The sequence below is a fragment of the Kordiimonas sp. SCSIO 12603 genome, from assembly GCF_024398035.1.
GTDB lineage: Bacteria > Pseudomonadota > Alphaproteobacteria > Sphingomonadales > Kordiimonadaceae > Kordiimonas.
In genome coordinates, this window is sequence record NZ_CP073748.1 from 3,597,059 (window position 1) to 3,652,721 (window position 55,663).

Here is a 55,663-nt window from a genome sequence, read left to right on the forward strand (position 1 = left end):
GCGGCCAACTGCTTTTACACACCTAGATGTGGTGCGCGCCAAAATCGCAGCTCTTCAAGAAATGGAAAAAGCACTCACAACCATACTTGATGATTGCCGGGATTGTGCCACCCCAGCCTGCAGTGTCAGTAATGCTTTGTTCGGATGTGCCGTTCGAAGCTGCGCCTGCTCCGGCAGTGCAGATTTAAAACTAATCAATGTGTAAGAAACCCACATCACATAAGTGAGACACACTGTCGCGATCACCGATTAAGAGTTGTCCTTATATTCCTGGCGACTATTATGCGAGCATGTGAGGTTTATAAATTACGAATGGAAATTCAATGAAAGCCATTTTTGTATTGGCAATTCTAAGCGCCGTAGCAACGTTAATCGTAATGCTGATGGGCGTGATGACGATGGGAAAAACAGAGAAGAAAAACCAACGCCGCGGCCAAAAACTTATGCGCGCCCGTGTTACTCTTCAGTTCACTACACTTTTCCTTTTGATTCTTGCTGCTGCCACCGGCTAATCAATGGTCAAACTAACTAAAATCTATACTCGAGGCGGCGACAAAGGACAAACATCCCTTGTTGATGGTAGTCGGCTCGATAAAGATAATGCCCGCATTACCGCATACGGCGATGTAGATGAAACAAACTCTATCATTGGCCTAGCCCGCCTGCACACCAAAGCAGCGGCGGATGATATGCTGTCGCGAATTCAAAACGATCTCTTTGATCTGGGCGCAGATCTTGCGACCCCTGGTGACGATTTCACACCTGGTGAAATGACCCTCCGCATAACCAGCGAGCAGGTTGAACGGCTTGAAAAAGAGATAGACACACTGAACGCCGAACTAGCACCGCTGAATAGCTTTATTCTGCCGGGCGGTAGCTCAGCGAGTGCTTTTCTTCATCAAGCTCGTACCGTATGTCGCCGAGCAGAACGCCACGCTATAACAGCTTCAAAAGAAACAGCTATTAATCCTGAAGCAATAAAATATTTGAATCGTCTCTCTGACCACCTATTTGTTGCATCAAGGTACCTTAATAATAAAGGCTCTGCTGATGTTTTATGGGTACCGGGAGCCAACAGGTAATCAAACCTTCTTTCGAGGTGTCACCTTACCGTTACGGTTCCCCGGAATATGTTGCACTGCATTGACTCATGCCACCGCATGCGCTAACGCTGTGTACCCTTGAATTTCAAGGATTGGCACTGCCAAATGCCAGTCCTTACACAACTGGAAATGGGGGCTTTGTTGCCCTGCACAAAAACCGGGAGAAGTTAGTCCATGAAAATCATGGTCCCCGTCAAACGGGTAGTCGATTACAACGTGAAAGTTCGCGTAAAATCAGACAACACTGGCGTTGAGCTCGCCAACGTAAAAATGTCCATGAACCCTTTTGACGAAATTGCTGTTGAAGAAGCAATTCGCCTCAAGGAAGCTGGTAAAGCAGAAGAGATCGTTGTTGTATCTGTAGGCCCTAAGCTTGCACAGGAAACAATTCGTACAGGTCTCGCAATGGGTGCTGACCGCGGTATTCTTGTTGAGCATGACGGCGAAACTGAGCCGCTAGCTGTTGCTAAAACGCTGAAAGCAATCGTTGCTGAAGAAAACCCAGATATCGTTCTTCTTGGTAAGCAGGCGATTGACGGTGACAACAACCAAACTGGCCAGATGCTGGCACAGCTTCTTGGTTGGCCACAAGGTACATTCGCTTCGGAAGTTGCTCCTGAAGATGGCGGCCTAAGCGTTACTCGTGAAATCGACGGTGGTTTGGAAACAGTGAAGCTGAACCTTCCTGCTGTTGTAACAACAGACCTTCGTTTGAACGAGCCACGTTATGCGTCTCTACCAAACATCATGAAAGCGAAACGCAAGCCAATCGATATGAAAACACCTGCTGATTACGGTGTAGACATGGGCACGCGCCTTACTGTTCTGAAGGTAGAAGAGCCACCACAACGCGAAGCTGGTATCATGGTTGAAAGCGTTGAAGACCTAGTTTCCAAGCTTAAAGAAAAGGGAGTAATCTAAATGTCTGCTCTCGTATTTGTTGAACACGATAATACAGAACTTAAAGATGCTACACTAGCCGCTGTAACAGCTGCACAGGCATTTGGTGATGTTGACCTTCTTGTTGCTGGTTCTGGCTGCGGCGCTGTTGCTGAAGCCGCAAGCAAAATTGCTGGCGTAAACAAAGTTCTCGTCGCTGACGCTGATGCATACGCTCACCCACTAGCAGAAGAACTTACAGCAGTAGTTCTTGCAAACGCTGAAGGATACGATGCAATCATCGCACCTGCGACAACAACGGGTAAGAACTTCCTGCCGCGTGTTGCAGCCTCTCTTGATGTTGCACAGATTTCTGACATCACAGAAGTTGTTAGCACAGACACATTCAAGCGCCCAATTTATGCTGGTAACGCTATTGCGACAGTACAGAGCGCTGATGCGGTAAAAGTAATCACTGTACGCGGTACAGCGTTTGATAAAGCTGCTGCTGAAGGTGGTTCCGCCAACGTTGAAGATGCTAAAGGCGCAGACACTGTTGGCGTTTCAAGCTTCGTGAAATCAGAGCTCTCTGAATCTGACCGTCCAGAACTTACATCTGCGAAAATCATCATTTCCGGTGGTCGCGGTATGGGTTCAGGCGAAAACTTCGCGATTATTGATAAAGTAGCTGACAAACTTGGCGCAGCTGTTGGTGCATCTCGCGCTGCCGTTGATGCCGGCTTCGTACCAAACGATTATCAGGTTGGTCAAACAGGTAAGATTGTTGCTCCTGAGCTTTACATTGCTGTTGGTATCTCTGGCGCGATCCAGCACCTTGCAGGTATGAAAGACAGTAAAGTGATTGTAGCAATCAACAAAGACGAAGAAGCACCTATTTTCCAGGTTGCTGATTACGGCCTTGTTGCTGATCTATTCGAAGCAGTTCCAGCACTGGAAGCTGCTCTTTAAGACGCATGCTTGAAGCACTTGAGCTTTTAGAAAAAGGGCGTCGATTTCGGCGCCCTTTTTTGTATACTAATAACTAAGAATAAAAATATACCGTTCTGAAAGGGAAGAGATGGTTGATACTGTAGGGGTTGTTGGCGCGGGCCAGATGGGGAATGGCATCGCTCATGTTTCTGCTGTTGCAGGCCTTAATGTTGTGCTTAGCGATGTTTCCATGGAACAGGCGCAAGCTGGTCTCGGTGTTGTTGAACAAAACCTGATGCGGCAGGTTGGCAAAGGTGTTATTTCCGCAGAAGAAATGGAAGCTGCTCTTGGTCGAATTACTTTAGCAGATAATCTATCTGCACATAAAAACTGTGACTTGGTCATTGAAGCAGCGACAGAGAACGAGCAGATTAAAACAAGCATCTTCAAAGAGCTCTGCCCGCACCTGAAATCATCTGCTCTTCTGGCTTCTAACACATCCTCGATTTCCATCACGCGTCTAGCAGCCAGCACAGACCGCCCTGAACAGTTTATGGGGGTTCACTTCATGAACCCAGTACCAGTGATGAAATTGGTTGAACTGATCCCTGGCATCGCGACATCCAAGGAAACACAGGAACGGTTTACACAGTTTACAGATAACCTTGGCAAAGTAACTGCCGTATCAGAAGATTTCCCAGCCTTTATTGTGAACCGTATTTTAATGCCGATGATCAATGAAGCGATCTACACACTCTATGAAGGTGTTGGTTCAGTTGATTGCATTGATAAAGCCATGCGGCTTGGCGCGAACCATCCAATGGGCCCGCTACAGCTTGCGGACTTCATTGGCTTAGACACCTGCCTATCCATCATGCAGGTACTCTATGAAGGTCTTGGTGATAGTAAATACCGCCCTTGCCCGCTGCTGGTGAAATATGTGGAAGCCGGCTGGCTAGGCCGTAAAACCAAACGCGGATTTTATGATTACCGGGTAGAAGGCGAACCAGTTCCAACACGGTAAAACAAAGCATCCGTTATACTGAAACAAGAAGCCCTGTATTATACGGGGCTTTTCTTTTATTCGCCGAGCTCTTTTCGATCTTTAAAACCGATGATCATTTTCCTGAGATATGTCTCGGCTTCAGCATCACCTTTGACAATACGCATTGTTGCCTCAGCCTGTTTTATGGCTTCATCAAGCTGCCTATTGCCTGCATATGCTCTAGTGAGCAGTAAAGCATAACGAGCAGATTGTGGCAGCATTTCCACAGCCCTGTCCAATGCCCTGATAGCTTCTCGATATTGTTGAAGCTCCAGATAACTTTCACCCAACATACCTTGCACCTGAGGATCACCATCAGCACGGATGACTAAATCTTTCAGGTCGGTATTTGCTTCAACATACTTTTTCATCCTCATATATGCCGCTGCACGGTTTTTAATTGCTGAATCGTAGTGTGGATTTATAGCAAGTGCTTCAGAGTATTTCACCACGGCCTGTTCATAATTACCGCGCCTATGTTCAAGTGTGCCGGCAAGATTGTGAATAACAATATTTTCAGGATCACGTTCTTTTAGAAGCTCTAAAGTGCTTGACGCATCCGTAAGCGCACCAGTTTCCATCTGCATATTTGCAAGTGTCAGTAACTGTTCACTGCCTGCATATTTATTTTCAGCAAGGCTTTGAAGTAAGCTAATGGCTTTATCACCATTGCCAGAAATAAATTCAGCAATAGCCTGATTTTCAACCATATTGCTGTAAACACTTTTTTCTTCATCTGTTTTAGGGCTGATTGTATCAGCAGTACGAGCAAAATATTCTGCCGCTTCCTCGGTTTTACCAGAACCCGCCAATGCCACAGCCTTTTGCATCGTAGCCGCAGGGTCAGTACTATCCTTTTCGAGGAAATAATCCAGCACCTTAACAGCTTCAGCATTTCTGCCTGCTTTAATCAGGCTATCAGCATAGGCTCTACGTGAAAAATCATCTTCTGGTATAATAGTAAGAATATTACGCAAGATTGAATTAGCTACATCAAATTTACCAACTTTATAGAGCACATAGCCATAAAGCCGCCGTGCCGGCACATATGTTTTCCGAAGTTCTTCAAGCCTGATAAGGATTTTTGCTGCTTCTTCAAACTCTTCATCATGAGCGGCGAGGGCCGCTGAATAATAAAGCGCCACTGAGTTGTTTGGAAGCACCTGAAGGATAACATCAAGAAGCTTTTCTACTTCCTCGTAGTTTCCTTTATCAAGATAAACCCCTGCCAATTCCACAAGAGCTATATTATATTCGGGTTCCTGCTCCAAAATTGAGTTAAAAATTTGTTCAGCCTCATCAGCATCACCCTGATACCGTTTTATAGCACCTAAAAGATATTGAGCTGTTAAATCTTCCGGTGCTTTTTCCGTAGCGCTTAGCGCATACTTTTCGGCAAGTTCTAAATTGCCAAGCTCCAACTCCATAAAGGCAAGCGCTTTATCTGGAAGGTTACTCGCTGGTTTTATTTCAGACGCAACAGAGAATAAATTCCGTGCTTCATCAAAGCGCTCACGTTTCTGAGCAATATCGCCCTTCAGAAGAATAGCTTCAAATCCAGTTTCTCCCTGTAACGAAACCAGCGCCAACTCTCGCTCGGCTTTACCTAATTCACTGCTTAGCATTAATGCTTTCGCCATTGTTAGAGCTGTTTCACGACCAGAAAGACCACGCTTTCTGGCATCTTCTACAGCAACAGATGCAGCAACGCCCTGACCAGCCCCAAGATAAAGATCAGCCAACATCATAAGTTCTGCTGAAGAGGTTAAGCCCAATTGAGATCTAGCCTTAAGGATTTCTATAGCCTTCAACAAATCACCATCTTCAACAACCTGTTCTATAGCAGCTAGATCATAAGCTTTTGGATCAATCGTGGATGATGAGCCGCTGGTAGTTTCATCAGATGAACCGCAAGACGCCAGCAAAACAGCCCCAGCAAACATGGTTAATAAATTATTTCTAAACAAAGACTTAATCCCCCCACGGACATTTAGAAGCCTGATACCTAAAAGCTGTTTTAACATTAAGATCGCATTTACTTTATAGCTAAAATCAGAACACTATTTTTACTGGTATTTCTCTGTGAAATGTAATAAAGAAACAAGTGAAGTATCAAGAGTTTTACAAAAATTTTATATACTGATGGGGAACATCATGAAAGCGCTACGTTCTTTAGCTGCTGGTTTTAGTATAGCTGCATCAATGCTAGCTTTTTCTACAAATGCATCAGCACAAACCTCAATACTGGGCAGATTTGAAGCAGATGTTGGCAATTATGCTCCAGTTGCACTCGGGAGTGATGTAACCCTTGATGCATGTAATTCACAATTTGTCGCATCAACGAATAGTGATTCATATTCTGTTTGTAGCATTACACCAGCAACTACAGTTTCTTATTCATGGCTTATTCGTAATGCAGATACAGGCGCCTTAACAAACATTGTTAATACTGCAGGAACTGCTGGTAGTAATTTCGTTTTAAGCACTGGCGGAGCTGGTGATTTCATCCAAACTGCCGGAACGTATCAGTTACTATTGAATGTTGTAACGACTGCATTTCAAGTAAACATTGATACAGGATCAGGGATTATCAACGGTGTATTTGATTTTGGTACTTTTGGACAAGCGAACTCAGCATCAACAGGGTTTGTCGTCGCTCTTAATGTGACACCTGCTGCAGTGCCTGAGCCAGAAGGTTTACTGCTACTGCTTCCTGCAATGCTTTACGCTGCAACACGCCGCAAGCGGAAGAAAACTCTCTAAGTTTTCGAGATATACAGAATTCTAAAAGCCTCCGCGTATCATGCAGGAGGCTTTTTCTTTATGTGGCTAATTGAGAGACACCAGCGGCTGAGAGTTTCACCGCCTTTGCACCAAACTGAGCAAGCATCTTTTCACTTTCATGAGGCTGAAGGGCGGCCACTTTCGTAAGAGCATCCGCAACAGCACAAGAACGCGCTCTTACCAGCAAGCTCGCATCCAACCACTCACCAGAACTACGAAGTTCCCTTCGGCTGTAATCATAAAGCTTCGAGCCTCCGAAATACGCCCCCAACCCAACAAGTGCAGCTTTATTTAGAGAAACAGGAATCACACTGGATTGCTGATATCCAGTTCGTACTTCAGGATTAAATTCCACTCGCCATTCACGTGAACCAAGTGTCCTGATACAGCCACCTATATCAACCAACCCAGCATTCGCGCCCAGTTCTAAAAGAGCTTGTATGGCCAGATCAACGGCAAACCCTTTGCGAATGCCATCCAATGATATACTGAGCGGCCTACGAAGCCTTATCTGTCCGTGCTCTGATAGATCTATATCTGTCCATTCTGCCACCCCGTCAGTACCCGCAGCAGCCACATCAAATATCCCGTCTGTACGGTAAGAAATATCATTGGCTACCTGAAGCACATGCCAAAGCAAAGAAGGTACCGGAACATATTCATCAAGCGATGCATGAGATATTTCCAAAAATCTATGCCTCAAATGGGTTTGACTGGTAATTTCATCAAAGCGTTCAATGGTGTTGAAGACGGAATCGATTATTCTAGATGCACACGCATCTCCTTTTCCTACCACGGTTATTCGAGCGACTTTCCCGAACAATGGGCGAGATTTGGTTACCTGATTACAAACACATTTTTGAGGGTTAGGCATAAGTGGTACCTTGCTTTTCATTATCACAAGAAAACGTTATTAATAATCATTATTAATTGCAAGAATAATTTGTAACCTTCAACAAAAGAAACATTCACTTCGGTGATGTTAAACGTGGTGATACAAATACCAGCATATCAAACAGAGGGGATCAGCATGAGTTTACATATCGTAATTGGCACTAAAACTTACAGCAGCTGGTCCCTAAGAGGTTGGTTAGCCGTAGCACACACGGGCCTTCCTTTCCGCGAAACAAAGCTAGCGCTGGATACAGAAGAGTTCTACCGCGAAATCGAAGCCTTCAGCCCCACGAAATGCGTACCCGCTCTACAGGACGGAGATATTCAGGTATGGGATTCACTGGCGATCATCGACTATTGCGCGCACCTAACACCTGAGAAAAATTGGTGGCCTACTGGCAAAGCGGCATATGCTAGAGCGCGTAGTATATGTGCAGAAATGCATTCAGGATTTATGGCTTTACGCGGAGCCGCCCCGATGAACTTCCGAGGTAGCTGGAAGGATCTGACACTTTCTGAAGCTGTACAGAGAGACGTGAACCGTATTGACCAAATCTGGCAAGAATGCCGGGAAGGTTTTGGTCAAGCAGGTGCATTTTTATTCGGGGAATTTGGAGCAGCGGATATGATGTATGCTCCTGTTGCTAGCCGCTTCCGAACATATGGTATTCAATTAAGTCCAATCTCTCAGGCTTATGTAGATAGTATTCTCAATCATCCACTTGTATTACAGTGGCAGGAAGATGCAGCCATGGAAACTCAAGTTGTTGCACAAGATGAAATCTCGGCTAATGCAACTCAACTTGGCTGAATTTGCGATTTTATGTCCTTTGGGACACAAATAAATAGATATACTCTGACCTCAATGAAATTAAGAGGTCAGAGCCACAATGCGTCAACCACATACCATCGCTGTTATTCTATTTGAAAACCTGATGCCACTGGATGTTGTGGGACCAACAGATGCATTTATGGTTGCCAACTATTACTGGCATCGCGAACAAACGCATCCTTCTGATGACCAGTTTTACAAATATGAGTTCGTTAGCGCAGCCGAGGAAACCGTTACTTGCCTCTCAGGCCTTAAGCTACACACTTCCAAAACGATCGCTAATCAGTCACCTGATGCGTTTGACACTATCCTTGTTCCAGGTGGGAATGGTGTATTCACCGCCCTCGAAAACGCAACTCTTATTGAATGGCTCTCTATGTGCCGGCATAAGCAGCGAGTTATGTCTGTTTGCTCTGGTTCTATCCTTCTTGGTGAAGCTGGGCTTCTAAACGGTAAAACTGCCTGCTCGCACTGGATCACCTGCGATTATCTCAGAGATCACTATCCCGAAGTAAACGTAAACCCAGATGCACTTTATATGTTTGATGGGAATGTCATTACCTCCGCAGGCGTTACTGCGGGCATTGATATGGCACTTGCTATCATTGAAAAAGACCTTGGTTATGAAATTGCCTTAGCCACCGCACGACGTTTAGTAATGCACCTTAAGCGAAACGGTAATCAAAGCCAATTCAGCTGGCCAATGAAGATGCAGTATAAGCCGCAAAGCAAACGCATTCAGTCCGTCGTACATAAAATACTTTCTGAACTTCAGACAGAACTTGGCGTTGATGCTTTGGCTGAACATGCCGGCATGAGCACGAGAAACTTCAGCCGTTTATTCAAGCAGCAAATTGGCGAAACGCCTGCAAAATTTGTGGAAAAATCTCGCCTCGAATATAGCCGTATCGTGCTTGAGGAAAACCAAAAGGCGAGCCTACAAAGCATCGCTACTGTTTCCGGCTTTTCCTCTGGCGAACAATTTTCCCGATCTTTCGAACGCATCTATGGCCTTCATCCAAAGGATTATAGTGCCCAGTTCAAACTTCAACAGGAAAGTATCTCCTCATGAAAATAGCGATTTTGCTCTATCCGAACTTCACAGCGCTTGATGCCATTGGCCCCTATGAAATGCTGGCACATGGCCCGATGGTAGACCTTCAATTTGTTGCAAAAAAGAAAGAGATTATTTCCTCGGAAACCGGCTTTTTGAACATACAAGCAACAGCAAGTTTTGATGAAATAGAACAGGCTGATATTCTTGTAGTGCCCGGAGGACCAGGTGAGGCAGCGGCAGCCCGTGATAGTGAAACCCTTGCCTGGATAAGGAAAATTCATGAAACAACCCGTTTCACAACAAGTGTTTGCACGGGCTCTATCATCCTTGGCGCAGCAAGTTTGCTTAACGGCTTGAATGCAACCACCCACTGGGCGGCAGCTAAACACCTAGAACAGTTTGGTGCCTCATATCAGGCGGAACGCTGGGTACAGGAAGGCAAGATTATTACCGCCGCAGGTGTATCAGCTGGTATTGATATGGCTCTTTACATGGTTGGTGAAATCATGGGACCTGACGCTGCTCAAATGATACAGCTATCAACCGAGTATGACCCGGCTCCACCATATAATGCCGGATCACTCGCCAAAGCACCTCCCCATATTAGTGCAGCAATGACCCAGCACTTCAGCGCATCAATGGAACAGCGAAATCGAGGACTAAACTCGAACTAAACTTTTGCTTAATTTATAAATATGATCAAAGCCTGTACATAGTAACTTCACGGAGGGAGTTACTATGAAACTTAAAACACTATGCCTTTCAGTAGCTGTAACTTTTGCGGCAACTATGTCTGCTGCAGCTTTTGACAGCACTTTTTATCTGGTGCGGCACGCTGAAAAACAAGCAGACCATAACCCACCACTTACAGAAGCCGGTGTTAAACGCGCTAAAGCTATCGCTGAAAAACTAAAAGGCAAAAAGCTAAATGCAGTTTACTCAACAGATTATACGCGCACACTGCAAACAGCTGAACCAACAGCAAAGCAGCACAAGCTCGACATTACGAAATATGATCCGCGAAAGCTGAAGGATTTTGCAGTAGAACTAAAAAACCTTGAAGGTACATATCTGGTTGTTGGTCATAGTAACACAACACCCTATTTAGCATCGCTCTTGATCGGCGAGAAACTGCCCATGCTCAATGAAAAGCAATATGATCGAGTTTATATCGTACATATAGACAATGACGGTAAAGCCTCGCTCAGCATGGACTATACTGAGCCAAGAACTGAGTAATTAAAGTTTACCTTCTTTTAGAGCAGTAAATAGCTGAAGCGCTTCTGGTGCGTCCCACTTAAGCGGCCCAAGATAAAAAGCTCTGATATTACCTGCCTTGTCTACAACGAAACTTGTTGGCAAGGCACCTTCTGCCAGATCAAACATGGTTTTCATGGTTGGGTCCGCATACAGATTCAAACCTTCAACACCCCATTCTTTCAGGGTCTCTTCGGCTTCCGCAATACCGCCCCGGTTGGCATTAATTGCCACCACCTCAAACTGTTCATCACCCAGTATTTTCTCTAGATGCGCCAGCTCTTTCATCTCAGCCCGGCAAGGTGCACACCAAGGGGCCCAAAGATTGATAAGCATCGCTTTACCTTTAAGCTCTTTTAAAGCAACCGGCGAACCATCCGCGCGCATAATAATATGGCTCGATAAGGTTTGCGGTTCCTCAGGCAAGGAAAGCTTGGCCATTTCACCTTTCAAATAAGAATTTATATTACCATCCGGCGTTGCAGGGGCACGGAACAGGCTATAAGCTGCCACGCCCAGAAGGGTTATCAGAATAACTGGTAAAATAATGGCCTTCTTGGACATTCTTATCTCCGATCAGAATGGTAACTGAGTAGCGAAGAAAATAAGGATACTGCCGTGAAAGGCAAGGATACAAACGATCAAAACTCTGCGATGGAGCAGAAAAAGCACACATCTGGCGATGGCCAAAGCATGTGGGGTGGTCGCTTTGGTGGCGGGCCATCAGCAATTATGCAGGAAATCAACGAATCCATCAGTTTTGACCGACGATTGTACCGAGAAGATATCGCAGGCTCAAAAGCTCATTCTGATATGCTTGCCAAACAAGGCATTATCACGGCAGAAGACCGGGATGCTATCCACAAGGGCCTTGATCAGGTTGAACGCGAAATTGAAGCAGGACAAATGATATTTGACCCTGCTCTCGAAGATATTCACATGCATGTGGAAAGCCGTCTCCGCGAGCTCGTGGGTGATGCAGGTGCACGCCTTCACACAGGCCGTTCGAGGAATGACCAAGTAGCAACAGATTTCCGCCTTTGGTCCCGTAAAGCGATTGATGAGTTGGACACTGCTTATACTGCATTGATTAACGCAACTCTTGATCAGGCAGAAAAGTATGCAGATGCTGTAATGCCTGGGTTTACACATCTGCAAACTGCTCAGCCGGTAACCCTAGGCCACCACCTAATGGCATATTATGAAATGTTCAGCCGTGACCGCTCACGCCTACAGGACTGCCGCAAGCGACTTAATGAGAACCCATTAGGTGCTGCCGCTCTTGCTGGTACCAGCTTCCCGCTAGATCGCCATATGACATCAAACGCGCTAGGTTTTGACCGCCCAATGGCTAATTCACTCGACGCGGTTTCCGCTCGGGATTTTGCAATTGAACTTTTATCCGCCATGTCAATTGGCGCTGTTCATCTATCTCGTTTCGCAGACGAAATAGTACTGTGGGCAACATCTGCCTTTAACTTCCTAGAGCTATCTGATGGTTTCTCAACAGGCTCTTCAATTATGCCGCAAAAACGAAATCCAGATGCTGCGGAATTGATCCGCGCAAAAGTGGGTCGCATTATGGGCGCACAAAACGGTTTAATGGTAGTGATGAAGGGTCTCCCCCTCGCCTATTCCAAGGATATGCAGGAAGACAAAGAACCTGTCTTTAAAGCAGTAGATGATTTTGCGCTTTGCCTAGCCGCCATGACAGGCATGATGGAAGACCTGAAACCAAATACCAAAGTAATGCATTATGCCGCAGGGCAAGGCTTCTCAACGGCAACAGACATTGCTGATTGGCTCGTGAGAGTACTGGGCCTGCCATTTAGAGACGCACATCACGTTACTGGCGCAATTGTGAAAGAAGCTGAAACCAGAAATGTGTATCTTTCTGATTTGCCTCTTGATGCCATGCAGGCTGTAGAACCGCGAATTACAGAAAGCATCTATGATGTCCTTTCTGTCGAAGCTTCAGTAAACAGTCGCACGTCATTCGGGGGAACATCCCCTGAAAACGTAAAGAATGCTGTTAAGGCTGCGCGTGAAGCGCTTAAAGAAAGTAACTAATCATGAAAAAAACACTGACATTTGCTTTCATTATTGCCGCGGCAATAGGTGTAACCGCATGTGGTAAAAAAGGCGATGTAAACCCGCCTAAACCAAAAACAAATTCTGTATCGGTGAACTAATATGGATCATTTTCAATATCAAAATGGCGAACTGTTCGCTGAAAGTGTTGCTATCAGCAAAATAGCTGAAGAAGTAGGCACGCCTTTCTACGTATATTCTTCCGCAACACTTGAACGCCATTTTCGAGTTTTCTCAGAAGCATTTGAGGGGCTTGATACTCTTGTTTGTTACGCAGTTAAAGCCAATAGCAACCAAGCCGTACTAACCACTCTCGCGAAAGCTGGCGCTGGTGCCGATGTGGTAAGCGAAGGTGAACTTCTTCGTGCGTTGCAAGCAGGCATTCCAGCAAACAAGATTGTTTTCTCGGGCGTTGGTAAAACACGTTCAGAAATGAAAGCCGCACTTAAGGCAGGCATCAAGCAGTTCAACGTGGAAAGCGAAGCTGAATTTGAAACGCTCGATACAGTAGCTGCTGAACTGGGCATGATCGCCCCTGTCTCTGTAAGGGTTAATCCAGATGTGGATGCTAAAACCCATGCTAAAATCTCCACAGGGAAATCTGAAAATAAGTTCGGTATCCCATGGAGCCGCGCGGAAAATGTGTATCGCCGTATCGGGGGACTCAACAATCTGAAAGCCGTTGGTGTTGATGTACATATTGGCTCACAGCTTACGGATTTGGAGCCTTTCAAACTGGCATTTGCCAAAGTGGTAGAACTTGTAGAAAAGCTACGTTCACAAGGACATGCTATTAAGCATATTGATCTCGGTGGTGGCCTAGGCATTCCTTATCAGGCCGGAGTTGAAGCTCCACCTTCTCCTGGTGCTTACGGCCGCATGGTAACTGAAGTCCTTGGTGATCTCGATTGTAGCGTTATTTTTGAGCCCGGACGTATGATCGCAGGGAATGCTGGCCTTCTGATCACAGAAATGCTGTATGAAAAAACCAGCGACACAAAAAAATTCTATATCGTAGATGCAGCGATGAATGATCTGGCACGCCCGGCAATGTATGATGCGCACCATGAGATTATTTCCGTAAAATCTTCAGATATATCAACTGATAACCCTGTAGACATTGTTGGGCCAGTTTGCGAAAGCAGCGATGTATTTGCAAAGGACCGGAACTTGCCTGAGTTTCAGCCAGGCGACCTTGTTGCTATTAAATCAGCAGGTGCATACGGTGCCGTAATGGCAAGCACATACAACACACGGCCACTAGTACCGGAAGTTTTAGTCAAGGGTGAGAAGTACGCAGTAATCCGCAAACGTCAATCAGTTGAAGAGCTAATAGCGCTAGATACCGTACCGGATTGGCTCTCAACAGAGGCATAATCTTCAACTTCAAACTTCGAGAGAGCTTTATTCACCTCCGATAGAAGTTGTTCCATATTGAAGGGTTTTGTAAGAAGCCCTTCAATAAGCAACGATAAGTTATGTGCACGTTGCCGTTCATCCGCAAAGCCCGTCATTAATAGAATTGGGATATGTGGCCGCTCCGAACGCACTTTAAGTGCAAGAGAAATACCATCCATCATGGGCATAGCAATATCGCTGAGGAGTAGATCAAAATGATGATTGGTCATAAGCTCTACCGCGGCTGCGCCATCAGTAGCAATCAGCACGCTGTGACCGTGCATGGTAAGAACCCGCGAGACAAACTCTCGAACGGCCTCTTCATCTTCCACTATTAAAATACGTGCCATCAGACTTCCTCTGATATAAACCCTCTATTCTGGAGGGCAGTTAAAAGACTTAATAAAATCCCTCATTCCAAGAAAACATGAAAATCATGTTTTTTCTGTGATTGAATGAGCTTTAGCACTCTAAACTGTAGAAAATTTGACTATAATTTTAACATACGTCCAGTAATTTTACACGAATAGTTAACTATAACTATTAACTTTCAACTATAACGCGCTATATCAAACGCAATAGCATAGTAAATTCAAGTAAATTGAGGATTATTCTACTATTGTGGGTAAGCGCCTTCGGTGGAAGAGCGCGAGTCTTTTATTACAGAAACCTGCACATTTGCGATACCAACAGGTATCGGCACACGAACCTGTTCAAAATCAAGCTTACCACCACGACGGATTAAAAGCCCCGGTGGATCAAACACCCAACTATCAATTACCTGACCATTAGCGTTAAAAATCTGTGCCAGAACTTGAGGTACTTTAGCGCCAGTAGTACCAAGGTTTTCCACATATCCCCTGAGTATCAGTGCTTGTTCACCATTACGTATTTCTACGCCAGTACTACTGTTGTAGAGGACTGCATTTACTACCTCAATCGCTTCAGCATTAGATGGTGTTAGCGTTCCACCTTCCGCTTCTGCCGCTTGTCTCATTACCTCTACTTCTGATACACTTTCACCAGCTTGATCAAAAAATGCCGCTGCATTTGGCAAATACGCACGCATTAAGGTGCGATCAAAAAACACCAGATAAATTGAAGCCGCAATAAAGAGTACCAGACTAAACCACCCAACCCTCATCAAACGGCGTTCACGGGCAACTAAATCACGCTCATTCTGTTTACGCTGTTCAGCGCGGCGGCGCGTAATGAAATCATCGTCGTCATCTTCATCATCTAAGAATTCAGATCCGTATTTCTCTCGCAGAGAAGCTCCAAAATCATCACTCTCCTCGGCTGCTTCAGCTAAATCATCATCAAAATCAGAAGCTGGAGCTACATTATCTGCAAAAGGATCATCTTCCGGCTCAGGTTCTACTGAAGGCGGGGCTACTACTTCTTCACGCACAGATTGCCTAAGTGCCGCAGTTTGTGCAGCAGTGTTTGCATCTAGTTCTCCGTCAAAATTAACGGGCGTTTCTGCTACCCGTTGTTGCGGCATTTGCGGTTGAGGCTGAACAGCAGGCTGCTGAATTGGGGCTGCTTGCACCGCAGCTGGCGGCGGTGTCGGCGCAGGATCACGCAAATCAGTTGACGTTGCATGCCATGAATGCTGGCAGCGCGCGCACCGAACCTTACGCCCTTCACCGGATATTGCGCCGGCAGGAATATTGAATTTTGCGTCACATGACGGACAAACAAGGATCATAAAACTGCCTAAACCGTTGCCTTATATCGAGAACCCCATAACGCACACAGAAAGTGTACTTCAATATAGTATCTATTTCCAATCTATAGGAATGCCCATAGAAAATACAAGTAGCTATATGTGAATCCTATACTTGCTGCTTGAATTAGCGTATGCAATTCTACGCTTGTTTTGATTGGGAGGGCTTATGATAAGCTTCGAAAATGTAGGCATGCGCTACGGCATGGGCGCTGAAGTACTGACCGATGTCAGTTTTTCGCTTGATCGCGGCAGCTTTCATTTTTTGGTAGGCCCTTCAGGCGCCGGCAAAACAACCCTCTTGAAACTTCTCTATTTAGCCCACCGCCCATCCCGCGGCCTTGTGAATTTTTTTGGGAAAGATTTATCAACCCTGGAAAGGGATGCGCTGCCACGTATCAGACGCCGTATTGGTGTCGTCTTTCAGGATTATCGCCTGTTTGAACACATGACTGCTTTTGAAAATGTTGCTCTACCCTTAAGGATTCAGGGTGCGAAGAAAATACAGGTGGCGGATCATGTTGAGGAACTTCTCTCCTGGGTAGGTTTGGGCGACCGTATGCACGCGAAACCTGCAACACTGTCAGGCGGCGAAAAACAGCGAGTTGCCATTGCTCGCTCTATTATCAATAAACCAGACCTTTTGGTAGCTGACGAACCGACGGGTAACGTTGATGCGGAGATGTCACGCCGTTTGATGCAGCTTTTCGTGGCCCTTAATAAAGAGGGTACAACAACCATTGTCGCTACTCATGATGAAGGGCTCGTAAAGCGTGTTGGTGCACCAGTTCTTCGTCTTGATAAAGGCCAAATTTCATACACTCCGGGCGGTAAACCTATGGACCCAAGGAAATAGCCATGTGGGGCAAAACATTACAGTTTCTGCCTGAAAGCAGTTTACGTGAAGGCCTCCTTCCCTGGGTAATTGGTGTAATGCTGTTTTTGTGTACACTTTCTCTCGCAGGTGCTTTTGCTATTGGGCAAGGGCTTGAGAGATGGAGCAATCATCTTACCGCAAATCTATCTGTCCAGATTGTTGTAAAAGATGCAATAGAACGGGAAAACCAGACACAGGCGGCTCTTCGCCTTCTGAATGCCACGCCTGGTGTTGAAAAAGCTGAAGTTCTTGCAGATTCAGAAATTATAGCCCTTCTGTCTCCATGGTTGGGCGAAATGCCAATTGATAATAACCTACCAATCCCTACGTTGATTGATGTTAAACTGGACGAAAGTGCAGACAGACCGGATACCAAAGCACTTTCAGAACGATTGAGAGCCGCAGCACCCGGTACTCAGCTTGATGATCATCAAGCATGGATGACTCAAATTCTTGAGCTCGCCGCTATTATTCAAATTCTCTTATGGTCTGTCGTCTTTATGGTAGTGATGTCCACTGTTGCTATCGTTATATTTGGGTGCCGTGCAGGTCTTGCGACCCATCACGAAAGCATTGAGATTATGCACCTGATGGGTGCTGAGGATAAAATGATCGCTAAGGCTTTTGATGCCCGATATTTAATTCACGGCCTCAAAGGGGGACTGCTCGGCGTTATTCTCGCGGCTACCACGCTATGGGTGTTATCACGCATGGCAGAACGCCTTGGACAAGGCTTGATTAGCGCAAGCTTGCCAGATTTAAGCTATCTTTCATGGCTTTTCATTCTCCCCATTGCTGCCGCAATTATTACTATGCTCACTGCCCGTATCACTGTACGTAAAGCACTACTGGAATTGATGTAGGACTGGTTTTGAAAAGCTCGAGCTTTAGCATACACCGCTTTCTTCTAAAGCTGATTGGCTATCTCATAATTGCATGGGGTATTGGCTTCGCTTTATTTTGGATACGCCTACCCTATGCAGCCAAAACAGATACAACAGCCAGTAAGTCAGACGCTGTTATTGTCTTAACCGGCGGACCTAACCGGCTCGAAACAGGTATTACTCTTCTGGAAAACAAGGTTGCAGGCCGCATGCTTATATCAGGCGTCCATGAAGATGTACGCCCTAGCGAGCTGGCAGTCCGGACAGGAGCTAATCCAGACCTTTTTGCTTGTTGTATTGATTTAGGTTATGCAGCTGACAGCACCATTGGCAATGCCCAAGAATCAGCTGATTGGGTACATAAGAACAGCTTTCAAACTATTCTGCTCGTAACCTCAGATTATCACATCCAGCGTAGTTTGATTTTGTTTCGAAAGCATTTGCCAAATACAAGTATCACTGCTGTTTCGGTACCCACAAAATTACCCGTGCTAAAACTGGCAAAAGAATATAATAAATACCTCATCACGCTGGTGCGTGAAGGATTAAACCTATAAGTCAACGTCTGGAGAGTACCCTTGGTAAAGCAATTGCGCCTTGCTATCGCTGTTATGTTTGTTGCCATTTTGGTATATAGCGGCCTTTGGTTCACCGCTGCTTTTCAGGCAGAGAAGGATACAGTGGCTCTTCTTAGTTCCTGGCGTGACCAAGGCATCCAGATAGAGCACGGCAATATCAGTCACAGTGGTTTCCCATACCGTATCGCTGTTGAAATTGAAGACTTTGATCTTCGCACTCGTAGTCGTGGCCTCGATATCCATACAGATCAAATGGTTCTAACCACACATCTGTGGACAGCAAATCACTGGGTAGCGCAAATTTCTGGACTAGAGGCCAAATTCGCAGACAATACTCTAGCAATGCGCGATGGCGCTTTGAATGCGAGCTACAAACTCTATGAAGACGGTCAACGCGTTATTGCAATCGACAGCCTATTAACAAACGATCTCAACATAGACCGTTTCTTCGGAACTGTTCCCCCACAACTGACCAGCCTTCAACTTTTCTTGCGTTTTGGTGATACAGATAAACAGGCAAAAGAAGGCCTTTATGGTGAACGATACCTAGATGTAAAACTTGTTGCCAGTACAGACATAACTTCCTTGGAAGCTACCGGTGGTATCTCTGGCCCTATTATTCATGACTGGAACAAAAGGGAACTAGAAAACTGGCGTGATGAAGGTGGACTTATGGAATTCAGTATCATTGATATTCGCTCACAGGGTGGTCGTGTTAGAGGCAACCTGAGTGCAACACTGGATGAAAACCTTAAACCGCTTGGCAGCGCCAGCATGACTGTAAATGGGGGTGAAAATATCCAAAAGCTGCTTCGAACAACAGGTATTAACCCAGCTATCATCCCATCTTCCGGCGCACTAAACATCATGCTACAAAATGGTAGATATTCGAGCGGCACAGATGCGGCCGGACAGCTAAAACCTGTTCTAGATTAATCTTCGTGCGTCCGGCCAAAGTCAGCCGCAGCATCATCTTGGCCAGCATCAATAATACGACGGCGGATACCACGTGTACGGGTGAAGAGATCGAAGAGCGCATCGCCGTCACCCCAGCGAATTGCACGCTGTAAAGCCGTTAAGTCTTCCGAGAAACGGCCAAGCATCTCCAGGACTGCATCCTTATTATTCAAGAATACATCTCGCCACATAGTGGGGTCAGACGCCGCAATACGTGTGAAATCCCGGAAACCACCTGCGGAGTATTTAATCACTTCTGAACGGGTTACTTCTTCCAGATCTGACGCAGTACCTACAATATTATAGGCGATCAGGTGCGGTACGTGGGATGTGATTGCAAGCACCAAGTCATGGTGCTGTGGTGTCATAATTTCTACGCGGCTACCAAACGCTTTCCATAGCGCTGAGAGCTTTTCCAGCGCAGCTTCATCAGCACCTTCAGGCGGTGTGATAATACACCAGCGATCATCAAAGAGAGTTGCAAAACCAGCGCTTGGACCAGATTGTTCTGTACCCGCAACCGGGTGACCAGGGATAAGATGCACACCTTCAGGGAGAAGCGGATCAAGCGCCTTGAAAACACTTTCTTTTACTGAGCCTACATCACTGATGATAGCGCCAGCTTTCAGGTTGCCTGCAATAGCAGCACCAACAGAAGCCATTGCTCCAACTGGTACTGCAAGCATAATAAGATCAGAGTTATCAACGGACTTTGCTACGTCAGTATAATATTCGTCAGCAAGTTCCAGGTCCCTTGCTTCTGAAATAATGGCTTCATTTGCATCCACGAGCGCCAGTGTTTCACAAACTTCATATTTGCGAACAGCCCGGGCAACAGATGAACCAATAAGGCCCGCACCAACAATGGTGATGCGGTTAAATATACTGTCTGTAGCGGTCATTATTTATCCAAGAAACTCTTTAATCAGCGCAATAACGCCCTTGTTCTGTTCTTCCGAACCAATAGAGATACGTAGGTGGTTTGGAAGCGGAGGCAAGGCACGAACAAGATAACCACGCTTTGTCAGGAATTCATTACACGCCAGCGCGCTTTTACTTTCATCCGGGAATTCAACAAGTACGAAATTAGTTTGGCTTTCAACAGCTTTAAGGCCAAGTGCATTCAACTCAGCTGTTAGCCAATCACGCCACATTGTATTGAATTCCACAGATGCCTGAAGATGCGCTTCGTCTTTTACAGCTTCAATTGCAGCAGGCTGGCCCGGTACACACACATTAAACGGCATACGCACACGGTTGATCACATCAATAATGCCCGGCGCACCATATGCCCAACCAACACGCAGCCCTGCGAGCGCATACATTTTTGAGAAAGTACGTGTCATGATCACGTTATCATGCTTTTCAACGAGGCTTTCTCCTGCTTTATAATCATCGGCTGTTACACACTCGGCATATGCAGCATCAAGGACAAGAACCACACTTTCCGGCAGACCAGCATGCAGACGCTCAATCTCTGACCATGTATTATAAGCACCTGTTGGATTGTTCGGGTTATCAACAAACACAAGCTTGGTGTCTGATGTAACCGCCTCAAGAATACCGTCTACGTCAGCGGCCCAGTTTTTGTTCGGCACTGCAATACCTGTAGCGCCCACCGCCCGTGTTTGAATTGGGTAAACCATAAAACCATATTGGCTATAGATTACCTCATCACCCGGACCTGCAAATGTATGGATCAAAAGAGTAAGGAGTTCATCGGAACCAGCACCACAAATAATATTATCTGCGTTCAGATTATAAACATCCGCAATCGCATCACGAAGATCATTTGAATTGGCATCCGGGTAGCGCATAAGGCCACCAGCAGTATCTTTGAACGCTTCAATAGCTTTTGGGCTTGCGCCAAAAACAGACTCGTTTGAAGAAAGCTTCACTACTTCCTCAACACCCTCAACCTTGGAACGACCCGGCACGTAAGGCGCCATATCCATAATCCAATCATGAGCTTTCGGGGATGCCATTTTAATTCTCCAATATTTATACTAATCCGCTACGATTCCCTGTGTACCGCAGTTTCAAAACAGCTTGGACACTATAGCGGCATTCACTAAAGCGCAAGTTCAGTGAAGCTTCGTTTTCACTTTTTACAGACACCACAAAGTTACAAGCCTCTTGAGCGCAAATCCGCGATCTTTATAATATAATATCTTCCATGGAAGATAATTATCTTGAATATATATTCCATGGCAACTATATACATGGATAATAACTGGATATCAGTATGGCTAATAAGCAATTGATCATTGATGCGGACATGAGTGTTGAGCATAAAGTAATGGGCCTTTTGGCCTGTATTGCTCAGGAAAAGAAAAGTGAGATGGAACGCCTGCTCAAACCATCAGGCCTCTCTATTCTACAGCTCTCTATTCTGCATTCACTCTCTTTTGCTCCAAAGAAAACCCTTACGGTTTCTGATTTGAAAGCAACACTGGTGGATGACAACCCCAATGTATCTCGCACACTTAACAAGCTGGTTGAAGCAGGCCTCGTGACCAAGCTTCGCAGCGAGCAAGACCAACGTACGGTTTATGTATCCATCACCGACGCTGGTGAAAAAGCCCATACAGATGCGGATCAATTGCTCCTCAATCAACGCATAGATCTTCCAGAAAATGAAATGAACGCGCTTTATGAAATCCTGAAAAAACTCTGAACGCTAAAGGCCCTATTATGCTTACACTACACCACCTGGAAAACTCACAGTCCATCCGCATTCTATGGCTCCTAGAAGAACTGGGTATAGAATATGCTTTCAAAATGTATGATCGGGACCCAGCTACAAGGCTTGCACCTTCTGAATATAAAGAAATATCACCGCTAGGGACTGCACCAGCGATTACCGATGGTAACGTCACCCTGAGCGAATCCAACGCTATCATTGATTATATTATCGAAACATACGGCGACGGAAAGTTACGGCCAAAAACAGGCACACCCGAACGTACGGATTATCTATTTTGGTTTCATATGGCACAAGGCAGCCTGCAGCCGCTGTTAACGAACAGGTATGTTTTTTCAATGATGTCAGGCAGAGCTCCCCTCTTCATCAAACCTATCGTTGCCAGTATTGGTAAAAAACTGAATGAAAACTTCATCGCCCCACGCCTTGAACGCATACTGGTACAAATGGAAGCCCAACTCGCCAAAACCAAATGGTTCACAGGAGATGAGCTAACAGCAGCCGACATCACCATGGGCTACTGTGTGGAAGTAATGGCCGTACGTGTTGGTCTCGGCGATCGCTACCCTCATACCCAGCGGTATCTGGAGCAAATGCGAACACGCCCAGCTTATCAGGCAGCGCTCAAAAAAGATGGAAAGTTCAAACCACTCGCATAGCGTTTCAATAGTTTCTGACCTTTTGCGATAGTTTTCCCTCGTTGACATTAAAGGCGCTTGCGGGTTTTCTGGCGTAAAAGCAGCAGGAACAAAAGTGTGAACACATCAGCTTGCAACAGTGCTAGTCTCTTTACTGAAAGCCCACTTGAACTGGACAGTGGCGCTACCCTTTCGCCTGTAAATGTCGGTTTTGAAACATACGGCGAACTGAATGAGGACCGTTCTAACGCTGTCCTCATCTGCCATGCACTTACCGGTGATCAGTATGTAGCGAGCAATCACCCCATCACCGGCAAACCGGGTTGGTGGGAACGCATTGTCGGTCCGGGCAAGCTCGTAGACACCAACAAATATTTTGTTATTTGCTCAAATGTACTTGGAAGCTGCCTTGGTACCACAGGGCCCAAGGAAATTAACCCGGCTACTGAAAAACCGTGGGGTATTGATTTTCCGGTTATTACCATTCGCGACATGGTGAAAGTCCAAGCAGCGCTGCTGGATCATCTGGGCGTGGACACACTCTTTGCTCTGATAGGTGGTTCAATGGGTGGCATGCAGGTGCTCGAATGGCTTACTACATTCCCAGAACGGCTACATAGTGCCATCGCTCTCGCTACAGCTGCCCGCCATACGGCACAAAACATCGCACTTCATGAAGTCGGCCGCCAATCTGTGATGGCCGATCCCAACTGGAATGGTGGGCGATATTATGAAACTGAAACAAAACCAGACAAAGGCTTGTCTGTTGCCCGTATGACAGCTCATATTACTTACCTGTCTGAAGATGCATTAACTCGTAAGTTTGGCCGTAATCTTCAAAGCCGGGACGCCGTTACTTTCGGGTTTGATGCCGATTTTCAAGTTGAAAGTTACCTTCGTTATCAGGGCAGCACGTTCGTGGATCGGTTCGATGCTAACAGCTATCTTTACATTACTCGTGCGATGGATTATCTGGATATCGCTGGCAGGCATGACGGCAGACTAGCGGACGCCTTTAAAAATGCATCTCATGTTCGCTGCTGCGTAATCAGTTTCTCAACAGATTGGCTTTACCCAACCGCTGAAAACAAGCGCATTGTACATGCACTAAATGCAGCTGGTGTTCCTGTAAGCTTTGCCGAAATCGAATCGCCACACGGTCATGATGCTTTCCTTCTAGAGGAACCAGAGATGGATCAGATGATTGAAGGCTTTATTTCAGCAGCAGCTAAAGCGAGAGGGCTCAGTTCATGACCGCACTTAGAAAAGACCTTCAGCTTATTGCTGACATGATTGAACCTGAAAGCCGCGTATTGGATGTGGGCTGTGACGATGGTGCCCTTTTAGACTATCTGGTGAACGAGAAAGATATCGATGGACGCGGTATTGAAATCAGCCAAAAGGGTGTAAACAGCTGTGTCGCCAAAGGCCTGTTTGTGGTGCAAGGTGATGCTGATAACGACCTTCACGAATATCCAGACAACACCTTTGATTATGTAATATTATCTAAAGCGCTACAGGCGATGCATAAACCTCGTGAGGTAATGCTCAATCTCCTCCGGATTGGAAAACGTGCGATTGTCACTATCCCCAACTTCGGCCAGTGGCGTGTACGTTTCAGCTTACTTACCCGAGGCCGTATGCCTGTAACCAAGGCGCTTGATAAAACATGGTATAACACCAGCAACATTCATTTTTGTACGATTACTGATTTGTTTGATTTAATCGAACAGGAAAACTTAAAAGTGGCAGAGTTTGTACCTCATATGAGCGACGGAACACGCCTCAATATGGGCAGAAAACGTGCGAATTGGCACGCTGATCAGGCTCTCTTTTTATTGGAAAAATAATTATAGTTCAGGAAGCTCGCGGGTAATAACTACACCGTCTGCATCAGCAATTACCCAATCACCCGGGTGAATCGTAACACCACCAAAAGCGACTTCCACATCGATCTCACCGCGGCCCAGCTTTTCAGTTTTTCTCGGGCAACTACCTAGCGCCTTAATACCAATATCTTCACGGATAAGTTCGTGTTTATCTCGTATGCAACCATAAATCACAACACCAGCCCAGCCGTTACGGTTGGCATCTAGCGCTAGATTCCCCCCCATAAGGGCGGTTCGGCAACTACCTTCACCGTCCACCACCAATACTCTACCTTCGCCTTTGCCAGCTAGAAGTTCTTTCACTTTGGAATTATCATCCAGTGTGCGTACAGTTACCGCAGGACCGGCGAAATCTCGCCGCCCCCCAAAATCTCGGAAATCGACAGACAGAACAGCCGCGTCACTGCCCACTGCATCGCATACGTCTGCAGTTGCAAGTCTCGGTGTTTTTAAAATGCCTGCCGTCATATGTTACTTCCCGTTTTTATGAATAATCGGCACCAGCATATCACCCCAGCCGCCCTCTTCATTATGGTATCTTGACGCACGCATCAGCTCAACCGTCACACCTTTACCCACGGCAGAGATAACCGCGTCATTAAGGCGGTGCAGTGCATTGGCTACCTGACGGATCGCCATTTCCTGACTTTCTTCCATTGATTGGCTTTCAGGTGTATCGCTCATGAGTTTATCTCCACAAGAGTTGAGTAATTTAATAACGAAAACACTATATTTTGCGCAATAATAATACAAGAAATAATCTAATAATATTTCATGTCGACGCAAAACTAGCGTATAAGTATTACACATAGAAAACAACAATAGGTGAAACTACTTACCAAAAGGTAGCTATATGGGTTTCCCCATCTTTCAAGGGCCAACGAAACAAATATCTAGTGACGTTCTCGCAAATGGGTAAGAACCGGACGCGCCTTCATTTTCACCGTTTTCTTGGGAAGTGCACCATAAACCTGCTTTCTGGCAGTAACGATAAGCGCACCACCCAGATTTTTGCCCATCATACCCATGAAATGCTCGGAAACGCGCATCAAGTTAGCAGCACCCAAAAAGTTTGTAGGCGGCATCATCAAAGCAGTTTGCCATGCCTCTGGAGGCAGCATCTGTTCGGTCATCAAGCGGAATAACTGGCTTTTAGAATAAGGTTTTCCGTGCCCGAATGGTGTTGCTTCGGCTGCAGACCATGTACGCATCCTGTTTGGCACAACCACAACAACCTGCCCGCCCGGCGCCAAAACGCGCCATACTTCTCTGAGTAAATGTGTTGGTTTATGTGCATGCTCCAGTGCATGTATAAGCAGCACTCTATCAACTGACGAATCCGCAAGTGGCAGGTTATACTGGTCCACAAGTGCAGTCTGAATGTCACCTAAGGACGGCCAATGGCATACACCTTGCCGCTCCGGCATAAATGCGAGAAACCTTGCGAAGCTATCTTCGCCTTCACTGCCCGCCAAGGCATCCAGATACGGTAATGTATAGCCAAGACCAATCGTAATAGCCCCAGTTTGCGTTGGCAAAAGTCCTTTAACCCGCGCAGAAATAATCTGAGCTGCTTGAGTACCCAAACGTGTTTCATAAAACCTATGTAAAGTGAGTACATCAGGTCTCACGCGATATCTCCAGCCAATTAACCAGCGGTTCCCACAGGCCTTTCTTAGCCCTGTCTCCAACTACCATACCTATATGCCCTGATGGTGGCACATGTTTTGTGACATTCGAGATTTTTTCTGCAATTGCAAAGGCACTCGCTTGCGGCACCAAACGATCTCCCTCTGGCGCAACAACAAAGGTAGGACAATCAATATCTTCAGGTTTCACAGGCAGTCCAGCAACCAACCATTCACCCTTCGTGGTTAAATTCTGTTCATACCAATAAGACAAACATTCCTGCCCCACTTTTTTAGCTAAAGGGCCTCCATTATTTGCCCACATCTCCATGGCAGCAAAAAAATCAGCTGCTTCGCCTTTATGCTTTCCGTCCGCGTAAGCGCGGAACTTACGGTCATTCAACGTGGGATCAACACTTGTGAAAAAGGTCTGTAAAATATCCACACCAACTGTGCTGCCTTCCACGAGTTTATCTAAAAACCTTAGCATTTGCGGAGCATTACGCCTGCCGGGATGGGGTTTATCCGTATTAAAATCCCAGGGCGCTGCAAGCAGTACTAACTGAGAAATCAATCCCTCTGTTCGGGCTGCGGCAGCCACACTCAAAGTCCCCCCCATACAGTAACCAACGAGAGGGATAGCCTTACCCGCCATTTGAACAACATGCTTGATAACCGGTATTAGCCGTTCAGAGATATATCCATCCAAGCCAAAATATTTTTCCTCATCCCCCGGGTCACCCCAATTAACAAGGAGTGGTCTATACCCTTGATTTCTCAGGAAACCAGCCAAACTTCTTTCCGGCATCAGATCGAGAATATAATGCGGATTAATAAGGCTAGGCACCAGAAGAATAGGTGTCCCCTCCCCACCCAAATCATGTAATTTCACACATCCAATTTCATATGTAATCGGGGCATCAGTAACTGGTGGCTCGAAAGTATGTGCCAGATATTGGTTAAGGCCTTTCAGAAATTTATTCTTTCTTGCAGATGCCTGCTTCTCAAGTTCTTTGTGGAAAGCAGTATCAGATATACCATAAAGTCGTTCTTTTAGATTCGCCACCGCCGCTTCAAGTTGAGGGTGCCAAACACTGGAATTCAGCCCAGCTTTACCGGCAAGTATGGCTCCACCCCAGATTGCTTCACTATTGGTGAAGTGAAGAGACAAAGGCCTCGGCCCTTTGATCCTGCCAGACATAGTCATTTTACCGTTTCTGTTCATCAAAAGCGGGGGAAAGAAGCGCTTTCAGATCATCAGGTGTCAAAAGCTCTTTATCCACAGACCACAGGCGGATATTTTCCTGCCACAAGTCTAAAAACTCGGCGACATATTCTTCAAGTTCAGTGTTTTTAGTCATAACGTGAGTATAGAAAAACTCGTCAAAGACAGAAGAAGTTTCTTTTTTGCAGGCGCACAATTTTTCTTGCGGCAGCGCACCAAATACCATTTAATCATTTCCTTGTAGGGACAACAAACTAAGGGTAACGCTTCTTGACAGCGTTATCATTTGAGGGACACATGGCGCGTAAGAAACGTTTGGCGGGGGAGCCAATCACCATTAAAAAATATGCAAATCGCCGTTTGTATAACACTGAAACTTCAAGTTACGTAACACTCGACCATCTGGCCGAGATGATTAAAGCTGGCGAGGAACTGGTTGTTCTGGATGCTAAATCCGGGGAAGATCTAACCCGTTCGGTTTTAACTCAGATCATCGTAGAAAAAGAAAATTGCGATGAAAATATGCTGCCAATTTCCTTCTTGCAGCAACTCATTCGCTTTTACGGCGATAACATGCAAACACTTGTGCCTGCATACCTTCAAAGCACCATGGATATTCTAAACAAACACAAAGATCAGATAAATCTAACCTTTAGTGATACTGGTCACGGAAATATGATCCCACTTTTTGAAGAAATGGTGCGTCAGAATATGGCTTTCTTCGAACAATCCATGCATATGTTTATGCAAGCAGGTGCTGAAAGCACAAATGAGCCCGCGGAAGCAGCAGACGACACAGACATTGCGGAACTACAAGCTCAGCTCAAAGCCCTGCAGGAAAAGGTGGATAAGATAAGCACATAACCCGCACACCGCCTTTTCCAGACAGTAGCTTCGGCGTTAAGAGGATAGGAAAAGGCGCATGCCCGTAATTTTGTTTGCAGTATTTATCGACCTTCTTGGGTTCGGCATTATCGTGCCGGTGCTCCCCTTCATTGTGCTGAATTTCGGTGGCGATTCCGTGTCTGGCATGGCACTGGTTTCAATCTATTCCTTAGCGGCCTTTATTATGGGGCCAATCTGGGGGCGCTTTTCAGACAAATTTGGCCGTAAACCTGCGCTAGCTGGCACGTTCTTAGGCGCAACTATCTCCTATATTACTTTAGGCATGGCAGACACGCTTCTTCTCTTGTTTCTCGCTCGTGCAATGTCAGGTGCCATGGCGGGGAATATAGGTATTGTAATGGCAGCTATGGCTGACGTGACTACTGAAGAAAATCGCGGCAAAGCCATTGGCTGGATCGGTGCGGCTTTTGGTCTTGGCTTTGCTCTAGGCCCCGGCATTGGTGGCATTCTCAGTACCATCGGCGGCAATGGCGATCCCAACATTTTCTGGGCAGGGATGACTGCAGCATGCCTATCTTTTACCGCGATGATTCTCACCACCATCTTTGTACCGGAAACGAACAAGAAGAAAACGGAAAACGAAGATCATAAGGATGTTCCTCGGTGGACCAGTGTGTTCAAGCAACCCGGTCAAACAGCCCTTCTTGCAATGTTTATTGTCACAGCTATTGGCCAGAGCATCAGCTTTGCTATCACACCATTTTGGGCTGAACGTGTGCTTGGCTGGAACTCGGCGCAAGTAGGTTACCTATTGATGGCATCAGGCGTATGCGTATTTTTCATTCAGCTTTTCGCCATTGGGCCACTATTCAAGAAATTCGGTGAAGTGAAATCACTTGGTATGGCGCTAGGGTTCCACCTGATTGGTGTTGCGATTATTCTTTATGGCCCTGCTGAACCTATCACAGCCATTCTAGGCTTCCCGATCATTATGAGTGGTATGACCCTTACCTTCCCCGCACTTAACAGCCTTGTATCCAGACGTACCGATGAACGCCTGCAAGGAACAGCGCTTGGAATTTCGAATGGCTTATCATCTCTTGGCAGGATTGCAGGCCCTATCACAGCAGGAACGGTGTTTACCGCAAGTGTCGCCGCACCGTTTTATATTATAGCGTCAACGGGAATACTTGTAATTTTTTGGACAGTTTGGGAACTATCCGCACGTCCAAGCCATATCAAAGCACCAGCTGAATAATCAGCTGGTACATGCTTGAAGATTGCTGCTTACCCAAGCTCCGTGTTCGCGGGCGATATCATTCAACGCGCCATTAAAAGCAGCTACAATATCATCATGAGAACCGCCTACAACATTCTCTGTACGGGTATAAACGGGATGCCCCACAAGATAGGCATCCTGAAGCCTGATAAGAGATAACTCTATCTCAATATTCACCATATCACTGCTACCATCAGCACTTGGCGCAAACTCCATTTTCCAGACTTTCACATCCATACGGCAGTTAACGCGGACATCAAGTCCCTTATCACTAACGATATTCGCGGCTGTTTCAGCGCGCAAGGAATGCACTAGATAGTCCTGCATCAAATCTGAAAGGTGCCCAGCCCAGCTTACTCCTTTCAACACGGTACGCTTGTTATTATCCAGCGCGACAACAACCTCAGTACCGTCAATACCGCTACTCATCACTGGATGAGAGACATACATTGTTGCACCATCATTCGTGCTGTTCGAAGCCACTTTCGGATATTCGAGAGTGTAAACTTCATCAGCGGGGCCATCGTCGCCAAAAGAAATCAATGGGCCACATCCACCCACCACAGCCATAAAGCCGAGTGCGGTTCCAAGTTTGGCAGTTTTCAAAAGCTTATGCATCATTTTGTGCCGTCCTCAGTTTTGCGGGTTTCCAAATCATACTTTGCTTCTTTTTTGCCGAAGATAGCGCCAGCAGGGTTTTGCTCAATACGGCTCATCAAGCGGGAAAGGCTTTGTGCTGTTGTTCTAAGATCCACAATCATGCGTGTAACCTCCGGCAAGCTATTCCCAATAAACTGTGTAACATTTTCTTGGTTAGCAGCCACCAGTGCATCAATTCTCGCCAGCGTCATATTCGCTGTTTTCAAGGTGGCTGTTGCTTCCGCAATCATCAGTTTGGCGTCTTCTTTGATAAGTTCATCACCAGATGCTGCAAGGGCAGACACATTAAGCACGGCCGTATTAGCATTCGCCAGTACGGTACGTACTTCTGCAACAATTTGATCAAGGTCTTGTGTACCTCTTGCAATATTGCCAGTTAACTGATCTGCATTTCTAAGTGTGCTGGAAACAGATGCGATATTCTCATCGCTCATCAACTTCTTCACCTGCACTACAGCGGCAATTGCTTCATTGATAAGATTTGGTGCATTTTCATATAGCGCCTGAAAGGCTGATGCTTCGGACGGGATAACAGGCCTGGAGAAAGCACCATCCGCCACAATTTGTGGTGCCTCTGGCGGACCGCCATGCAGTTCGATATAAGCGACACCTGTCAGCCCCTGAAATTCCAGCTTGGCAACTGATCCCTCATTCACTGGCACATCTGATTTAAGGCGGACAACGACAAGTACTTTCTGCGGATCATTCGGGGCAAGTGTGATATCCCGCACATCCCCAACAGGGATACCTGAATAATAAACGATACTGCGTTTATAAAGCCCTGAAACCGTACCTTCGAAATAGATTTCATAATCTACATATTCGGCGTCCAGATCCACTTTCGCGATCCAAATCGCAAATGCTACAAGCCCCGCAAGGAATGTTAAAACGAAGCCACCAACGATGATATGGGATGCTCTGGTTTCCATTAGTTTATTCCTTTATTCCTGCGGCACGGGCACGAGGGCCGCCAAAATATTCCTGCACCCAAGGATGGTCATATTGTTGTACTTCTTCAAGGGGGGCCGTGATCAGCATTTTTTTATCACCTAACACGGCGATCCTATCACACACTCGCACAAGCGTATCCAAATCATGTGTAACAAGGAACACTGTCAGGCCAAGAGATTTACTAAGATTTTTCACGAGACCATCAAAAGCGGCGGCTCCGATTGGGTCAAGGCCAGCTGTGGGTTCATCCAGAAACAGGATTTCTGGATCAAGCGCCAAGGAGCGCGCAAGTGCTGCACGTTTCCGCATACCACCTGACAAATCCGCAGGGAATTTATTCGCTGCATCAAGGGGTAGCCCGGCCATTGAGATCTTGCTACTAGCCAAATCCTCTAGAAGGTCTTGCGAGAAACTATAGTGCTCTCGCATGGGCGCCATCACGTTCTGCGCAACAGTAAGTGCCGAAAACAATGCACCATCCTGAAAAAGCACACCCCAGTGCCTACGTGAAAGCTGAGCTTCATCGGCTGACATATAGTTTTGGTCAATGTCATTGATCTCGATTTGGCCGGCCACCTGACGATTGAGCCCAATAATCGTACGTAATAGAACTGATTTACCAGCCCCCGAGCCACCAACAACGCCAAGGATTTCACCCCGTTTCACATCGAGGTCCAATCCCTTGTGCACGACGTGATTATCAAATGCATTCACAAGGCCTCGCACCCGGATAATCACATCATCTGTTTGAACTGTGTCATCCATAGCCAATTAAATCCCAACACTTGTGAAGAAGATTGCAAATAATGCATCAAGCACAATCACAAGAAAAATAGAAGTAACAACGCTTTTCGTCGTGCGAGCTCCAAGTACATCTGCACTGCTTGCCACCCTTAACCCCTGATAGCAGCCACAGGCGCTTATGACAGCCGCAAAAAATGGTGCTTTGATAATACCAACAATAAAATGTTCAAATTCAATAACGTCTCGGAAATATACGAGGAAATTCCCAGGTGAGATATCGAGCTGTGCCCACGACATCGCTATACCGCCTGCAATTCCCATCATATCAGCATAGAAAGTAAGAAGCGGCAGGGTGATCATGAGTGCCATCAAACGCGGAAGCACAAGAACATCAATGGGGTTCATCCCCAATGTTTTCATTGCATCCACTTCTTCATGAAGTTTCATGGAACCAATTTGCGCAGTAAAAGCACTACCAGATCGGCCAGCAATGATAATGGAGGTCAGGAGCACTCCCATCTCACGCAAATGAATAATTCCAAGCATATCAATGACAAAGACATCAGCGCCAAACTTTGCAAGTTGAATTGAGCCTTGGTTCACCATCACTGCACCGATAAGGAATGAAATAAGTCCTACGATCCCCATAGCCTTAACACCAACCGCATCCATCTGGTGTACGAGTGGGATAAAACGAATTCGGCCCGGAGCGAGAAGCGTACCAAAGAGCCTGATAAGCACGAGTCCAATAAAACTGATAAGTCGCGTGATAGAAGCTGTAGCATTCATGAAGCCGTGCCCAGCTTCAGCAACTGGTATCAAATACCACGGTAGTGTCTCAGGTTCTGTTTCCACTGGCGCAGGCTTTGCTGCAACCACATCTAACAGGTGTTTATGCTCTGCCTTCACCCCTGTAAGCAGCGCAACGCCCTTATCTTCAAACCGGGAAGCAAAACGTCGGATAAGAACAGCCCCGGTAGTATCAAGCTGTTCAAGGCCAGAGCAATCGATCACCACCTGATCACCCGCTTTCAAAAGCGTGTTAGACATATCAGCATCAATAGCAGCGGCATTATCAATAATCCATGCGCCAGAAAAGTGCACAACGGAACTGGGTGTGCCGCTTTCAACACAGATAAAATCATTTCTGTGGATCGCCTCTGCCATATGCTCCCTGCTCTTGACATTAGTCTCCGCTATCCTCACATAGCGGGCGCAACCTTTAATCTGTTGCCATAATAGCTTATACAGAGAGTTGCCGAGTTTACGCTTAAAAACAAGCCCATAAGATTATTGTAAGACCAAAAAATGACACTTGATCCCCAAAACCCTTTGCATGCTTTTGCTCTGTGGACATCTACAGCAGATAGAAAATGGTCAGATCTGGCGCTGGACCGTGCCCGTGATGCAATTACAGATACCGTCGCTGTGATGATCCCTGGTGCAACAGAGCCTGTAACCAAGACCGTACAAAAGTTAGCACAGAAATGGGGTAAAGGATCAATTAGCACCGTTGGCTTCAAAGATGGCCTTTCTGCGCCCATGGCAGCTCTTGTAAACGGTACTGCCGCCCATGCACTAGATTTTGATGATAATTTTGACCCGGCAAAAGCACATGCTTCCGCTGTCCTTGTACCTGCCCTCCTTGCTGTAGCGGATGAAATTGATGCAAATGGGCAAGACTTGCTTGATGCATACATCGTTGGCCTTCAGATCATTGGTTTGGTTGGTCAGGGTGTAAATCCATACCACCGCAGTAGAGGATGGCACGCTACAGCTACAGTTGGCGCGGTCGGCTCAGCAGCAGGATGCGCGCGTCTTATGGGCCTTGATCCAGAAAAAACTGCACACACTATCTCACTCGCCACAAGCATGGCGGGCGGGTTTATGAGCCAGTTTGGCACCATGACAAAGCCGCTCCATGCAGGCCTTGCAGCTGCAGGAGCCGTTCAGGCAGCGCAATTTGCAGAAGCTGGCATCACTGCAGGCAGTGAAACACTGCACGGTGAAAAAGGTATGGGTACACTGATGGTAGGCCCAGACGTAGAAGAACTGCGTGCATTTATGGCAGATAAAGATGAACACGGCCAAAAAGTGAAATTCCGTACTGAAAGCATTGGCGAGCCACTCCACATTGAAAAATATGGCTTGAAGCTCAAACGCTTCCCTAACTGCGGCAGTGTACACCGCTCTCTCGACGGTCTACTGGAATTGCGCAGTAAACACGGCTTCAAAGAAACAGATGTTGAAAATATTTTCGTTCGTGCGCCAGCGGCCCATCTCCGCAATCTTATGTACGAACGCCCGACAAACAGTATGGAAGCGAAATTCAGCCTAGAATACGGCTTAGCTGTTGGTCTACTAACTGGAAATGCAGGCCTCGCAGATTATTTAGATGAAGTAGTAGAACGCCCCGAAGTAACGGCCCTTCTGCCACTCGTGAAAAAAGAATATGTGGAAAAACTGGAATCAGATTTTCCAACAGAAGTACATGTCACTCTGAAATCCGGTGAAAAAGTTTCAACAAAGGTTGACATGCCAGTCGGTTCCAGCGCAAACCCTCTCTCAAATGCACAGCTCTGGGAAAAATTTCAGGCTTGCGTGAATGGCCTCTTATCAGAGCAACAATTTGGCGCTATAAGACACGAGCTTGAAGCAACGCGTGATAGTATGAAAGTGCGTTCGCTAACTGGTTTGTTAACTGGGTAAAAATATATATAATGAGCCTCATAATATAGGCTCAGGGACAATACTATGGGTCAACAGATTAAAGCCACTGCACTTATTCTTGCGGCAAGCCGCCGCGGGCCTGCTGATGAAGTGGCAAAAATTCAAAACCTCAGTCACAAATGCCTTGTTGTCATTGATGGTATGGTAATGCTTGAACGCGTTGTACGCGAAATCAAAGCCGCCAAAGATATTGACCGCGTCTTCGTTTCCATCGAAAGCCGTGAACTGCTTGAATCAGTACCTGCACTTAAAGAAATGCTGGATGCTGGTGAAATCCACTATCTGCCGAGTGAAGATAATTTATTCCTTTCTGTGAAAGGTGCTGCGGAGACCATCGACAATCCATGGCCGCTGGTGATTTCAACAGGCGACAACGCACTGCACACATCAGAGATGGTTGACCATTTCACCGCTGAGATTGGCGCTGAACCAATTGACAGCGCCGTAGCAATGACACCATCAGATGTAATCCTGAAAGCTTACCCAGACGGCAAGCGTGCATTCCACGAACTAAAAGATGGTGGTTGGTCCAGCTGTAACCTCTATGCTTTGATGAATGAAAAAGCACTCACTGCTGCCAAGGTATTTGAAGGTGGCGGCCAGTTTGGTAAGCGCCCCAAACGCATCATGGCAGCATTTGGCCTGTGGTTTATGATGCTTTATAAATTCCGCTGGGCAACTATCCATCAGCTTGCAGGCCTGCTTTCGCGCCGCTGGAACATGAAGCTTCGTGTGGTGCGCATGCCATTTGCCGATGCACCAATCGATGTAGACAATCCTGGGGATTTCGTACGCACAGAAGAGATTCTTCAATCTCGCCGTGCAGCGCAATAAGACCTAATCGCAAATGAATTTCCATAAGCCTGCCTTGGAACAAGGTAGGCTTATTTTGTTTGCGGCTCTTGCCTTGTATTTTTCCGAACGGTACAGTTAAGAAAAAAGGGATAGTCCATTGCGCGCAGATAGCACGACCACATTCAGAACTCTGTACCCAACAATTGAGCCATATTCTGTACAGCATTTAGCTGTGGATGGTGGGCATCAGATTTACGTGGAGCAATCTGGCAACCCTAACGGTATACCGATCCTGTTTGTGCACGGCGGCCCTGGCGGCGGCACAAGTGGTATTCAGCGCCGCTTCTTCAATCCGAAAAAATTCCGTATCATTTTATTCGATCAACGGGGATGCGGTAAAAGCCGTCCTCATGCTTCTCTGGAAAATAACACCAGCTGGGATCTGGTTGCCGATATGGAGGCCATTCGTAAGCATTTAGGCGTTAATCGCTGGTCACTATTTGGTGGTTCATGGGGCAGCACCCTCGCACTGCTTTATGCGCAAGCACACCCCGCTCAGGTGGATAATCTTATCTTACGCGGTATTTTTCTGATGCGCCAAAGGGAACTGGACTGGTTCTACCAAAACGGGACACGTTCTATATTCCCTGAGGCCTGGGATCGTTTTGAACGCGTTATTCCGGAAGAAGAGCGCGGCGATATGATTACCGCATATTACAAACGCCTAACCGAAGTTGAATATACCGAAGATCAGTTAATTTTTGCAAAGGAATGGAGCCTTTGGGAAGGTAGTACAGTAACATTGATGCCTGATCATGAGCAGCGGTCCCATTCAATTGACCCCGTATTTGCATTAGCGTTTGCACGTATTGAGGCACACTATTTCAAACATAAAGGCTGGCTTGAACGCGACGATCAGCTTCTAACGGACGCAAAGAAACTGATAAATATTCCAACGACAATTGTTCAGGGCCGCTACGACGCAATATGCCCGCCGATCTCAGCTTGGGATCTATCAAAAGCAATGCCGTGGGCCAAACTGAAGATGGTACCCGTTGCAGGCCACTCTGCCTTTGAACCCGCCATTCAACATGAACTAATTTGCGCAACTGACGCTATTTAACTGAGTATCTGTAATGAAAAGTTTTCTACTCACACTTCTTTCAAGCCTTTTTCTCTTTACGAGTGATCTAGCAGCTTTTGATGGCGATCACTCCCACGGCATTACAATTGACCAACCGTGGGCACCACATACTGGCAGACGCACTATGTCTGCAGCGGTATACTTCAAAATCCACAACAACACACACCATGCTGACAAGCTGGTTGGTGTTGAAACTGATTTAGCTGAAATTGCAATGCTGCACCGTTCTTATGAAGATGATGGCATCATGAAAATGGATCATGTGGAAGCACTTGAAATACCTGCAGGTGGGTACGCAGCGCTAGAACCCGGCTCTTATCACATCATGCTGATGCGCCTCGAGCAACCACTAAAACGCGGCGAGGTTTTCCCTCTCAGCCTTCAATTTGAAAAAGCAGGCACAGTACAGGTTATCGTGGAAATCACTGGCGTTGGTGGGCCAAAGTAAAGTTACTTGAGCCAACCAGCCAATTCTTTTTCTGTAACACTGTTGAGTACTTTCATACCAAGCGCGGTATCATTCAGGCACGGAATATAATGGAAGTGGGTACCGCCTGCTTCCAGAAACGTTTCCCGAAGCTCCATATTGATTTCCTCAAGTGTCTCAAGACAATCTGAGCTAAAAGCCGGGGCCAGAACGGCAAGCTTCTTCACACCAGATTTTGCCAGTTCTTCAACCGTTTTATCTGTGTAAGGGCCCACCCATTTTGTTGGTCCAACACGAGACTGGAAACTGGTAACAAGCTTGTCTTGCTCAAGCTTCAACTTCTCAGAGAGCAATCGGCTGGTTTTCCGGCACTGGCAAGGGTAAGGATCACCCTTTTCAAAATACTCATTCGGGATTGAATGGTAACTAGCCAGAATATGCTCCGGCTCCCAGTCAATCTCTCCCAAACTTTTATCAACTGTCTGCGCCAAAGCTTCTATATACCCAGTCTCATCATAATAAGCTGGTACCGTACGCACGGATGGCTGCCACCGCATGCTTTTCAGAACATCAAAGGCTTTATCATATGCTGTTGCTGTAGATGTTGCGCTGTATTGAGGATAGAGAGCAAACAGAACAATCCGGTCGCACCCTTTTTCTTTCAGCGCCTGTAAACCTGTTTCGATAGAGGGCGTACCGTAGCGAAATGCCCACTCCACATGAAGGCTATCCCCGAAATGATCTTGCATCTTTTCCGCCTGAGACCGGGAATAGGTTCGAAGCGGCGATTCCATACGCTCATAATCCCAGATTTTAGCGTAAGCTTTCGCAGATTTCATCGGCCGAAATGTTAGTATTGGTCCATAAAGTATAGGTAACCACGCCAATTTCGGCACTTCAATCACTCGCGGATCAGACAAAAACTCAGCCAAATACTTCCGTACTGCACCATATGTGGGCGCATCCGGTGTGCCTAAGCTAATCAATAAAACGCCTATCTTTCCGTGATTTATCTGAGGATGTTCATTTTTCATATATTGGTCCTGACAGTCGATGCTCCATTATATGGCGGAAAACGCTGACCAGATCACCAATTTATTTATTTAAATTTACCATATCGCTTCATGAAATTTAAACCACCATAGCGATAATATTAAAACCAATAAAATATGACGGCGTAGTGAAATGAAAAACGACAATAAAATAACACGGAAGGAACTGCTGGAGGATCTCGACAGATCCATAGAAAAAGCACTAGACGCAAAGCTAACAGATATTACGAGTGCTCTCCTTCGCTTAAAAGCAAGCACTGTAGGATGGTGTGACCAACCTAACTGTGGCAACTGCCCTTTAGGGCCACTTCAATGTACATCAGGGCTTGAAGCCAAAGTTCAAGAACTCATTAATGAGCATCACGCCTTGAAACAGGATATTTCAAAGGTAGGAAATCAAGTTTCTCAAAAACTCGCATCTGCTAATCCCCCTAAGAAGCTCAGCAAGTTTAATCTGAAAAAAGCCACACCCGGTTCAACTCAGCAAGAAACTATTACTGAGGTAGAAATGTTTACCGAATAATGCGCACGAGCATCGTTCCCGTTTCGCGGAACGGATCAGTTGCTCGGGCCAGTACTTTTCCTGCATGTGGCGCTGTATAACGCTTGGTTTCGCTACCAAATGCATCATATCCAATAGCAATCAGTTGCCCCTTTTCTACATTCTCGAGCAAATCCACTTGCACGACCACAATACCACCATCTTCGGCATACACATTTGTATAATTGCCCCCAACAAATGAAGGAGCTACTGGCTTGATAACCGATCCCGACAAAAAACCTTCCGCAACCATCAAGTTCTTAAGGCCTAAAACAGCTCGTCTGATCATATCTGGCTGAAAAACTTTTGGTGCACCAAGTTCATAAGTTACGGCTGGCACACCCAACTTCATGAAAGTTGTTTCAAGAGTACCATTCTGCCCTTCATCATTCTTGATAATATCCGGCATCAAAGCTTGTGCCATCTGTTTAACCTTGGCATTTCGCATATCCGCAAAAACGAAGAGCGGATATTCAGTACCTGTTGTCTGGGTATGAAGATCAACCACCATATCCGCATTGTTCTTCAATAGATTATGCCAGATGTTTCCAACATAGCGAGCTGCAGTACCGCCACCTGTAAGTTTGCCAGGGAAACGTCGGTTCAAATCATCCTTCGCACCATTTGCAGCAGATGTAATAAAATGCCTGCTATTCCCAACAAGACCAGTTTGGTTGATACCCGGCACACTTATTACCGTACCTGCAAGAATATCCGGATCAATATCTTCCATCAGCTTATGAAGAGCACGAATGCCGTTTAATTCATCACCATGAACGCCTGCAGTGAGAAGAAGGGTCTTACCTGTTTTTTTACCTTTTATTACCTCCACAGGAACATGAATAGCAGCGCCTGCATTCTGCCTACCTGCGAGAAAATAAAATCTGTGCCTACCAGTTGGTAACTGTTTCACTGCCAATTTAGTAATAATAGGCACACCACCAACAATATCGCCAGTAAGATCAACCCCCATCCCAGGCTGGCTGGTTGCTGCGGTTCCCAGGGAACTAAAACAACATATCAATATGACAGTGATCTTAAACAGGCTTTTCATAAAAATCCTTCATTTACAGTATGCTATACAGTATCAGATAACGGTAGAATTCCGCCATTCTGACAGCCTATCCATCACATTACCATAGAAATTGAAGCTTGCGTATGAGCCACCGATAGTGCCTAATAATTGTCTGAGATTTTAAAGGAACGGATATGGGCACGCATTGCTGCCACAACGAAGTGAAATTCGACGGCATGGATAAAGCATATAAACGTATGCTAATTCTGGTAGCCGCGATCAATGGCTTCATGTTCCTTGTAGAGATGCCTATGGGTTTTATGGGGCAGTCTCAAGCACTCAAAGCAGATGCGCTGGATTTCCTTGGCGACACCCTTACATATCTGATCTCTTTTGCCGTTATTGGACAGGCTCTGGCGCTGCGGGCAAAAGCGGCCCTGGCTAAAGGCATCAGCTTATTATTGATGGGAATATGGGTTCTTGGCTCTACCATCTACACTGTTTTTTACCTTCAACAACCAGCAGCCCTTATTATGGGTTCTGTTGGTTTGGCGGCTCTTGCAGCCAATTTGTTGAGTGTTGTGCTCCTAATGAAATACAAAGATGGTGATGCCAACGTTCGGTCTGTTTGGTTGTGTAGTCGGAACGATGCAATTGGTAATGTGATGGTACTAATAGCCGCCTCTGGTGTTTGGGCTACAAACACTGGGTGGCCGGATTTGATTGTTGCCGGCATCATGGCAACCTTATTTATTTCTGGTGCTTTCACCATTATTAAACAGGCCCGGGGCGAATTAGCCCATGCGGCAGAACATTCGCACTCAGCTGCTGAATAAGGATTTTTTATGGATAAGCCAACACCGGGCTTCTTCGGCACCAAACGGTTTTTGCCGCTGTTTATCACGCAATTCCTCGGCGCCTTTAACGACAATCTTTTTCGCTCAGCCATCATCATGCTTATCACCTTTGGCATGGCCGAACAAATTGGTACCGCCCCAGCAATCCTTAACAATGTAGCAATTGGGCTTTTCATCCTGCCCTATTTTATCTTCTCAGCACTTGCCGGACAGCTTGCGGATAAATACGAGAAATCAGGCCAGATTATCTGGATTAAAATTTGGGAAGTACTGTTGATGCTGGTTGGCGCTTTAGGCTTCTACCTCGGTAGTTTGCCTATGCTAATTGCAGTACTGGCGGGTCTTGGCCTTCAATCAACATTCTTTGGCCCCATTAAATACAGCATTCTTCCTGAATTGATGAATCAAAAAGAGCTATTGAGCGCCAACGCACTGATCGAGGCAGGAACCTTTATCGCCATTCTGCTTGGTACTATTATTGGCGGTTTGGTCGCCACAAGTGAAGGCGGGGTTTTGGGTGTCTCAGTTCTAACGATCATCGCAGCTCTTATTGGAGTGTTCTCAGGGAGACTGGTGCCAAAAACAGTTCCAGCAGCACCTGATCTGAAAATTACCAAAAATATTTTCGCATCAACCCGCAACCAACTGAAAAAAGCGTGGTCTGTTGATATCAGCCGTTATTCCATCTTAGGCATCAGTTGGGTATGGATGTATGGCTCGCTCTATATCACTCAAGTCCCAGTAGTCGCAAAAGACCACCTCCAGGGAGATGAAACGGTTGTCACGATCTTTATGGCTTGTTTTACACTGGGTATAGGCCTTGGCTCTATGCTGTGCAGTAAAATGTTGAAAGGTTCAATTTCCGCGCGGCTCGCTAAACCTGCTCTGCTTGGACTACTGGCTTTAGGAATAGCACTATACCTAGCTTTGCCAACCGTTAGTGAAAGCCAGAAGCTTCTGAACATAACAGAGTTTATGCAAGTACCTTTCAACTGGTTTATTCTAGCCTTATTACTCTCGACCGCAGCACTCGCTGGCATGATCATTGTACCCATGTATGCTATTCTGCAAGATAAGTCAGATACATCTGAACGGTCACGCATGATTGCTGCAAACAATATCGTAAACAGTGGATTCATGGCTGGTGGTTCAATAATTGCGACGATTATTGTTGCCGTAGGGTTAACGACCACCGATGTGCTCTTGATACTCGCGCTGGCAAACCTGCTACTTCTTCGCCCCGCGATAAAATTACATAAAACCCTTTAATTTTCTGCAGATACCCATAAAGTTAGTGATGAGGGTAGCCAGGGGTGGCAGCGAGGCAATGTACATTGTCGGAGAGAATGATTAGCGAACGGGGGTTCCTGCTCTTATGTACAATAAGAAATTAAGTCCGCTTAGAGAGAGCATTAGCCAGTTTTTCATACTAGCTTCATTTGTCGTAGCACTCGTCTACGGCGGCCAATGGTATCCACAGGAAGATTGGTGGCCTGTTATCACAAAAGGGGCAACCGTAAGCCTGATATCACTCTTTGTAATTGTTCGAATGCAAACTGTTAATCACTTCCTTCTATTCCTTGCGCTCATTGCATCGGTTGCCGGTGATGTACTGCTTGCAATGCCTATTGAGAATAGTTTTATAAAAGGCCTTAGTGCGTTTCTCAGCGCTCATTTGATCTTCATTGGTTTATATATAAAGAACAAACAAGCGTGGAGCGATATTTCTCGTCTGCGCAAACAGATTATGCTCGTTCTCTGGATCATTGCCGTTGCCTCCACGGCACTTTTATACCCCTATCTCGGCGACATGCTTATACCAGTTCTTGCATACACATTTGTCCTAACGTCCATGGCAAGTGCCGCGTTAATGAGCCGTTTTTCCCCTATGCTTGTTGGTACAGGGGCTATTCTATTCCTCATTTCAGATGCTGTTCTGGGTGCTCGGCAATTCCTCAGTGTTCCTGAGTATTTTGGGCATATTGTTTGGGGGACATACTATTTTGCGCAGCTGTTCATGACACTTGGCATCATGCTTACAGATGAACGTAGAACACATTATGGAGGTTATCGATTTGACTAACCGATCCTTTTCAGGTCAAAAGACTGTATATCAAGGATGCAAAGGTTATGATTATCGTGGACCAAGATAAAAAGAAACTTCAGAAAAAAGCTTCCACACTTGTTGAAGCACTCCCGTATCTTAAAAAATATGCTGGCGATATCTTCGTTATTAAATACGGTGGCCACGCAATGGGAGATGATACTCTGGCCCGACAATTCGCCGAAGATATCACTCTTCTGAAGCAAGTAGGTATCCACCCGGTAATCATCCACGGTGGTGGCCCACAAATTGGAAAGATGCTGGAACGCCTCTCAATCAAAACAGAGTTTATCGATGGTCTTCGTGTCACCTGTAAAGCAACAATTGAAGTTGCTGAGATGGTATTATGCGGCTCTATCTGTAAATCTATCGTCGGTGACATTCAGGCCGCTGGTGGGCGTGCTATTGGCCTTTCAGGTAAAGATGACGGCATGGTTATGGCCCGCAAGATGGAGCGTAAGAAAGCCGATCCAGATTCGAATATCGAAAAAGTAATTGACCTTGGTTTTGTTGGTGACCCTATCGAAATCAATACCCGCATTGTTGAACAGGCAATTGAGGGCGGCGTGATCCCGGTAATTTCACCAATCGCTGCAGGTCTTGATGAACACACATATAATGTAAATGCAGACACCATGGCTGGTGCTATCGCAGGCGCACTTGATGCTCGCCGTTTCTTCCTTCTTACTGATGTTCCGGGTGTACTGAATAAAGACGGTGAAATGCTCACAGAACTGGACCGTGAGGAAATCAACGCACTCGTTGAAGAGGGCACCATTTCAGGCGGCATGCTGCCCAAAGTTGAGACATGCCTGAAAGCGGCTGAAAAAGGTGTAAATGGTGCCGTCATTCTGGATGGCCGTGTGAAACATGCCATCCTGCTTGAAATTTTCACCGAACGCGGTGCGGGTACCCTGATCAGAGCTTAATCAGCTCTGATCAATAAAGTAGCTAAGATGCCACTCAAGTTCGTCCTTACCGATCGGATATTTATCACCATCTTTACCACTTAGAAGCTGTGCGGTAGGAACAAGGGCGAACTTGGTCTGCAGTTCATAAGCTGTCCGCATTTTCAGTTCAGCACGCCACGCAAGCGCCGTAACAGCACGACCGCTTTTTGAATGAATAATCTGCCTGATGGTCATAGCAGGCAAATCAGCCATAACAGCTAAACACTGGATCAGAAGTTCGCGACGATTTTCATTAATCTGTTCTATAACGAACTTATCATTCAACATGCCTCGGCTATAATAATCCTGTGCGGTTTTAGCGAGATTTGCCTCTTCACTTTCGCCAACCCGTTCATTTTCGATGCGGTCCCGAACCCGATCAAGCAATTCTTCTGCCTGTGTTTCATCAAGCTCTGACTGTTCCATCATTGAATGGACAAGTGCTGACGCTACAAACCCAGCGATGCGTTTCATTGCTCTGATAGAAAGCTGTGGTCTTAGTGCAAGAGGTTTGTGCAAGTCTTCAACCGATTCCGCCTGTGAGATAATCTGATCAAGCGTGTCTTCTCGGATTTGTGCATTTTTGTTGGTAAGCAATGCTGCAATTGCAGGTATTTCCAAGCTCGCTGCAATATCATCCGCGACAACTTCAGAAACAAATTCACGGTTAGCAATTGCCTCAAGCGCAGTACCTGTTGCACCGGCTGCTATAATTTCCCGCAAATCATCATCATTGAGCATTGGGGAATATTGAAGGATCGGCCCACACACAATGGCTTCCATATCCCTAGCAAGCTTATCCACAACATGCTTTGGTACATTCGTCGCAGATTTAATTTCTTCTGCAATAACAGCACGCACCTTAGGTAACTGGTCCTGTGCCAATTCCTCCATAACTTTGATGGTTTTCTCTTGAAGCGCCGTACGTTCACCACTTTCAAGCCCTGGGACAATGCGGCCAATTTTGCGGGCAAGTTCTTCACGTACTTCTTCATCGTCATCATTCTGAAGAATTTCGTCTGCCTGCACGGGTGCAGAAGGGTTTTGCGCAATTAATTTGCGAACCTCTGGCGATTTATCTTCCGCCAGATAATAAAGCACCTCTGGACGTGCATCTTTTCTCGAAGCCAGTAGCAAACGTTCCTGATCACTCCCCTGCTCGAGGATTTTTTCCTCATCTGCCTTGGAGAGTTTTTCAGGCAGTTTCTTTTGCCCGCCAAGCATGGATTTTAATTTATCTAACATAGTATGCCCCTACGCCTCTTCTGGCGCCCCCGCAAATGCAATGTCATTTTTACCGGTTTTCTTAACATCATATAGAGCGGCATCAGCACGTGCTGCCAAAACATCAAAGGCTAAATCAACATCAGGCACTGACTTGCAGATACCGATAGATGCACCAAGCCTTAGATGCGCTCCCTTAATTTTCTCTCGGATTGATGGCATATAGTCGATCAACTCGCGGGCTTTCACCGCAGCTGTTTCCTCATCAACATCCTCAATCCAGAGAACAAATTCATCTCCACCCATTCGGCCGGCCAAATCACATGGCCTGATGATGGACTGCATTTTCTCAGCCACCAAGCGGATGGCATCATCCCCGGCATTATGACCGAGGGTATCATTCACTTCTTTAAAGTGATCAAGATCAATAAACACCATGCAACCAGCCTGCTTGGTTCTCGATTGGTGTTTTAGCCGTGCTTCCACGCCTTCCCGCATCGCTCTACGGTTTAGAAGATCAGTTAACTCATCTTTGCTGGACAGGCGATATAAGCGGTCAATCAGTTTTGCTTTGCCAAATGCGGCTGTTAGAACATCAGCGATATCCGCCAATAGTTCTTTTTCAAGATCAGACCATGGGCTAATCGTTGTATCGCGGCTGATAATAACCATACCCACATCTTCACCAGCGCTCTCTAGCTGGATAACCAGATGACCACGGCTATCAATATTAATTTCGTGCACACCGCTATCCGCGCCCGAAAGGCTCTCCCAGATACTATCCAGATCAAGTTCTTCATCTAGATCACCGCAAATGGAAGCAGGCACCAAGCCTTCTTTATATTTCTTGAGCACTGACCATACGAGATCAGCTCTCATCACCTGAATAAGTTCTTTGGATGCATTATCAAGCAGGTCTTGTGAGTTCTCAGTGCTATTCAGGATTTGTGTGATCCGCTGTTGCACTGAAAGCCTTAGATTATCCAATCTGGTCTTGCGCTCGGCTTCGATCCGCTCTGTTACATCACGGCACGAACCGCGCACAGCAACTATTTTACCCTCTTCATCGATCACAGGTTCAACCGCGAAGGAGGCATAACGTTTGATACCTGCAATTTCTGTAGAAACACCATCCATATGTTTTTGAACTTGCTGGGTAAAAGGGCTGCGACCCGGCGCATTGTCTTTTGGCCAGAATACTGAATGGGCATCCTTACCGATCCAGCTTTCAGTTTTTTCGCCAAAGGCAACAGCCGGAGAAACAAACTTAAACCGACCAAGTGGATCAACCTCAAAGGAAAAATCAACCGCTGAATCAAGAAGCCCCTTAAGCATCGCCCGGCTTTCAATGAGCGCTTCTGTCATTTGATCAGCTAAGGTTGTTTCGCGAGCGACAAAAAAAGCCCCGCCTTCATAGGGCGTTACAACAATCCAGCATTTGATATGACGTTCATCAGCCAGCCTGAATTCCTGAGGCTCTTGCGACGCACTAACCTGTTCATAGGCATCAAGGAAGGCTGGATACCCTTCTTCCCAAAGGCTAACAAGGCTTTCAGACGTGTCTGATTGGGCAACAAGCGCCTTACGCTTATCCACATAAATGGCACAAATGTCGCTTTCATCCAGCACCAATTTTGACCGCCCTAAACTCTTGAACAAATTCACTATGTTCACCAATCCCCATCAGAAAATAACAATAGTTTGACACTAAATTATAAATTGTCACTGTATCGTTAACTTTCTTGCTATACATTAAATAAAAATGAAGACAGTTACGGATACCCATGCTGAATTATAATAAAGATGATTTCCACCCAGCCCTTTCCGATAACAGGGACACATGGGTATTTGATTTAGACAACACTCTTTATGCTGCGGAATGTAACCTGTTTGATCAGGTTGACCAGAAAATCAGTGATTTCGTGCAAAACTTTCTGGGCATTGAACGTGAAGAAGCTCGGAAAATTCAGAAACAATATCTACTGGAAAACGGTACAACGCTTAATGGGTTGATGACCCACCATAACGTAGACCCAGAAGAGTATCTTTCGTTCGTACATGATATTGATTTCAGCCCCATCGAACGTGATGAGAAACTAATATCTGCCATTCAAGAACTTGATGGCCGCAAACTGGTTTTTACAAACGCAGACAAACCCTATGCCACCAACATTATGAAGCGGCTCGGCATTCATGATCTATTTGAAGATATCTTCGGCATAGTAGAGGGTGACCTGAAACCAAAGCCTGACATGGCTGTATATGAAAAATTCGTCAAAACCTATGATTTTGACCCCAATAAAGCAGTTATGTTCGAAGACATGGTCAGAAACCTTAAACCAGCCCACCAATTAGGCATGGGCACAGTATGGATCAATACAGGCAGTGTGTGGGGTGAAGCTGATTATGATGCTAATATCGTACACGCAGAAACCAATAATCTTGCTACTTGGCTGCATGCATACCTAAACCGCTAAGCCTTTTATTAAGCGATACGCAAGTTATTCTATTGCTCACATTATGCTGAGCCAATTGACTCAAACAAAGTGAACGTTATTGTTCATCAAAATTTTGATGAACAAATTGGAATAGAATTCCAAGACTAACCCAATAGGAAGCCACATGAGTTACGCTGATTTAGAAAACACCATCTCAAATGCTTTCGAAGCGCGCGATACAATTAACGGTCAGACAACCGGTGAAGTACGCGATGCAGTGAATGAAGCCCTTCATCTTCTGGATAGCGGTAAAGCCCGTGTTGCATCCAAAGAAGGTGGCGAATGGAAAGTACATCAGTGGCTCAAGAAAGCAGTACTACTTTCATTCCGCCTGAACGATATGGAAATGATCGCTGGCGGACCTGGTGAAAACACTAACTGGTGGGACAAAGTACCAAGCAAATTTGAGGGCTGGGGCGCTGATGACTTCGCAGCATCTGGTTTCCGTGCGGTACCTGGCGCGATTGTACGCAAATCAGCACATATTTCAAAAGGCGCTGTTCTTATGCCGTCTTTCGTGAACCTTGGCGCCTATGTAGGTGAAGGCACAATGGTTGATACATGGACAACGGTTGGCTCCTGTGCACAAATTGGTGCAAACGTTCACCTTTCTGGTGGCGTAGGCATTGGTGGAGTACTTGAACCACTTCAAGCTGGCCCGGTTATCATTGAAGATAACTGTTTCATTGGCGCGCGCAGCGAAATCGCTGAAGGTGTTGTTGTAGAAGAAGGTGCCGTTGTTTCCATGGGCGTTTATATTGGCGCTTCCACCAAAATCGTTGACCGCGAAACAGGCGAAGTATTCATGGGCCGTGTACCAGCATACAGTGTAGTTGTACCGGGCACACTTCCGGGCAAACCACTACCAGATGGCACACCTGGCCCGAATCTATATTGCGCTGTTATCGTGAAGCGTGTTGACGAACGCACACGATCCAAAACTTCCATCAACGAGCTGTTGAGAGACTAATATAATATGGCAATTGTTGACGCACTCGAACTTTCTCAAGCCCTGATCCGCCACGAAAGTGTAACACCTGATAAGGGTGATGCACTTGATACGCTAGCCTATCACCTTGAGAAAATGGGTTTCACTTGCCACAAGATGGTGTTTGAAGAAGAAGGGACAGATCCTGTCCCTAACCTTTACGCACGCCTTGGCACAAGTTCACCCAACTTCTGCTTTGCAGGCCACACAGATGTAGTACCTGTTGGTGCCGCAAACCGCTGGAGCGTTGACCCATTCGCTGCAGAAGTGAAAGACGGGCAGCTATGGGGCCGTGGTGCTTCAGACATGAAAGCTGCCATCGCTTCCTTCGTCTCTGCAGTTAGCCGCTTCCTTGATAAGAACAACGGAGAGTTCACGGGCTCCCTTTCTCTTCTTATTACCGGAGATGAGGAAGGCCCTGCGGTAAATGGTACCACCAAAGTGCTCGACTGGATGGTAGAGCGCGGTGAGAAGATTGATCTTTGTCTTGTTGGCGAACCAACAAACCCGCAAGAACTTGGGCAGATGATCAAAGTTGGCCGCCGCGGTAGCCTCCACGGCATGATCACAGTTGACGGCACTCAAGGTCATGTTGCTTATCCAAATGTTGCTCATAACCCGATCCCAGACATGGTGAAGGTTCTAGCAGAACTGAATAAAGAACCTCTTGATGCTGGAAACGAACGCTTCCAACCATCAAACCTAGAAATCGTAAACGTGCATGTGGGCAACGAAAGCCACAATGTTATCCCGGCAGAAGCCCATGCGCGCTTCAATGTACGCTTTAACAATGAATTCACACCAGAAAGCCTACAGGCAGAGCTTATTCGCCGCATGGATCGTGCTGGTGTAGATTATAAGATTGACTGGTGGCTGTCTGGCGATAGCTTCCTTACACCAGAATGCTCATTATCCACAGCTGTCGCAGATGCCGCTGAAAAGCACACAGGTCGTAGGCCTGAACTTTCCACAACAGGCGGCACGTCCGATGCACGTTTCATTAAAAACATGTGTCCCGTAGTGGAATTTGGCCTCGTGGGCGCAACAATGCATAAAATTGATGAACATGTTGCTGTAAGTGATATTGAGACGATCACTGATATCTATGAGGATGTGATCAACACATTGGTAAAATAAAGCAGTTTGCTCGAATCAAATTTTCCGATTCGAGCAAACTTTTAAGCTTTTTTCCCACAAACTTATCCACAGGCCATGCTTTCTTCGAAAGAATTTATTTTTCAACATTCGATGTAATTTTAAGAATGAAAAATATTGAATTTTAGAAATATTATTACCATCTTAACCATAAGATTTGTAATCTTTAATTGTGTACAATCCTGTATAACGATAAGATAACAACTATAAAGAACAACGAATTTCTCAGTATCAATAATTTTCCACAGACAATTAACAAGCGATCTATCTTATTTCATGCATCGTTATAAAAACATTATATTCATAAGAAAATAAATCTAAATATTTGTATAAAAATAGTATTTTTTAGCAAACTTTCTGTTTCCTGACATTTGAGTCAAATGCTTAAACCCACATTTTCTGTTATAGTATTTTTGGGACGGGTTAGGGTTAGAAACATAAGGAGGTCTTTTATGGGACAGACTTATCGGATCGACCTGATAGACCGAAGTAAGAGAAAATATTCTCTCGGGTCGGTAACAAAGGAAAGCGTAAAATGCTCCGCGAGACTTGGCGGTCAGGTTTGCGTTAACGGTGCTCTTCAAGCCGCACCTGTAGATAAACAAGTTTATCTGAAAACAGCATCTACACACGGCGACATCATGAAACTCTCCATTTCTGATGACGAAGAAACTTTCCTTGGTAATTTTTGCCTTTCATTTTTTGATCCACAATCGCAGCGAGCCATTTTCCGGTCCGTTGGCGGTGTGAACATTCTTCATGAAGCATAATTACATCAATACAGGCGTTAAAAATGAATAATCACTATAAAATATATGTCCTTAAGGACGACGGCGAAAAGGTTTGCCTAGGCTCTATGGCTGGCAAACATATTACCTATAACAGATATAGCGAAGGAATGCTGATTGCTGCTGGAAAACTTTGGAATACATCTGTGGAAAACCAGGTATTTCTTAAGTTTGTAACCCAGTTTCACGATACAATTCCTCTGCGTTTTGAAAGTTCAGAGAATATTTTTGAAGGTAATTTTACCTTCAGTAACTTTGATGCTGAACTCAGTATCGTGATCTTTGGATCAGAAGGTCCCGTATATGAAACGGTACAAACTGCTGAAGATTTTGATGAAGACGATATAGGCATTCACCGAAAATCTCATGCCGAAGGTTCGCTAGAACTATCACATTAGCGAATATCTTCCACGTTCTGTTCCCAGTTAGCGCCGTCAAACTCTGATACTTTCAGAGATGAAATTGTACTGCCATCTAAGCAGTTAACATTGATTGACCAGCCATCAGGGTGGCTACGAGGAACATAAAAGCTTTTAACGCCGCACTTGCTGCAGAACAGATGCTGCGCAGTCTGGGTATTAAAGCGGTATTCGGTCAACCTCTCTTCTCCCTTAAGAAGACGAAACTCTTCTTTAGTGGCAAAGAGATGCAGGAAACCTGTTTGGCTACACATACTGCAGGTACATGATAGTGCTGCAATATCCGCTGGAGCATCTACTTCAAACTGTACAGCACCACAATGGCACCCACCTTTGTGTGTCACTTTATTCATGAACTTACACTTCCTCTGGCACGAAGTGCCGCAGCAAGGGTACCATCATCCAGATAGTCAAGCTCTCCACCCACAGGTACGCCGTGCGCAAGAGCAGTTACTTTTACATCAAACTCTTCGAGTTTTTCGGCAAGGTAATGGCTTGTTGTTTGACCATCAACTGTAGCATTGAGCGCGAGAATAACTTCTTCAATCTCACCACCACGTACACGCTCAATAAGACTATCGACTGTGAGATCATCAGGGCCAATGCCGTCCAGTGCTGAAAGCGTGCCTCCCAGCACATGATACTGTCCCCGGAAAGTTTCACTTCGGTCCAGCGCCCATAGATCAGACACATCTTCAACAACGCATATGGTAGTACGGTCTCGCCTCACATCCTCGCAAACATGGCAAGGGTTATGGGTATCTATATTGCTACATACCTCGCAGATCTGCACTTTATCCGCTACATTCATAAGCGCATGCGCGAGCGGCACCATCACACTATCCCGCTTCTTTAGAAGCTGGAGTGTTGAACGGCGCGCAGAACGGGGGCCAAGCCCTGGCAATTTTGCCAGAAGTTGGATCAACGCATCAATATCACTTCCATGGGACTTGGGCATAAATGGTTTCCGTTAAAACGGCATCTTCATGCCGCCCAGATCAAGGCCACCTGTGATATCTTTCATCTGGTTAGCGGCTGCATCTGCTACTTTGGCTTTCGCTTGATTATGCGCCGCCAGAATAAGGTCTTCGAGCACTTCGCGGTCTTCGCTGGAATATAGGCTATCGTCAATCTTTACAGACTTCATATCACCTTTGCCGCTCAGCACTACTTTCACAAGGCCAGCACCAGCCACACCTTCAACTTCCATGTTATCAAGCTCAGCCTGCATATCGCCCATCTTGGCCTGCATTTCCTGCGCTTTTTTTAGCATTTCTGTCATTTTCATTGTCGTCTATCCTTCACTTAAGCGCCACTTGATATCCTTAGAAATCAAAGTCGCTCGCTTCTTCATCTGTTGTCTGGTCCGGCTCGCCGCTATCAAGGCCCATGCCGTCATCACCTTCAAGCCGGCTATCCCGCACAGCAAGAAGTTCGGCTTCCGGGAATTGTGCGAGCAAAGCTTTCACGATCGGTTCCTCAAGCGCTTCATCCCGGCGCTGTTTGGTGCGAACCTGCTCTTTTTCCTTAACGGTGATATCGCCCTGCTGTTCGCTTACCGCGATCATCCAGTCAGCACCTGTCCAGTGTTTCAGGCAGGTTTTCACACGCATCAAGAAATCAGGCGGTGTTTTCCGGGTGATATTCATTTCAATCGAACCCGGTTTATAGCTTACCACCCGCACGTAATCTTTCAGCAGTACCGCGAGCTGAGCCTCGCGTTCCTTAGTGAACATGGCTACGAGTTTTTCAAAATCAACAGGCATCGGGTATGGCGCATGATGCTCATCACCACCGTTTGGATTAAGCGCGATAACCTGTGCGCCCTGCTGCATAGTTGGCCCTGCTTGTGGTGCGGTCGCTTGCGGCCCCGCAGCCCCCATAGCCTGAACATTACCGCCACCGCCTGCTGGTATTTGTGCTGGCGCACCTGCTCCCGCTGGAGCGGTTTGAAGTTTCTTCACCAGATCAGCCGGGTTTGGTAGTTCAGCCGCATACGCAAGGCGAATAAGAACCATCTCTGCCGCGGCAATAGGGCTAGGAGCCACCTTAGTTTCGCCTAGACCCTTAAGAAGCATCTGCCATGCGCGCGTCAAGTGCGGCATCGATAGCTTTTTCGCCATCTCGCCACCTTGGCTTTTTTCAGCCTCAGACACCAGTGCATCCGTACCGGTATCTGGTGTTACCTTTAGGCGGGTAAGCCAGTGAGCTACTTCCAGAAGATCATTTAGAACAACTGTCGGGTCAGCACCACTATCATACTGGGAACGAAGGGTTGTAAGTGCTTCAGCAATTTTGCCTTCCATCACCAGTTCAAAAAGATCAAGTACCTGCGCCCTATCCGCAAGACCAAGCATGTCCCGCACCTGCGTTTCCGAAACATTCCCGGCACCATGGGCAATAGCCTGATCAAGAAGGGATAAGCTATCCCGTACTGAACCTTCAGAAGCCCGCGCTACAAGTTTTAGGGCACCCTCTTCCGCTGAACAACCTTCTTTCTCCACAAGGTTTGCGAGATGCGCCACTAGCACATCTGCTTCCACACGTTTCAGATCAAAACGCTGACAACGGGAAAGAACTGTAACGGGAAGTTTGCGAATTTCTGTGGTCGCGAAAATAAACTTCACATGCTCTGGCGGCTCTTCAAGCGTTTTAAGAAGTGCGTTAAACGCGTTCTTTGAAAGCATGTGTACTTCATCGATGATGTAAATTTTAAAGCGCGCGGAAACAGGTGCATACCGCACACTTTCAATAATTTCGCGGATATCATCCACACCTGTGCGAGACGCAGCATCCATCTCTAGCACATCTACATGGCGCGATTCAGCGATAGAGACACAGTTTTCACATGTACCACACGGACTGATCGACGGACCATCATGGGAGGTACAGTTAAGCGCTTTGGCAATAATTCGGGCAGTTGTTGTTTTACCAACTCCGCGAACCCCGGTCATAATAAAAGCATGCGCAAGGCGGCCCGTATCAATGGCGTTCGATAGAGTACGAACCATTGCTTCCTGGCCGATAAGTGTATCGAAATCCGCCGGGCGGTACTTACGGGCAAGAACCCGGTAACCCTGATCCTGATCTGCTGCGGTCATGCGTTATTATCTCCCTAGCGCTAGAGCATCATGACTAGCAGGATAACGCGAAATGGGAAACATATTTGATCGCTAAATGATCAATTTTAGAGCTTATAATCGAAACGAAGCTCAACAACTTTAACTTCCACTATATTTCCTGCTTGGTCCTTGGGTGGAGTATACAAGGTATATTTCACCACCCTGCATGTTTCTTCCTCAAAACCATACCCTGATCGAGATACCTCTAGGATTTCACATCCCTTTGTTACCCCTTTTGGTGTAATGGAAAATCGAACCAGAACCTCAGCCTTCTTGATCTTTGCATCTAAAGCTTTGCGAGGAAACTGGGGCACAGGCCCTGCTCTACGTTTATAGGTTATTTTTTGCTCTTCAGTATTCGCACCTGAATCCCCAACATTATTTGGGATTGCTTGCCCAGCTTCTGCATTTGCAAAAGCAGCCAACACTACTGCAATAAAAGTAAATCGAATAAAAACATGCACAGCTAATCCCCCACCTCATCAACACAATGAGAGGAAAATATAGCATCGATATTTTTTTGGAAGTAAATTTAGAAGGTGGGAGAACCGAATGACCCATTCGAAACCCGTTACGGCTGCTTCCTTTCGGACCTGACCGGATTGGCGGGCGGAATGTCCACCGGCCTCCCGCGGCTTATATGGCGATTTTATTCTGGACTTGCAAGTAGAATCCTTCCGCCCTACCTAATTCAGGTATTACTCGGGAGGAATTTTATGGCTTTAGCCGATATTACCACTGCATTTTCAGGCAATCCGCTGGACCGCGCGGACCATCTGCGTACTGATCCAGAGATTTTCGGGGACTATATGCAGCGAGAAGATGCACGAATCGTCCTGCTGGCTGGTGAAAGCAAGCAAGCGGAAGGAGAAGTTCGTGTTTCTCTTACCTCTGAAAGCCGTATCCTCACCGACGTAGTAGGTGATATCGCGTGGCAAAGTCCGCGCAAATGTCGCTTTCTTCCAGTTGGCACTACCATTTTTTTAGGCCTTGATAATGGCGCTCCCCGCTATGCGGCGATGCTCAATGGCAGCGCTGATGATTTCGCTGAAATGTTTGAAGCCGATGGTGCCAAGTTCAGAGACGGTCGCGGCATTGCTTTTAAACTAGGGGGCGCTCATCCTTCGCTCGGCATTATCGCACAAGCCAAAAGCATGCTCTTATGGCATGAAAGCCACCGCTTTTGTGCGAAATGCGGCGAAGAAAGCAAGCTTGTAAAAGCAGGTTATGAGCGCAAGTGTGAAGCATGTGAAACCAGTCACTTCCCGAGGACTGATCCTGTCGTGATTATGCTGGTACGTGCTGGGGAAAAGGCACTTGTTGGGCGTGGCAACGGCTGGCCAGAAGGACACTATTCAGCGCTTGCAGGCTTTATGGAGCCAGGTGAGAGCATGGAAGAAGCTGTTGCTCGCGAAGTGTTTGAAGAGGTGGGCCTCAAAACTACAAAGGTACACTATAAAGCAAGCCAACCTTGGCCATGGCCTTCAAGCCTAATGATTGGCGTAGAGGCATGGGTTGAAGAAGGTGAACTGAATATTGATAGTTCTGAAATTGAAGACGCTATCTGGATCACAAAAGAAGATGTGTTAAAAAGCATGCGTGAAGAACACCCTTACCGTTTAGTGCCACCACCATTTGCCATTGCGCACAATCTAATCAAGGCCTGGATCGAAGAATAAGTATGACGGCAGCTGTAAAAGAGAAACTTGGGCAAGACTTTGCCGCTCTACTGGATGCGGAAGAACATGAATTTGAGCAAAAACTTGAAGCACTAATTCCCAAGATTAAAACACGTGAAGAGTTTATGGCAGTTCTTTCAGCGGTGACTGAAAGGAAGTTTTCTTGGGGGTATGTAGAACATACAGACCCGCACAGCTATATAGGGGCTATACTATCGCTCATGGATGAAAACGATATCGGCGCAGGGAAAGAAAATCCTTGGTCTGCCATGGCACAAGCGCTTATCGGTGGTATATCTTACGAATGATCCTGCCA

General features: G+C 46.2%; 64 protein-coding genes and 1 other RNA gene (1 of these 65 only partly in view). 39 read left to right on the forward strand and 26 right to left on the reverse strand.

Annotated features, from left to right (window positions below):
- The 6 genes from KFE96_RS16850 to KFE96_RS16875 form a co-directional block, all read left to right on the forward strand.
- A protein-coding gene (locus KFE96_RS16850) for a helix-turn-helix domain-containing protein (RefSeq protein ID WP_255833700.1) crosses the window boundary here: on the forward strand, positions 1-205 show its final stretch. Its footprint begins 242 nt before the window's first position; 205 of the gene's 447 nt are visible here — the last part of the coding sequence; the start codon falls outside the window, past its left edge; the stop codon is at positions 203-205.
- Between the two features lie 118 nt (positions 206-323).
- The gene (locus KFE96_RS16855; RefSeq protein ID WP_247017264.1) at positions 324-512 is read left to right on the forward strand and encodes an HIG1 domain-containing protein; all 189 of its coding nucleotides are present in this window, start codon (positions 324-326) and stop codon (positions 510-512) included.
- 3 nt (positions 513-515) lie between these two features.
- Entirely contained in the window at positions 516-1,082 is a 567-nt protein-coding gene (locus KFE96_RS16860) for a cob(I)yrinic acid a,c-diamide adenosyltransferase (RefSeq protein WP_255833703.1), read from the forward strand.
- 195 nt (positions 1,083-1,277) lie between these two features.
- A complete protein-coding gene (locus KFE96_RS16865) occupies positions 1,278-2,024 on the forward strand; it encodes an electron transfer flavoprotein subunit beta/FixA family protein (protein WP_255833704.1) in 747 nt (248 codons plus the stop codon).
- A complete protein-coding gene (locus KFE96_RS16870; protein ID WP_255833705.1) occupies positions 2,025-2,951 on the forward strand; it encodes an electron transfer flavoprotein subunit alpha/FixB family protein in 927 nt (308 codons plus the stop codon).
- 109 nt (positions 2,952-3,060) lie between these two features.
- A complete protein-coding gene (locus KFE96_RS16875; RefSeq protein WP_255833706.1) occupies positions 3,061-3,936 on the forward strand; it encodes a 3-hydroxybutyryl-CoA dehydrogenase in 876 nt (291 codons plus the stop codon).
- Positions 3,937-3,992: 56 nt separating this feature from the next.
- Here the strand turns inward: KFE96_RS16875 and KFE96_RS16880 are convergent, their stop codons facing one another.
- A complete protein-coding gene (locus KFE96_RS16880; protein WP_255833707.1) occupies positions 3,993-5,924 on the reverse strand; it encodes a tetratricopeptide repeat protein in 1,932 nt (643 codons plus the stop codon).
- 187 nt (positions 5,925-6,111) lie between these two features.
- On the opposite strand from KFE96_RS16880, the gene KFE96_RS16885 reads away from it, so the two are divergent.
- Positions 6,112-6,720: a hypothetical protein gene (locus KFE96_RS16885; protein ID WP_255833708.1), complete on the forward strand. Its 609-nt coding sequence runs from the start codon at positions 6,112-6,114 to the stop codon at positions 6,718-6,720.
- A 58-nt stretch (positions 6,721-6,778) separates the two neighbouring features.
- Here KFE96_RS16885 and KFE96_RS16890 read toward each other — a convergent pair whose 3' ends face one another.
- Positions 6,779-7,615, reverse strand: coding sequence for an FAD:protein FMN transferase (locus KFE96_RS16890; protein ID WP_255833709.1), 837 nt, complete (start codon positions 7,613-7,615; stop codon positions 6,779-6,781).
- Positions 7,616-7,771: 156 nt separating this feature from the next.
- Here KFE96_RS16890 and KFE96_RS16895 point away from each other — a divergent pair, with 156 nt between their 5' ends.
- The 4 genes from KFE96_RS16895 (at position 7,772) to KFE96_RS16910 (ending at position 10,763) form a co-directional block, all read left to right on the forward strand.
- Positions 7,772-8,446, forward strand: a complete 675-nt coding sequence (locus tag KFE96_RS16895; RefSeq protein ID WP_255833710.1) for a glutathione S-transferase family protein — start codon at positions 7,772-7,774, stop codon at positions 8,444-8,446.
- A gap of 79 nt (positions 8,447-8,525) precedes the next feature.
- Positions 8,526-9,539, forward strand: coding sequence for a GlxA family transcriptional regulator (locus tag KFE96_RS16900; RefSeq protein ID WP_255833711.1), 1,014 nt, complete (start codon positions 8,526-8,528; stop codon positions 9,537-9,539).
- Positions 9,536-10,198, forward strand: a complete 663-nt coding sequence (locus KFE96_RS16905) for a DJ-1/PfpI family protein (RefSeq protein ID WP_255833712.1) — start codon at positions 9,536-9,538, stop codon at positions 10,196-10,198. The genes KFE96_RS16900 and KFE96_RS16905 overlap by 4 nt, the downstream gene beginning before the upstream one ends.
- A gap of 64 nt (positions 10,199-10,262) precedes the next feature.
- Positions 10,263-10,763, forward strand: a complete 501-nt coding sequence (locus tag KFE96_RS16910; RefSeq protein WP_255833713.1) for a histidine phosphatase family protein — start codon at positions 10,263-10,265, stop codon at positions 10,761-10,763.
- Here the strand turns inward: KFE96_RS16910 and KFE96_RS16915 are convergent, their stop codons facing one another.
- A complete protein-coding gene (locus tag KFE96_RS16915; RefSeq protein ID WP_255833714.1) occupies positions 10,764-11,345 on the reverse strand; it encodes a TlpA disulfide reductase family protein in 582 nt (193 codons plus the stop codon).
- A 90-nt stretch (positions 11,346-11,435) separates the two neighbouring features.
- Between KFE96_RS16915 and argH the strand changes: the two genes are divergently transcribed.
- Both argH and lysA read left to right on the forward strand, forming a co-directional pair.
- Positions 11,436-12,851: an argininosuccinate lyase gene (gene argH, locus KFE96_RS16920; RefSeq protein WP_370650604.1), complete on the forward strand. Its 1,416-nt coding sequence runs from the start codon at positions 11,436-11,438 to the stop codon at positions 12,849-12,851.
- A gap of 123 nt (positions 12,852-12,974) precedes the next feature.
- Positions 12,975-14,249 carry a diaminopimelate decarboxylase gene (gene lysA, locus KFE96_RS16925; protein WP_255833716.1) on the forward strand — a complete coding sequence of 425 codons (1,275 nt, stop codon included), beginning with the start codon at positions 12,975-12,977 and terminating at the stop codon, positions 14,247-14,249.
- Here lysA and KFE96_RS16930 read toward each other — a convergent pair.
- On the reverse strand, positions 14,186-14,620 hold the full coding sequence (locus KFE96_RS16930) for a response regulator (protein ID WP_255833717.1): 435 nt from the start codon (positions 14,618-14,620) through the stop codon (positions 14,186-14,188). The two genes, lysA and KFE96_RS16930, sit on opposite strands and share 64 nt — an antisense overlap.
- 266 nt (positions 14,621-14,886) lie before the next feature.
- Positions 14,887-15,981: a zinc-ribbon domain-containing protein gene (locus KFE96_RS16935; protein ID WP_255833718.1), complete on the reverse strand. Its 1,095-nt coding sequence runs from the start codon at positions 15,979-15,981 to the stop codon at positions 14,887-14,889.
- Between the two features lie 187 nt (positions 15,982-16,168).
- On the opposite strand from KFE96_RS16935, the gene ftsE reads away from it, so the two are divergent.
- Genes ftsE through KFE96_RS16955 form a run of 4 tightly spaced genes read left to right on the forward strand, consistent with a single transcriptional unit; the run spans position 16,169 to position 19,274 of the window.
- Positions 16,169-16,855 carry a cell division ATP-binding protein FtsE gene (ftsE, locus tag KFE96_RS16940; RefSeq protein ID WP_255833719.1) on the forward strand — a complete coding sequence of 229 codons (687 nt, stop codon included), beginning with the start codon at positions 16,169-16,171 and terminating at the stop codon, positions 16,853-16,855.
- A gap of 2 nt (positions 16,856-16,857) precedes the next feature.
- Positions 16,858-17,739: an ABC transporter permease gene (locus tag KFE96_RS16945; protein ID WP_255833720.1), complete on the forward strand. Its 882-nt coding sequence runs from the start codon at positions 16,858-16,860 to the stop codon at positions 17,737-17,739.
- Positions 17,740-17,747: 8 nt separating this feature from the next.
- On the forward strand, positions 17,748-18,317 hold the full coding sequence (locus tag KFE96_RS16950) for a YdcF family protein (protein WP_255833721.1): 570 nt from the start codon (positions 17,748-17,750) through the stop codon (positions 18,315-18,317).
- Between the two features lie 21 nt (positions 18,318-18,338).
- Positions 18,339-19,274, forward strand: a complete 936-nt coding sequence (locus KFE96_RS16955; RefSeq protein ID WP_255833722.1) for a DUF2125 domain-containing protein — start codon at positions 18,339-18,341, stop codon at positions 19,272-19,274.
- Here KFE96_RS16955 and KFE96_RS16960 read toward each other — a convergent pair.
- Both KFE96_RS16960 and hisC read right to left on the reverse strand, forming a co-directional pair.
- Positions 19,271-20,197 (reverse strand): prephenate/arogenate dehydrogenase family protein, encoded by a 927-nt coding sequence (locus KFE96_RS16960; RefSeq protein WP_255833723.1) that lies wholly within the window; start codon positions 20,195-20,197, stop codon positions 19,271-19,273. The two genes, KFE96_RS16955 and KFE96_RS16960, sit on opposite strands and share 4 nt — an antisense overlap.
- A 3-nt stretch (positions 20,198-20,200) precedes the next feature.
- Positions 20,201-21,280 carry a histidinol-phosphate transaminase gene (gene hisC / locus KFE96_RS16965; protein ID WP_255833724.1) on the reverse strand — a complete coding sequence of 360 codons (1,080 nt, stop codon included), beginning with the start codon at positions 21,278-21,280 and terminating at the stop codon, positions 20,201-20,203.
- A gap of 260 nt (positions 21,281-21,540) precedes the next feature.
- Between hisC and KFE96_RS16970 the strand changes: the two genes are divergently transcribed.
- The 4 genes from KFE96_RS16970 (at position 21,541) to metW (ending at position 24,487) form a co-directional block, all read left to right on the forward strand.
- Positions 21,541-21,972, forward strand: coding sequence for a MarR family winged helix-turn-helix transcriptional regulator (locus tag KFE96_RS16970; RefSeq protein ID WP_255833725.1), 432 nt, complete (start codon positions 21,541-21,543; stop codon positions 21,970-21,972).
- A gap of 17 nt (positions 21,973-21,989) precedes the next feature.
- Positions 21,990-22,658 carry a glutathione S-transferase family protein gene (locus KFE96_RS16975; RefSeq protein WP_255833726.1) on the forward strand — a complete coding sequence of 223 codons (669 nt, stop codon included), beginning with the start codon at positions 21,990-21,992 and terminating at the stop codon, positions 22,656-22,658.
- A 96-nt stretch (positions 22,659-22,754) separates the two neighbouring features.
- Entirely contained in the window at positions 22,755-23,891 is a 1,137-nt protein-coding gene (locus tag KFE96_RS16980; RefSeq protein ID WP_255833727.1) for a homoserine O-acetyltransferase, read from the forward strand.
- Positions 23,888-24,487 (forward strand): methionine biosynthesis protein MetW, encoded by a 600-nt coding sequence (gene metW / locus KFE96_RS16985; protein ID WP_255833728.1) that lies wholly within the window; start codon positions 23,888-23,890, stop codon positions 24,485-24,487. The genes KFE96_RS16980 and metW overlap by 4 nt, the downstream gene beginning before the upstream one ends.
- Here metW and rraA read toward each other — a convergent pair whose 3' ends face one another.
- The 5 genes from rraA to KFE96_RS17010 form a co-directional block, all read right to left on the reverse strand.
- Positions 24,488-24,994 (reverse strand): ribonuclease E activity regulator RraA, encoded by a 507-nt coding sequence (gene rraA, locus KFE96_RS16990; RefSeq protein WP_255833729.1) that lies wholly within the window; start codon positions 24,992-24,994, stop codon positions 24,488-24,490.
- Between the two features lie 3 nt (positions 24,995-24,997).
- On the reverse strand, positions 24,998-25,210 hold the full coding sequence (locus tag KFE96_RS16995) for a hypothetical protein (RefSeq protein WP_247017322.1): 213 nt from the start codon (positions 25,208-25,210) through the stop codon (positions 24,998-25,000).
- A 209-nt stretch (positions 25,211-25,419) separates the two neighbouring features.
- Positions 25,420-26,157 (reverse strand): methyltransferase domain-containing protein, encoded by a 738-nt coding sequence (locus KFE96_RS17000; RefSeq protein ID WP_255833730.1) that lies wholly within the window; start codon positions 26,155-26,157, stop codon positions 25,420-25,422.
- Positions 26,147-27,355: an alpha/beta fold hydrolase gene (locus tag KFE96_RS17005; protein ID WP_255833731.1), complete on the reverse strand. Its 1,209-nt coding sequence runs from the start codon at positions 27,353-27,355 to the stop codon at positions 26,147-26,149. The genes KFE96_RS17000 and KFE96_RS17005 overlap by 11 nt, the downstream gene beginning before the upstream one ends.
- A 7-nt stretch (positions 27,356-27,362) precedes the next feature.
- Positions 27,363-27,605 (reverse strand): hypothetical protein, encoded by a 243-nt coding sequence (locus tag KFE96_RS17010; RefSeq protein ID WP_247017328.1) that lies wholly within the window; start codon positions 27,603-27,605, stop codon positions 27,363-27,365.
- A 71-nt stretch (positions 27,606-27,676) separates the two neighbouring features.
- On the opposite strand from KFE96_RS17010, the gene phaR reads away from it, so the two are divergent.
- Positions 27,677-28,243, forward strand: coding sequence for a polyhydroxyalkanoate synthesis repressor PhaR (gene phaR / locus KFE96_RS17015; protein ID WP_255833732.1), 567 nt, complete (start codon positions 27,677-27,679; stop codon positions 28,241-28,243).
- Between the two features lie 58 nt (positions 28,244-28,301).
- The gene (locus KFE96_RS17020) at positions 28,302-29,483 is read left to right on the forward strand and encodes an MFS transporter (protein ID WP_255833733.1); all 1,182 of its coding nucleotides are present in this window, start codon (positions 28,302-28,304) and stop codon (positions 29,481-29,483) included.
- Here KFE96_RS17020 and KFE96_RS17025 read toward each other — a convergent pair whose 3' ends face one another.
- The 4 genes from KFE96_RS17025 to KFE96_RS17040 are packed head-to-tail and all read right to left on the reverse strand — an operon-like array spanning position 29,484 to position 33,026.
- Complete coding sequence (locus KFE96_RS17025) at positions 29,484-30,125, reverse strand: ABC-type transport auxiliary lipoprotein family protein (RefSeq protein WP_255833734.1); 642 nt, start codon at positions 30,123-30,125, stop codon at positions 29,484-29,486. It lies immediately after the preceding gene.
- Positions 30,122-31,093: an MlaD family protein gene (locus tag KFE96_RS17030; RefSeq protein WP_247017336.1), complete on the reverse strand. Its 972-nt coding sequence runs from the start codon at positions 31,091-31,093 to the stop codon at positions 30,122-30,124. The genes KFE96_RS17025 and KFE96_RS17030 overlap by 4 nt, the downstream gene beginning before the upstream one ends.
- 4 nt (positions 31,094-31,097) lie before the next feature.
- Complete coding sequence (locus tag KFE96_RS17035; RefSeq protein WP_255833735.1) at positions 31,098-31,880, reverse strand: ABC transporter ATP-binding protein; 783 nt, start codon at positions 31,878-31,880, stop codon at positions 31,098-31,100.
- 6 nt (positions 31,881-31,886) lie between these two features.
- Positions 31,887-33,026: an MlaE family lipid ABC transporter permease subunit gene (locus KFE96_RS17040; protein WP_255833737.1), complete on the reverse strand. Its 1,140-nt coding sequence runs from the start codon at positions 33,024-33,026 to the stop codon at positions 31,887-31,889.
- A gap of 141 nt (positions 33,027-33,167) precedes the next feature.
- Here KFE96_RS17040 and KFE96_RS17045 point away from each other — a divergent pair, with 141 nt between their 5' ends.
- The 4 genes from KFE96_RS17045 to KFE96_RS17060 all read left to right on the forward strand — a co-directional run bounded on the left by KFE96_RS17045 (position 33,168) and on the right by KFE96_RS17060 (position 36,976).
- Positions 33,168-34,568, forward strand: coding sequence for an MmgE/PrpD family protein (locus KFE96_RS17045; protein WP_255833738.1), 1,401 nt, complete (start codon positions 33,168-33,170; stop codon positions 34,566-34,568).
- 45 nt (positions 34,569-34,613) lie between these two features.
- A complete protein-coding gene (locus KFE96_RS17050; protein ID WP_255833739.1) occupies positions 34,614-35,423 on the forward strand; it encodes an NTP transferase domain-containing protein in 810 nt (269 codons plus the stop codon).
- A gap of 118 nt (positions 35,424-35,541) precedes the next feature.
- Positions 35,542-36,507 carry a prolyl aminopeptidase gene (gene pip, locus KFE96_RS17055; protein ID WP_255833740.1) on the forward strand — a complete coding sequence of 322 codons (966 nt, stop codon included), beginning with the start codon at positions 35,542-35,544 and terminating at the stop codon, positions 36,505-36,507.
- Between the two features lie 13 nt (positions 36,508-36,520).
- Complete coding sequence (locus KFE96_RS17060; RefSeq protein ID WP_255833741.1) at positions 36,521-36,976, forward strand: copper chaperone PCu(A)C; 456 nt, start codon at positions 36,521-36,523, stop codon at positions 36,974-36,976.
- Between the two features lie 2 nt (positions 36,977-36,978).
- Here KFE96_RS17060 and hemH read toward each other — a convergent pair whose 3' ends face one another.
- Positions 36,979-37,989 carry a ferrochelatase gene (gene hemH / locus KFE96_RS17065; RefSeq protein WP_255833742.1) on the reverse strand — a complete coding sequence of 337 codons (1,011 nt, stop codon included), beginning with the start codon at positions 37,987-37,989 and terminating at the stop codon, positions 36,979-36,981.
- 151 nt (positions 37,990-38,140) lie between these two features.
- On the opposite strand from hemH, the gene KFE96_RS17070 reads away from it, so the two are divergent.
- Complete coding sequence (locus tag KFE96_RS17070) at positions 38,141-38,530, forward strand: hypothetical protein (RefSeq protein ID WP_255833743.1); 390 nt, start codon at positions 38,141-38,143, stop codon at positions 38,528-38,530.
- Here the strand turns inward: KFE96_RS17070 and KFE96_RS17075 are convergent.
- Positions 38,520-39,602, reverse strand: a complete 1,083-nt coding sequence (locus KFE96_RS17075) for a succinylglutamate desuccinylase/aspartoacylase family protein (RefSeq protein ID WP_255833744.1) — start codon at positions 39,600-39,602, stop codon at positions 38,520-38,522. The genes KFE96_RS17070 and KFE96_RS17075 overlap by 11 nt on opposite strands.
- 155 nt (positions 39,603-39,757) lie before the next feature.
- On the opposite strand from KFE96_RS17075, the gene KFE96_RS17080 reads away from it, so the two are divergent.
- From KFE96_RS17080 to argB, 4 genes are all read left to right on the forward strand, one after another.
- On the forward strand, positions 39,758-40,399 hold the full coding sequence (locus tag KFE96_RS17080; protein WP_255833745.1) for a cation transporter: 642 nt from the start codon (positions 39,758-39,760) through the stop codon (positions 40,397-40,399).
- Positions 40,400-40,408: 9 nt separating this feature from the next.
- Positions 40,409-41,689 carry an MFS transporter gene (locus KFE96_RS17085; RefSeq protein ID WP_255833746.1) on the forward strand — a complete coding sequence of 427 codons (1,281 nt, stop codon included), beginning with the start codon at positions 40,409-40,411 and terminating at the stop codon, positions 41,687-41,689.
- 106 nt (positions 41,690-41,795) lie between these two features.
- The gene (locus KFE96_RS17090; protein ID WP_255833747.1) at positions 41,796-42,503 is read left to right on the forward strand and encodes a lysoplasmalogenase; all 708 of its coding nucleotides are present in this window, start codon (positions 41,796-41,798) and stop codon (positions 42,501-42,503) included.
- Between the two features lie 47 nt (positions 42,504-42,550).
- A complete protein-coding gene (gene argB / locus KFE96_RS17095; RefSeq protein ID WP_247017362.1) occupies positions 42,551-43,453 on the forward strand; it encodes an acetylglutamate kinase in 903 nt (300 codons plus the stop codon).
- On the opposite strand, the gene KFE96_RS17100 is transcribed toward argB, so the two are convergent.
- A complete protein-coding gene (locus tag KFE96_RS17100; protein ID WP_255833748.1) occupies positions 43,454-44,719 on the reverse strand; it encodes a DUF2336 domain-containing protein in 1,266 nt (421 codons plus the stop codon).
- Positions 44,720-44,728: 9 nt separating this feature from the next.
- On the reverse strand, positions 44,729-46,363 hold the full coding sequence (locus KFE96_RS17105) for a sensor domain-containing diguanylate cyclase (RefSeq protein ID WP_255833749.1): 1,635 nt from the start codon (positions 46,361-46,363) through the stop codon (positions 44,729-44,731).
- A 119-nt stretch (positions 46,364-46,482) separates the two neighbouring features.
- Here KFE96_RS17105 and KFE96_RS17110 point away from each other — a divergent pair, with 119 nt between their 5' ends.
- The 5 genes from KFE96_RS17110 (at position 46,483) to KFE96_RS17130 (ending at position 50,525) form a co-directional block, all read left to right on the forward strand.
- The gene (locus KFE96_RS17110; protein WP_255833750.1) at positions 46,483-47,175 is read left to right on the forward strand and encodes a pyrimidine 5'-nucleotidase; all 693 of its coding nucleotides are present in this window, start codon (positions 46,483-46,485) and stop codon (positions 47,173-47,175) included.
- A gap of 145 nt (positions 47,176-47,320) precedes the next feature.
- Positions 47,321-48,166 (forward strand): 2,3,4,5-tetrahydropyridine-2,6-dicarboxylate N-succinyltransferase, encoded by an 846-nt coding sequence (gene dapD, locus KFE96_RS17115; protein ID WP_255833751.1) that lies wholly within the window; start codon positions 47,321-47,323, stop codon positions 48,164-48,166.
- A 6-nt stretch (positions 48,167-48,172) separates the two neighbouring features.
- On the forward strand, positions 48,173-49,321 hold the full coding sequence (gene dapE / locus KFE96_RS17120; protein WP_255833752.1) for a succinyl-diaminopimelate desuccinylase: 1,149 nt from the start codon (positions 48,173-48,175) through the stop codon (positions 49,319-49,321).
- A 470-nt stretch (positions 49,322-49,791) separates the two neighbouring features.
- Complete coding sequence (locus KFE96_RS17125) at positions 49,792-50,109, forward strand: hypothetical protein (RefSeq protein WP_247017374.1); 318 nt, start codon at positions 49,792-49,794, stop codon at positions 50,107-50,109.
- Between the two features lie 23 nt (positions 50,110-50,132).
- Positions 50,133-50,525: a hypothetical protein gene (locus tag KFE96_RS17130; RefSeq protein WP_255833754.1), complete on the forward strand. Its 393-nt coding sequence runs from the start codon at positions 50,133-50,135 to the stop codon at positions 50,523-50,525.
- Here the strand turns inward: KFE96_RS17130 and KFE96_RS17135 are convergent.
- The 6 genes from KFE96_RS17135 to ffs all read right to left on the reverse strand — a co-directional run bounded on the left by KFE96_RS17135 (position 50,522) and on the right by ffs (position 54,302).
- A complete protein-coding gene (locus KFE96_RS17135) occupies positions 50,522-50,899 on the reverse strand; it encodes a GFA family protein (protein ID WP_255833756.1) in 378 nt (125 codons plus the stop codon). The genes KFE96_RS17130 and KFE96_RS17135 overlap by 4 nt on opposite strands.
- Complete coding sequence (recR, locus tag KFE96_RS17140; RefSeq protein ID WP_255833758.1) at positions 50,896-51,504, reverse strand: recombination mediator RecR; 609 nt, start codon at positions 51,502-51,504, stop codon at positions 50,896-50,898. The genes KFE96_RS17135 and recR overlap by 4 nt, the downstream gene beginning before the upstream one ends.
- 12 nt (positions 51,505-51,516) lie before the next feature.
- Complete coding sequence (locus tag KFE96_RS17145; protein WP_247017382.1) at positions 51,517-51,834, reverse strand: YbaB/EbfC family nucleoid-associated protein; 318 nt, start codon at positions 51,832-51,834, stop codon at positions 51,517-51,519.
- Between the two features lie 37 nt (positions 51,835-51,871).
- Complete coding sequence (locus KFE96_RS17150; RefSeq protein WP_255833759.1) at positions 51,872-53,647, reverse strand: DNA polymerase III subunit gamma/tau; 1,776 nt, start codon at positions 53,645-53,647, stop codon at positions 51,872-51,874.
- An 86-nt stretch (positions 53,648-53,733) separates the two neighbouring features.
- Positions 53,734-54,132, reverse strand: coding sequence for an energy transducer TonB (locus KFE96_RS17155; protein WP_255833760.1), 399 nt, complete (start codon positions 54,130-54,132; stop codon positions 53,734-53,736).
- A gap of 71 nt (positions 54,133-54,203) precedes the next feature.
- Positions 54,204-54,302, reverse strand: an RNA gene (gene ffs / locus KFE96_RS17160) — signal recognition particle sRNA small type.
- 82 nt (positions 54,303-54,384) lie between these two features.
- On the opposite strand from ffs, the gene nudC reads away from it, so the two are divergent.
- Together nudC and KFE96_RS17170 are read left to right on the forward strand one after the other, a co-directional pair.
- A complete protein-coding gene (nudC, locus tag KFE96_RS17165; protein WP_255833761.1) occupies positions 54,385-55,347 on the forward strand; it encodes an NAD(+) diphosphatase in 963 nt (320 codons plus the stop codon).
- Between the two features lie 2 nt (positions 55,348-55,349).
- Complete coding sequence (locus tag KFE96_RS17170; RefSeq protein WP_255833762.1) at positions 55,350-55,655, forward strand: hypothetical protein; 306 nt, start codon at positions 55,350-55,352, stop codon at positions 55,653-55,655.
- Positions 55,656-55,663: the final 8 nt, after the last annotated feature.

Coding starts and splice junctions, on each gene's coding strand:
- KFE96_RS16890 (WP_255833709.1), bottom strand. CDS start 7,615: ATGCCTAACCCTCAAAAATGTGTTTGTAATCAGGTAACCAAATCTCGC.
- KFE96_RS17045 (WP_255833738.1), top strand. CDS start 33,168: ATGACACTTGATCCCCAAAACCCTTTGCATGCTTTTGCTCTGTGGACA.
- KFE96_RS17145 (WP_247017382.1), bottom strand. CDS start 51,834: ATGAAAATGACAGAAATGCTAAAAAAAGCGCAGGAAATGCAGGCCAAG.
- KFE96_RS16960 (WP_255833723.1), bottom strand. CDS start 20,197: ATGACCGCTACAGACAGTATATTTAACCGCATCACCATTGTTGGTGCG.
- KFE96_RS16995 (WP_247017322.1), bottom strand. CDS start 25,210: ATGAGCGATACACCTGAAAGCCAATCAATGGAAGAAAGTCAGGAAATG.
- lysA (WP_255833716.1), top strand. CDS start 12,975: ATGGATCATTTTCAATATCAAAATGGCGAACTGTTCGCTGAAAGTGTT.
- KFE96_RS16945 (WP_255833720.1), top strand. CDS start 16,858: ATGTGGGGCAAAACATTACAGTTTCTGCCTGAAAGCAGTTTACGTGAA.
- ftsE (WP_255833719.1), top strand. CDS start 16,169: ATGATAAGCTTCGAAAATGTAGGCATGCGCTACGGCATGGGCGCTGAA.
- KFE96_RS16930 (WP_255833717.1), bottom strand. CDS start 14,620: ATGGCACGTATTTTAATAGTGGAAGATGAAGAGGCCGTTCGAGAGTTT.
- KFE96_RS16885 (WP_255833708.1), top strand. CDS start 6,112: ATGAAAGCGCTACGTTCTTTAGCTGCTGGTTTTAGTATAGCTGCATCA.
- KFE96_RS16860 (WP_255833703.1), top strand. CDS start 516: ATGGTCAAACTAACTAAAATCTATACTCGAGGCGGCGACAAAGGACAA.
- KFE96_RS16855 (WP_247017264.1), top strand. CDS start 324: ATGAAAGCCATTTTTGTATTGGCAATTCTAAGCGCCGTAGCAACGTTA.
- KFE96_RS16870 (WP_255833705.1), top strand. CDS start 2,025: ATGTCTGCTCTCGTATTTGTTGAACACGATAATACAGAACTTAAAGAT.
- KFE96_RS17005 (WP_255833731.1), bottom strand. CDS start 27,355: ATGTCTGGCAGGATCAAAGGGCCGAGGCCTTTGTCTCTTCACTTCACC.
- KFE96_RS16910 (WP_255833713.1), top strand. CDS start 10,263: ATGAAACTTAAAACACTATGCCTTTCAGTAGCTGTAACTTTTGCGGCA.
- KFE96_RS17050 (WP_255833739.1), top strand. CDS start 34,614: ATGGGTCAACAGATTAAAGCCACTGCACTTATTCTTGCGGCAAGCCGC.
- KFE96_RS16935 (WP_255833718.1), bottom strand. CDS start 15,981: ATGATCCTTGTTTGTCCGTCATGTGACGCAAAATTCAATATTCCTGCC.
- KFE96_RS17085 (WP_255833746.1), top strand. CDS start 40,409: ATGGATAAGCCAACACCGGGCTTCTTCGGCACCAAACGGTTTTTGCCG.
- KFE96_RS17080 (WP_255833745.1), top strand. CDS start 39,758: ATGGGCACGCATTGCTGCCACAACGAAGTGAAATTCGACGGCATGGAT.
- KFE96_RS17100 (WP_255833748.1), bottom strand. CDS start 44,719: ATGTTAGATAAATTAAAATCCATGCTTGGCGGGCAAAAGAAACTGCCT.
- hemH (WP_255833742.1), bottom strand. CDS start 37,989: ATGAAAAATGAACATCCTCAGATAAATCACGGAAAGATAGGCGTTTTA.
- KFE96_RS16895 (WP_255833710.1), top strand. CDS start 7,772: ATGAGTTTACATATCGTAATTGGCACTAAAACTTACAGCAGCTGGTCC.
- phaR (WP_255833732.1), top strand. CDS start 27,677: ATGGCGCGTAAGAAACGTTTGGCGGGGGAGCCAATCACCATTAAAAAA.
- KFE96_RS16900 (WP_255833711.1), top strand. CDS start 8,526: ATGCGTCAACCACATACCATCGCTGTTATTCTATTTGAAAACCTGATG.
- KFE96_RS16905 (WP_255833712.1), top strand. CDS start 9,536: ATGAAAATAGCGATTTTGCTCTATCCGAACTTCACAGCGCTTGATGCC.
- argB (WP_247017362.1), top strand. CDS start 42,551: ATGATTATCGTGGACCAAGATAAAAAGAAACTTCAGAAAAAAGCTTCC.
- KFE96_RS17025 (WP_255833734.1), bottom strand. CDS start 30,125: ATGATGCATAAGCTTTTGAAAACTGCCAAACTTGGAACCGCACTCGGC.
- KFE96_RS16975 (WP_255833726.1), top strand. CDS start 21,990: ATGCTTACACTACACCACCTGGAAAACTCACAGTCCATCCGCATTCTA.
- recR (WP_255833758.1), bottom strand. CDS start 51,504: ATGCCCAAGTCCCATGGAAGTGATATTGATGCGTTGATCCAACTTCTG.
- KFE96_RS17070 (WP_255833743.1), top strand. CDS start 38,141: ATGAAAAACGACAATAAAATAACACGGAAGGAACTGCTGGAGGATCTC.
- nudC (WP_255833761.1), top strand. CDS start 54,385: ATGGCTTTAGCCGATATTACCACTGCATTTTCAGGCAATCCGCTGGAC.
- KFE96_RS17075 (WP_255833744.1), bottom strand. CDS start 39,602: ATGAAAAGCCTGTTTAAGATCACTGTCATATTGATATGTTGTTTTAGT.
- KFE96_RS17035 (WP_255833735.1), bottom strand. CDS start 31,880: ATGGATGACACAGTTCAAACAGATGATGTGATTATCCGGGTGCGAGGC.
- KFE96_RS17110 (WP_255833750.1), top strand. CDS start 46,483: ATGCTGAATTATAATAAAGATGATTTCCACCCAGCCCTTTCCGATAAC.
- KFE96_RS17150 (WP_255833759.1), bottom strand. CDS start 53,647: ATGACCGCAGCAGATCAGGATCAGGGTTACCGGGTTCTTGCCCGTAAG.
- metW (WP_255833728.1), top strand. CDS start 23,888: ATGACCGCACTTAGAAAAGACCTTCAGCTTATTGCTGACATGATTGAA.
- dapE (WP_255833752.1), top strand. CDS start 48,173: ATGGCAATTGTTGACGCACTCGAACTTTCTCAAGCCCTGATCCGCCAC.
- KFE96_RS17130 (WP_255833754.1), top strand. CDS start 50,133: ATGAATAATCACTATAAAATATATGTCCTTAAGGACGACGGCGAAAAG.
- dapD (WP_255833751.1), top strand. CDS start 47,321: ATGAGTTACGCTGATTTAGAAAACACCATCTCAAATGCTTTCGAAGCG.
- KFE96_RS17060 (WP_255833741.1), top strand. CDS start 36,521: ATGAAAAGTTTTCTACTCACACTTCTTTCAAGCCTTTTTCTCTTTACG.
- KFE96_RS17010 (WP_247017328.1), bottom strand. CDS start 27,605: ATGGTATTTGGTGCGCTGCCGCAAGAAAAATTGTGCGCCTGCAAAAAA.
- rraA (WP_255833729.1), bottom strand. CDS start 24,994: ATGACGGCAGGCATTTTAAAAACACCGAGACTTGCAACTGCAGACGTA.
- argH (WP_370650604.1), top strand. CDS start 11,436: ATGGAGCAGAAAAAGCACACATCTGGCGATGGCCAAAGCATGTGGGGT.
- KFE96_RS17020 (WP_255833733.1), top strand. CDS start 28,302: ATGCCCGTAATTTTGTTTGCAGTATTTATCGACCTTCTTGGGTTCGGC.
- KFE96_RS16875 (WP_255833706.1), top strand. CDS start 3,061: ATGGTTGATACTGTAGGGGTTGTTGGCGCGGGCCAGATGGGGAATGGC.
- KFE96_RS17135 (WP_255833756.1), bottom strand. CDS start 50,899: ATGAATAAAGTGACACACAAAGGTGGGTGCCATTGTGGTGCTGTACAG.
- KFE96_RS17030 (WP_247017336.1), bottom strand. CDS start 31,093: ATGGAAACCAGAGCATCCCATATCATCGTTGGTGGCTTCGTTTTAACA.
- KFE96_RS17125 (WP_247017374.1), top strand. CDS start 49,792: ATGGGACAGACTTATCGGATCGACCTGATAGACCGAAGTAAGAGAAAA.
- KFE96_RS16970 (WP_255833725.1), top strand. CDS start 21,541: ATGGCTAATAAGCAATTGATCATTGATGCGGACATGAGTGTTGAGCAT.
- KFE96_RS17170 (WP_255833762.1), top strand. CDS start 55,350: ATGACGGCAGCTGTAAAAGAGAAACTTGGGCAAGACTTTGCCGCTCTA.
- KFE96_RS16865 (WP_255833704.1), top strand. CDS start 1,278: ATGAAAATCATGGTCCCCGTCAAACGGGTAGTCGATTACAACGTGAAA.
- KFE96_RS17090 (WP_255833747.1), top strand. CDS start 41,796: ATGTACAATAAGAAATTAAGTCCGCTTAGAGAGAGCATTAGCCAGTTT.
- KFE96_RS16915 (WP_255833714.1), bottom strand. CDS start 11,345: ATGTCCAAGAAGGCCATTATTTTACCAGTTATTCTGATAACCCTTCTG.
- hisC (WP_255833724.1), bottom strand. CDS start 21,280: ATGGCATCCCCGAAAGCTCATGATTGGATTATGGATATGGCGCCTTAC.
- KFE96_RS17040 (WP_255833737.1), bottom strand. CDS start 33,026: ATGGCAGAGGCGATCCACAGAAATGATTTTATCTGTGTTGAAAGCGGC.